We start from the raw sequence: 57671 nt of genomic DNA, 5'->3' as shown, positions 1-57671 counted from the left end.
AGTACAACCTAGCGGTAATAACTTGTGGTATACGGAAACCGGTATGCTATTGAGCAACGGAGACTACACTGATTTTCAAATTACCGGCAATACATTCCAGAGTCTACGCGTAGGGGCTGAGGTTGAAGGGAAAAAAATTGCAATAAGTAGCAACACCTTCGAGCGCAATTACGCCGCGGCCATTCGGACGGGGCTAAAACTAGGTACCACTAGCATTGACATAGCAAGCAACACCATCCAGGTACCATCCCTGGGCATTACCACTGCACAACTTGACGCGAACAATCCTGTAACCGGTATTGAATTGCTCGGCAGCGACTGTCAGGCTATTAATGTACTTGGTAATACGATTGACGGCGTCAACACCAATCCCGCATTAGTTGCTAAACGCCAGATAGGCATTGATGTGCGCACTAGGTGCCAGGTCAGTATCAAGCAACTCAACACCGTTCGACGCTTGGACGCGGGGATTCACCTGATGGACGATTCCAACCAAGGCGTAGCTCCCCTGCTCATAGCGGACAACAAGCTGCGTGACAATCAGGTGAGCTTGTACTTTGCTCACGACAACAGCTATTTCACCCTAGAGCCCGTTATCGAGTGCAATCAGCTTGACCACACTAACCTGCCTGCAGCGCAGGACAGTAAGGGGTTGTTTTTAGAACAGATGATAACTCCCACGAACGAGACAGTGTTGGGAAGTGATACCAGACCCTGCGGCAATATATTCAGTAACGTTCCCACGCAGGCACTCAATGAAAGCTTCGTCAACGCACTGAAATACTTCAGATTTGCTTCTACACAGGAGCAAATAACCATTAGTGGTCCTAGCAGTCAAAACACCGTTACCACGGCTCCCTTTGCTCCAGGCACAAACTCAGACCCGGCTAATGCCTGTACAACACGACGAGGCTATTCAGTAGGAGTTGTTGCTCCCAGAAATGTTTTACCAACAGCAACAACTGTAGTAGGCTGGATGAACCGCTTACGGCAGCGGCAAGGTACACCGACCCAACTTTGGGAGTTAGAGCAGTTACTTATGCGGCATCACGAATCCACAGGACAATTAGTGGCGTTTCAGAATTTTGTTGGAACGCTGCCGCTGCTTAATCACGCAGCATTTGAACGACTCAGCTTCTACCTGATGGACCAGTTTCGTCGTCGTCAGCAGGAAACGGCGGCCCAGGCCGTTCGCCAACAGTTATTAGTCTACAGCGCCAACGACCGTAACGTGGCAAATCGTGTCCGTTATTTCGATGTGCTGGGTCGCCTTGCCTACCTGCCACTCGGCGGCAAACCTACGCCCGCCGACAGTGCCTTGTTAGCTGCGGCAGCCCAGACCAATGCGGCCTATTCCAACAATGCCTGTACAGTGATGCGCCGGTTTTATCCGCATTTGCGTTGTACGGCCGATTCGGTACCCACTCGGCCAGCCGTGCCGCCGACAGTAAGCAAGGCAGTGATTGATTATTTGCAAGTCCCGCACCCTAATCCTGCCAATGATGTAGTTGAGTTCCGCTACACCACCCCGGATTACGTGCCAGCCCTGTTAAGTATTAGAGACGTCAAAACAGGCAAGGAAGTGCTAAGTAAACAGCTGATTGGAGCCAAAGAGGGCGTCATCACCATACCTGTGACCACGTTGCCAGCAGGCTTTTACGCCTGCACGTTAGTGATAAGCGGCCGGCCCGTCGGCACCCAAAAACTTGTGCTTGTTCACTGATGACTCGTGCATTTTTTCGCCTCCTCGCGCTGGTAGTGACCATAATATGGGTTGCTGCCAGCGCAGCGCAGGCCCAAAGCATCCGCTGGGAGCGGCTGCTACACGCCACCCTTGGTGTAGTGCGTCCTGAGGTAGTCAAGCGGGCCGTGGCTACATCGCAGGGTACTGTGTTTTGCTCAATGGCTGCCACGGGCAACGTTACGACTCTGCGCAGCCACTTTTGGCTGCTCAATGCGGCCACCGGCGACTCCATCTGGCAGCGTCCCGGCCTGCCGCAGTTCTCGGGTGAGCAAGCGGCCTGCTTGCTGCCCAACGGCAACTTTGGTTTTGTAACCGAAGAGCGGGTGCCCACCACGGCTTCCGTCGCCATCGGCACATACATGCAACAGTTCACCCCGGCCGGGGCTGTGCCGTTTCGCGTGCGTATCCCCTATACCCAGGGCTCTACTAGCGGGGGAGAATTGGGTGTTGCCCTGCAGCCGGTTCCTCCCCCGTCGAATGGTTATCTGCTTGGCTCATTACGTGCCGAGTACAGTGGTAGCGCACGTAACAATGCGCGCTTGGTGAGCCTGACCGAGCAAGGGGCGGTACGGTGGGCTCGAGGCTATTCATGGAGTCGTAATGACGGACTGCTTGATGCGCAGACCGATGCGCAGGGCCGGGTTGTGCTGTATTCTCTTTACCTGCCTGATACAGGCGGCGGGCGTTGGCGCTTGAAACTCATGCAAGTAGACCCGGTAACAGGTGATTCGCTGCGCGCTGCCACACTCACGCCTGCGGGCACACTCAGCGAACCGTTTGCCAACACCCCGAACCATTTATTGCCCCTCACAGATGGGGGCGTCATTTTAATTGGCTCGGTGGACACGCTAACGGCCCGCGGCCGGCGTACGGTACCCTTCGCCCTAAAGGCAGACGCACAGCTGAATCCAGTATGGACTCACTTGCTGCGCGGCCCGGCTGGCACTTCCTCGCCCCGTTACCTTAACAGCGTAGAACTTAGAGACGGCTCAGTGCTGGTGTTGGCTGATAGCGGGCAGACTACTTCCAGCTACCATTTGCGTCACCTCAACGGAAGTACAGGCCGGTTACTGGGTACTTATGTATACGCCAGCACTGCGTGTAGCCGTCTGGCTATATCTCATCTGTCACCCGGAGCTGACGGGAGGACAATCTTCGTCACTGGTGCCTGCCTAACGCCTGGGGGCGGCTACGTGGCCCGCCTCACCCTGCCGGCCGGTCTGGCTTCGGTCGTCACCGCTGCCCGCCCACCTGCGCCACCCGCCCCGGCCTGGAGCCTGTTCCCCAACCCCGCCCGCGACCAGGCCACCCTGCAGCTGGCCGCCCCACTGCCGGCCGGGGCCGCGCTGTGCCTGTACTCGCCGCTGGGGCAGCGGGTGCGCCGCGTGGTGCTGCCGCGCACCGGCGCCCCCGTGCTGCCGCTGGCGGGCCTGCCGGCCGGGGCTTACCTGGCCCGCCTGCTCGGGCCCGATGGCCGCCCGCTGGGCCCCGCCCGGCGCCTGCTGCTGCTGCCTTAGCCCCTGCGCGCCCCGGCCCCTTGCCCGGGCCGCGCCGAATCCCTAAGTTGCTCCCCTGCTCCCTATCTGCCCGCACACCTATTGCTCGTTGTCCATTTCCCACTTTTTCTCTTTCCCACCATGTACGAAGCGCCGTACAAAAACCATTTCCTCCACATCCGGGCTTCCCGGGCCACTTTCCTGAGCTTTGCCCGCTACACGCACGGGGCCCTGCTCAAAACCGACAACGCCGCCCTCAAGGCCCAGGCTGCTGCCTTCGGCAAGCTGCTGGCCGCCCTCGGCGAAGACGTAACCGAGCGCGGCAGCCAGGGCGGCACCGCCCTGGCCCGCACCCGGGGCACCAAGGAAGTCACGGCCAGCATCCGCGAGTGGGCGCGCGAAACCCACGACGTGACCCTCAAGCCCAAGTTTCGCAAGCGCCCGGCCGAGCTGAAGGCCCTGCTGCCCCTGGGCCTGAGCGGCATCACCAAGGCCGACGCCGCCGAGCTGCCCATCCGGCTGGAAGTGCTGCTGCGCGAGCTGGAAAGCCGGCAGGCCGAAATCGGCGCGGCCGACGCTACCGCCGGCCGCGCCCTGCTCACCGAGCTGCAGGCCGCCCGCCAGCAGCAGGACAGCGGCCAGAAGGAAGCCGCCGACACCATCGGCGACCTGGGCGAGAGTTGGGTCGACCTCTGCGGGGGCCTGTGGCTGGTGCATTGCACGGCCCTGGCCCAGTTCCACGACGCCCCGCACCACGCCCGCGCCTTCTTCAACTACGACGAGCTGCCCGACTCCAACGCGAAGCGCGCCGCCAACCGCGCCGGTAAGGAGCAGGACGCCTAAGTAGTGGCGCCGTGCGGTTACAACCGGTTGTAACTGCCATTTTCCAGCGGCAACATAGCTTACAACCGGTTGTAACCGCCTTTTTCCACGGTTTGCGGGGCTTACAACCGGTTGCACCTACTATTCACCTCGGTCAAAGGACGTCTCAACCGGTTGTAACAGGCTTTTCCCTCGGGCGGCAGCCGCTACAACCGGTTGTAAGCGGCTCCGACCGCCGCTACCGCCGGCTCCGGCTGCCTGTAACTAGCTGCCCCTTACCTGATTTGTACTCACCAATGGCCGGGCCCGCCCTCTGCAACCAGGGGCGGGCCTGTTGCTGCGCGGATAGGCAGGGTTCGATTGGTTATTTGCGTGGCTTACTGCCGTACCGGAATTCATGCTGGCGCGCCCTACCCGTGCCTCCGGCCGCGAAGCGGGGTCAGCAGGCGCCAGCGGCGGGTATCCGAAGCCGCGTAGCCGTGCCGACCGCACTTCCGTAAACCCTGCGTAATTTCCGGTATTAGTAGAGTCGTTGCCGCGCTCCTTCATGCTTTCTACTGCCCTCCCCGACCGTCCGGCTGGCCTGCTGGACACGTTGGTATCTATTTCCCTGACCGCCGTAGCGCTGCTACGGCCGGTATACGCGTCCGACGGCGTGCTCACCGACTTCGCCTGGGCCTACCTCAATCCGGCCGGCCAGCGCCTGTTCCGGCAGCCCGAGGTGCCCGCCGCGTCGCTGCGGGTCTTGTTCCCGGCGGCGGTGGCCGATGGCGTATTCGAGCAATGCCGCCAGGCGTTTCTGAGCGGGCAGGCGCAGCCCCACCCGGCCAGCTACCCGGCCGACGGCCTCGACGGGCATTTCCAGCTCACGGCCCAGCGCTGCGACGAGCTGCTGGTGGTCAGCTTCGCCGCCACCAACGAGCAGCCCCGCCCAGCCGCCGAGCAGGCCCTGCGCGAAAGCCAGGCCCGCGAGCAGGCCGCCCGGGCCGAGGCCGAAGCCCAGCGCCAGCGCCTGACCCAGGTGCTGATGCAGATGCCGGCCAACATTGCCCTGCTGCGCGGCCCCGAGCACGTGTACGACCTGGTCAACCCCGAGTACGAGCGGCTGTTTCCGGCCCGCACCACGCTGGGGCGCAGCATCCGCGAGGTGATTCCCGAGCTGGAAGGCCAGGGCTTTTACGAGCTGTTCGACCAGGTGTACCAGACCGGTGAGCCGTACGACGCGCCGGAAGCCGAGGCCTGGGCCGATTTTGCCGGCACCGGCCAGCTGCAGCGCCGCTACTACCGCACCTCCTTCCAGCCCATCCGCGACGCCAGCGGCGCGGTAACGGAAGTGCTCAACTTCGCCGTGGACGTGACCGAGCTGGTGGAGGCCCGCCAGCAGGTGCAGCGGCTCAACGAGGAGCTGCAGGCCGCCCGCGCCCACACCGAGCGCGAGCGGAACCTGCTGCAGGCCCTGCTCACGCAGGCGCCGGTGGCCATCGGCCTGTTTCAGGGCGAGGAGCTGCGCATCACCACGGTCACCGAGCACATGGCCGCCGTATGGGGCCGCACGCCGGCGCAGGTGCTGGGCCGCCCGCTGCTGGAGGCCCTGCCCGAGCTGCAGGGCCAGGGCTTCGACGAGCTGCTGCGCCAGGTGCTGCGCACCCAGGTACCGGTGACGGGTACCGAAACGCCCGCCACCATGCTGCGCGACGGCCGACTCCAGACTACCTACTACAACTTCGTCTACCAGCCCATCTACGACGCTCAGGGTGCCGTGCTGGGCGTGGTGGACGTGGCCGTGGAGGTGAGTGAGCAGGTGCAGGCGCGCCGGCAGATTCAGGAGCTGAACGAGCAGCTGCAGACCCGTACCCGGGAGGCCGAAGCCGCCCGCGCCGCGGCCGAGCGCCAGCGCGGCGAGCTGCAGCGCATCTTCGAGCAGGCCCCCGTGGCCATTGCCGTGTACCGGGGGCCGCGCTACACCATCGAGCTGGCCAACGCCACGGTGGCCCGGCTCTGGGGCCGCACCCAGGAGCAGCTGATCGGCAAGGGGCTGTTCGAGGCCCTGCCCGAGGTGGCCGGCATGGGCTACGAGCAGCTGCTCGACCACGTCATGGCCAGCGGCGAAACCCACGTGGCCCACGCCATGGAAGCCCAGCACGACCGCAACGGCCAGCGCGAAACCGTGTACTGGGACTTCGTGTACGTGCCCGTGTACGCCGCCGACGGCCGCATCGACGGGGCCATGGTGGTGGCCAACGAGGTGACGGCCCAGGTGCTGGCTCGTCGGCAATTGGAACAACTGAATCAGGAGCTGGAGGCCCGGGTGCAGGAGCGCACCCGGCAGCTGCGCCAGCAAAGCCGGCGCGTGGAGCGGCTGGTGCAGGAAGCCCCCGCCGCCATTGCCCTGCTCGACGGCCCGGAGCTGGTGTTCGAGCTGCTCAACGACGACTACCAGGCCATGTTCCCCGAGCGGGAGCTGCTGGGCCGGCCCGTGCTGGCAGCCGTGCCCGAGTTGGCCGACACTCCCCTTGCCGACGCATTGCGGAAGGTGTACCGCACGGGCGAAACGTTCGAGGGCCAGGAGTTTCCCATCCCCTTTGCGGGCCCCGACGGGCAGGTGCAGCACCGCTACTTCGATTTCATCTACCAGGCCCGCTACGACGCGGCCGGCACCGTCGACGGCGTAGTAATCTTCGGCTTCGAGGTGAGCGAGCGGGTGCAGCGCCGCCTGCAGACCGAAGCCCTGCAGGCCGAGCTGCTGGCCGCGGCCGAACGCCGGGCCCAGGAGCGCCAGGACCTGATCCGCATCTTCGAGCAGGCCCCGGCCGCCATCTGCCTGCTGCGCGAGCCGGACCACCAGATCGACTACTTCAACGCCTCCTTTGCCCGCCTGTTTCCGGGCGAGAACCTGCGCGGCCGCCTCGTGGGCGAGGCCTACCCCGACGCCTTCAGTGCCAATCTTATCGGCCTGCTGGACCGCGTGTACCAAACGGGCGACACCTACACCGGCGTGGAGTACGTCCTGCCCGTGGCCCCGCACCCCGACCGCCCCGGCCAGCCGCGCTACTTCAACTTCACCTACCAGGCCTACCGCGAGCAGGGCCGCATCGTGGGCGTGGCCGTGTTCCTCTACGAAGTCACCGAGCAGGTGCTGGCCCGGCAGCAGGTGCAGGAGCTGCACGAGGAGCTGGCCGCCCTCAACGAGGAGCTGGCGGCTACCAACGAGGAATTGCTGGCGGCCAACGAGGAGCTGCTGACCAGCAACACCCGCCTCAGCCACACCAATTCCGACCTGGACACCTTCGTCTACACCGCCTCGCACGATTTGAAAGCGCCCATCACCAACCTCGACGGGCTGCTGGGCGTGCTGCGGGATGAAGCCACGACGGGTATCTGGACCGACACGGCGGGCCACGTGCTGACGCTGATGCAGGACTCCATCGAGCGGTTCCGCGCCACGCTGGGCCACCTGACGGAAATTACCCGCCTGCAGCCCGAGCTGGAGTCGGCCGCCCCGGTCGATCTGGCCTTCATCATCGACGGCGTCGAGCTGGACCTGGCCCCGCTGCTGAGCGTGGCCCGGGCCGAAGTGCACGTCGACGTGGCCGCCTGCCCAACGCTGCGCGTGCCGGCCAAAACGGTGCGCTCGGTTATCTACAATCTGCTCAGCAACGCGCTCAAGTACCGCTCCCCGGAGCGGCCGCCGGTGGTGCACGTGCGCTGCCGCCTGGAGGCTCAGCAACCCGTGCTGGAAGTGCAGGACAACGGCCTGGGTATTGACCTGGCCCGGCAAACGGAGCTGTTCGGGATGTTTCGCCGCTACCACACCCACGTGGAGGGGGCGGGCGTGGGGCTGTACATGGTCAAGCGCATGGTCGAGCACGTGGGCGGGCGCATCGAGGTGCACAGCCAGATCGGCCAGGGCAGCACGTTTATCGTCCGGTTTCCGCGCCACCGCTAGGCAGCCCCCGGGTACCGCTGCTAACTGCTACCCCAGGGCGCGTGCCCGCCCCACCGTCCAACCCGCGCCGAATCCCCGGGTTGCTCTTCTACCGCCCCCTATTTCCCAGCGCCAAGCCCGGCCGGCCCGTGGGGCTCCGCCAAACCAGGGTCCAATGCCCAAACGCCCGGCCCGCCTTCTCGCAGTGGAGGGCGGGCCGGGCGTTTGGGCAGCGGGCTATGGCGGCGGTGCAGTGGGCTTTGTGCTAGCGCCAGAGGCTGGCCAGCTGGCGCAGGGCCTGGCGCTGGTGGGTTTTCACGGTGCCCAGGGGGAGGTCCAGCACCTCGGCCACTTCCTCCAGCTTCAGCCCGTCGAAGTAGCGCAGCTCCAGCACGCGGCGGTAGGCGGGGCGCAGGTAGGCCAGGCAAGCGCGCACGTCGAGGTGCTCGGGTACGAAGCCGCCGGTTATGGCGGGCTGGGTGGTGCTCGGCAGCTCGTCCCAGGTGTCGGTGCGGCCGGCGCCGCGGGCCTGGGCGGCGCGCAGGTGGTCGAGGGCCTGGTGGCGGCAGATGTTGACGGCCCAGGTGTAGAGCCGGCCCCGGGTGGCGTCGTAGCTGTAGAAGGCGTTCCAGATTTTCACCAGGCTGTCCTGCAGCACGTCCTCGGCCGCCTCGTCGCTGCCGACGAAAGCGCGGATGATGCGGTAAAGCGTGCGGCCGTAGAAGTCGTAGAAGGTCGTCATTGCGGCCTCTTCGCGAGCAGTAAGGCGACGAATAAGCTCCAGCTCGGCCGGAGGAATAGCAGACGGCAACAACGCAGTAGTTGGTAAAGCGGCAGCGCCGCTGGTGTGTCTGCGTTGTACTGCTAAAGGTCCAGTTTAGTTATTGGATAAATACTATGTCTCTCACGCCTTGACTTGTCTGTCATCCTGAGCTTGCGAAGGACCTTCCTCCTACCCCGCACCGCTGCTGCCGACGAAGTACCAACGCTCTTTTACCCATAACAAAAGCGCCGCCCCCAGCACTGGGAGTGGCGCTTCTTCGTCTTGATATAATTAAGTCTGCACTTCGTCGGCAGCAGCGCTGCGGGGTAGGAGGAAGGTCCTTCGCAAGCTCAGGATGACATTCTATCCCCAAATCGGAACCGCTACGGCTGCAGCGTGAAGGTGCGCGTAACCGTGTTGAACGGGCCGGGCACCGGCTTTCCGTCGCCGTCAATCAGCTCCAGCTTGATGTTGTTTTCGCCCGCAGGCAGGCCTTCCATCATGTAGGGGGCCCACTGGTCGAGCAGGAACTCGGTGCCGTTGATGGTGGCGCGCACCTTGTTGCCGTCGGGCGAGAGGGTGGTGTTGACGAGGTAGAAGTCCAGCATCACGCTCTTGGTGTCGTTGCCGGAGTACACGTCCTTGGGCCGGCTGTAGAACATGTGCGGCGCCTTCAAATCCACGTTGAGCGGCTGAGCGGCGGGCTTGCCCACCGTCACCACGCGCAAATCGTAGGCGGTGCGGTGCTTCAGGCTCTCGTGGTAGGAGCGCGAGAGGAACGACAGCACCACGTGCTGGCCGTCGGGAATATTCTTGGTGAATTCGGTGGTGTAGTGGGCGGTGTAGGGCTGGTTGTCCACGATGTTGTGGATGTGCTGGCCCTGGGCCGAGTTGGCCATGTGCTCGGCGTGCAGGCCGCCGGTCATCTTGGTCAGCTGGAAGTTGGTCAGGTCGTAGTCGAAGCTGACGGCCCCGCTGGGCACGGTGGCACCGGCGGCGGGCGTGTTCAGGCGCAGGGCGGCCGAGGCAAACTTGGGCGAGTCGGTGAACGGGGTGAGGCGGATGCCGTTCTTTTCCTGGGTGGCGGCCGTGTTGCTGGCCGTGGTCGTCACGGTTTCGGCGGTGGCGGCGGAGGTGTCGGCTTGCTGCTTGGAGGTGTCGCAGGCGGCCAGGCTCAGGGCGGCGAGGCCGAGCAGGCAGAGGGATTTGTGCATGAGCAAAAGGCTGTGTTTGGAACGCGGTGGAAGTGAGTACGCTGGCCGTATACGGGCCCGGAGTTCCAAAAATGGCAATCAGATTTTAAGTATCTTGCCGAACTACGAAAAAGACGTTCCCCAAACGAAATTCCCACTCGCTATGAGCGAAAAACTGTTGGAGGAAATCCCCTCGCTGGACCTGGCGGATTTCCGCTCCGGTGACCCGGAGCGCAAGGCAAAATTTGTGCAGCAGCTCGGCGAAGCCTACCAGAACATCGGCTTCATCGCCCTGAAAAACCACGGCCTCAACGACGAGCAGACCCAGAAGCTGTACGCCGACGTGAAAGCCTTTTTCAGCCTCCCCGACGAGGTAAAGCAGCAGTACGAAAAGCCGGAGCTGGCCGGCCAGCGCGGCTACGTGAGCAAGGGCAAGGAGCACGCCAAGGGCCGCAACACCGGCGACCTGAAGGAGTTCTACCACGTGGGCCAGGAGGTCGACGACCCCTCGGACCCCATCGGCAAAGAGTACCCCGATAACATCTGGCCCAAGGAGGTCGACAGCTTCGCCACTACCTCGCTGACCACCTACAAAACCCTGGAAGCCGCCGGCAAGGACGTGCTGCGCGCCATTGCCCTGTACCTGAACCTGCCGGAAAACTACTTCGACGACAAGGTGCGCAACGGCAACAGCATTCTGCGCCCCATTCACTACTACCCCATCGAAAACCCCGATGAGGTGCCGGCCGACGCCGTGCGCGCCGCCGAACACGGCGACATCAACCTCATCACGCTGCTGATGGGCGCCTCGGCCGACGGCCTGCAGGTGAAGCGCCGCGACGGGAAGTGGATTCCCATCACCGCCCTGCCCGACCAGATTGTGGTGAACGTGGGCGACATGCTGCAGCGCCTCACCAACGGCGTGCTCAAGAGCACCATTCACCGCGTGGTGAACCCGCCCCGCGAGAAAATGAACTCCTCGCGCTACAGCATCCCGTTCTTCATGCACCCGCGCTCCGAAATGAGCCTGGCCGCCCTCGACAGCTGCGTGACCCCCGACAACCCCAAGCAGCAGGAAGACATTACCGCCGGTGAGTTCCTGAATGAGCGCCTCATCGAGCTGGGCCTGAAGAAGAAGTCGACCATGTAATCACGGATTCGTACGGATTAATCCGGATTTCACGGATTTTGTGGACGATTGGACGAAGTGGTGCCACGACTTTTGGAGTCGTGGCACTACTGGTTTTAGGCGGTTGGTACCCGCGTCGTAGTGCGTCGTCTGCGTCGTAGCGCGAACTTGTAGTTCGCGTATCCAGCACGTTTGTCGTTGACCGATAAACAACGAGTCGTTCAGAATACGCGAACTACAAGTTCGCGCTACGACGCGGACGGCGCACACGTTCACCACCCGGGGCGCAGTTGGCCGTTCGGGCCGGATTGTGCTTCTTTACTACTAGCTCCTCTCCCACCCCGCCCGTGCAGCCCTCCGAACCGGCCGATGTAAAGCTGGCGCCGCCGCCGAAGCGGCTGCGCGCCAAGCGCGTGCGCGGCATTATCTTCCTAAAGGACGTGGCCGTGCTCGGCTGCACGGCATTCGGCGGGCCGCAGGCGCACACGGCCATGATGCTGCGGCTGCTGGTGGACAAGCGGCGCTACCTCACCTCGGCCGAGCTGCTGGAGCTGATGGCCCTGTGCCAGGTGCTGCCCGGCCCCGGCTCCACCCAGACGATTACCGCCATCGGCTTCCGGCTGGGCGGGCCCAACCTGGCCTACCTCACCCTGCTCATCTGGATGCTGCCCTCGGTGCTGCTGATGACGGCGGCGGCCCTGAGCCTGAACTACCTCGACAAGGACCTGGTGGCCCGACTGGTGCGCTTCGTGCAGCCGGTGGCCGTGGGCTTCGTGGCGTATTCGGCCTACAAGATTGCCGAGAAGGTCATTCACACCAAGACCTCGGTGGCCCTGCTGGTCATAGCCGCCCTGGTGGCCTATTTCTTCCAGCTGCCTTGGGTGCTGCCGCTGCTGCTCGTCGGCGGCGGCTTGGTCACCACCTTCCGCTACCGCAAGCTGCCGCAGATTACCGACAAGGAGCCGCTGCGGGTAGAGTGGGCCAACTTTGCGCTGTGGCTGGGCGTGTTTCTGCTGGCGGCTTTGCTCGGCCACTACACCCGCGAGCTGCCGGTACGCCTGTTCGAAAACTTCTACCGCAACGGCTCCCTGGTGTTCGGGGGCGGGCAGGTGCTGGCCCCGCTGCTCTACGCCGAGTTCGTGGAGTTCAAGCAGTACCTCTCGGGCCCGGAGTTTCTTTCTGGCTACGGCCTGACGCAGGCGCTGCCCGGGCCCAACTTCTCCATCGCCGCCTACATCGGGGCCCTGGCCATGCGCGACTACGGCACCACCGGGCAGCTGGTGGGCGCGCTGGTGGGCGCGGTGGGCATCTTCATGCCCGGCACCCTGCTCATCTTCTTCCTGATCCGCTTCTGGGACCAGCTCAAGCAGTACCGCGTGGTCAAAGCCTCGCTGGAAGGCATCAACGCCGTGTCGGCCGGCCTGGTGGTGGCGGCTACGTTTCTGCTCTACCACCCCCTGCCCGACGGCCCCGTGTGGCACATGCCCGGCCGCTACGGCGTGGATCTGCCGCTGAACCCGCTGCTGGTGGGCGCCACCTTCCTGGTGCTGCTCTGGGACCGGCTGCCCTCCTACGTGCTGGTGCTGGGCGCCATCCTGCTGGGGGCCCTGCTGCCGTGAATTGTTTGGGAAGAGGAAGGAAGGATACGCTAAAAAGCCCGTCATCCTGAGCAGAGCGAACCGAAGGAAGGCGCAGCCAAGGACCTTCGCTCTGCCCTCGCACCGCCGACAATGCCAGCGTACTGACGCTTTGCAGCTAGAACGATAAAAGCGCAGCCACCAACGCTAAGAAGTTGGTAGCTGCGCTTTTCAGTTGGCATTTGTTGGCTCCCGCACGTTGTCATTGGCGGCGGTGCGGGGCCAGAGGAAGGTCCTTCGGCTGCGCCTCAGGATGACGGGCTTCCTTTCCCTTACAATTAACTGCCGAGCACCAGTTGCTCGGGCAGGCGCAGCAGATAGTCGCCGTAGCCGCTTTTGCGCAGGGGCTCGGCAATACGGCGCAGCTGCTCGGCGTCGATGAAGCCCTGGCGGTAGGCCACTTCCTCAATGGAGCCGACTTTCAGGCCCTGCCGCTGCTCAATCACGCGCACAAACTCGCCGGCCTGCATCAGGCTCTCGAAAGTGCCCGTGTCGAGCCAGGCCGTGCCGCGGCCCAGGATGCCCACCTGCAGCTTGCCGCGGCGCAGGTACTCCTGGTTCACGTCCGTTATTTCGTACTCGCCGCGGGCCGAGGGCTGCAGGTTGCGGGCAATGCTGACCACCTCGTTGTCGTAGAAGTACAGGCCCGGCACGGCGTAGTTGCTTTTGGGCTGCTTGGGCTTCTCCTCGATGCTGAGGGCCTGCCGGTTGGCATCGAACTCCACCACGCCGTAGCGCTCCGGGTCGTGCACGTGGTAGGCGAAGACCACCCCGCCGTCGGGGTCGTTGTTGCGCTTGAGCAGCTGCTCCATGCCTGCCCCGTAGAAGATATTGTCGCCCAGCACCAGGGCCACTTTGTCCTGGCCGATGAAGTCGGCACCGAGCACGAAGGCCTGGGCCAGGCCGTTGGGCACCTCCTGCACCACGTACTCGAAGCGGCAGCCCAGGCTGCGCCCGTCGCCGAGCAGCTTACGGAACTGCGGCTGGTCGTGCGGGGTGGTGATGATGAGGATTTCGCGGATACCCGCCATCATCAGAATCGACAGCGGATAGTAAATCATCGGCTTGTCGTACACCGGCATGAGCTGCTTGCTGACGGCCAGCGTGAGCGGGTGCAGCCGGGTGCCGGAGCCGCCGGCCAGAATGATGCCTTTCATCGGAGGTAGAATTGTTAAATGGCCAAATTGTCAAATTGCTGCTCATTCCGGCCATCGGAACGATTAACAATTTAACAATTCGGCCATTTAGCCATTTGAGCGGCTAATTCCGCTCCTGAATAAACGCCTCGTTGCTGCGGAACCAGTCCAGGGTTTTTTTCAGCCCCTCGCGGATGCGCACCTGCGGGTCGTAGCCGAGCAGGCGCTGGGCCTTGCTGATGTCGGCCAGGGAGTCGCGGATGTCGCCGGCGCGGTTGGGGCCGTACTCGGGCGTGATGTCGACGCCGGCTTCCTCCTTGAGGATGTTGAACAAATCGTTCAGCGAGGTGCGGTCGGCCACGGCAATGTTGTACACCTGGTTTACCGCCTCCGGGTTCTGCACCAGCGCGGCGCGGATGTTGGCCTGCACGCAGTTTTCCACGAAGGTGAAGTCGCGCGTCTGCCCCCCGTCACCGTTGATGCGCGGGGCCTTGCCCTGCAGCACCGCGTCGATGAACAGCGGAATAACGGCGGCGTAGGCCCCGTTCGGGTCCTGGCGCGGGCCGAAGATGTTGAAGTAGCGCAGCCCGATGATTTCCATGCCGTAGGTTTTGCCAAACACGTCGGCGTACAGCTCGTTGGCGTACTTGGTCACGGCGTAGGGCGACAGGGGCTTGCCGATGCGGTCCTCAATCTTGGGCAGGTGGGGCGAGTCGCCGTAGGTCGACGACGAAGCGGCGTACACGAAGCGCTTCACGCCGGCGTCCTTGGCGGCCACCAGCATGTTCACGAACCCCCCCACGTTCACGTCGTTGGAGGTGATGGGGTCGTTGATGGAGCGTGGCACCGAGCCCAGCGCCGCCTGGTGCAGCACCACGTCGACGCCCTCGCAGGCCTTGCGGCAGGCCTCCGGGTCGCGGATGTCGCCGTCGAGGATTTCCAGCGCGGGGTGGCCCTCAAACAGGCGCAGGTTCTTGCGGAAGCCGTTGGAGTAGTTGTCGAAGGTGCGCACCTTTTTCACCCCGTACTTCAGCAGGTACTCCACGATGTTGGAGCCGATAAAGCCGGCGCCACCGGTCACGAGGAAGGTCAGGTTATCGAGCGGCTGCTCGTGGAAGGGGGAATCGTACATGTTTGTCAATTAATAATTAAGAATTAATAATTAAGAATTGTGCCAGCCGCTACCAGCCGAGCTAATCCCGCCTTTGGCGCAATTATTAATTCTTAATTATCAATTATTAATTCAGCGTGAAGCGTACTGCTGGCGGTAGTAGTCCTGGTACTGGCCGCTGGTCACGCGCTGCAGCCACTCCTGGTTGTCGAGGTACCAGTCGACGGTCTGGCGCAGGCCCTGCTCGAAGGTGACGGAGGGCTGCCAGCCCAGCTCCTGCATGATTTTCGAGGAGTCGATGGCGTAGCGCAAGTCGTGGCCGGCGCGGTCGGTGACGAACTTGATGAGCTGCCGCGAGGTGCCCTGAGGCTTGTTCAGCTTCTCGTCCATCACGTCGCAGAGCAGGTGAATCAAATCGAGGTTCTTCCACTCGTTCACGCCGCCGATGTTGTAGGTTTCGCCCACCCGGCCGCGGTGAAACACCGCGTCGATGGCCGTGGCGTGGTCCTTCACGAACAGCCAGTCGCGCACGTTTTCGCCCTTGCCGTACACCGGAATGGCCTCGCCCTGCTGGATGCGGTGCAAAGCCAGCGGGATGAGCTTCTCGGGGAAGTGGTTGGGCCCGTAGTTGTTCGAGCAGTTCGACAGCTTTACCGGCAGGTGGTAAGTGTGGTGCCAGGCCCGCACGAAGTGGTCCGACGACGCCTTGGAGGCCGAATAGGGCGAACGAGGGTCATAGGCCGTCTGCTCCGTAAATAGGCCGCCGTCCATTTCCAGGGAGCCGTACACCTCGTCGGTGCTCACGTGGTAGAACACGTGACCCTCGTAGCCCTTGGGCTGCCAGAGGTTGCGGGCCGCGTGCAGCAGGTGCACCGTACCCAGCACGTTGGTCTTCACGAAGGCCAGCGGGTCGGTGATGCTGCGGTCCACGTGCGACTCGGCCGCGAGGTGAATCACCGCGTCGGGCTCCTCGGTGGCAAAAAGCTGGTCGACAAAGGCCTGGTCGGTCAGGTCGCCCTTGATGAAGCGGTAATTGGGCCGGTCCTCAATGTCGCGCAGGTTCTCCAGGTTGCCCGCGTAGGTCAGCGCGTCCAGGTTCAGCACCTGATACTCGGGGTACTTCGTTACGAACAGCCGCACCACGTGCGACCCGATAAACCCAGCCCCGCCGGTAATGAGGAGTTTCATCTTCGTTGAATGGTTAAATGGCTGAATGGCTAAATGACTGGCTGTTCAACGAAGCGTCTGAACGGCCAGCCATTTAGCCATTTAGCCATTTGACAATGAAACCAGATGCTGCTGCCAGCGCCAGGCCGTAGCCAGGCCTTCCCGCAGTTCTACTTCGGTGCGGAAGCCCAGCACCTCGGCGGCCTGGGTGGCGTCGGCGTAAATGGCGGGCACGTCGCCGGTGCGGCGCGGGCCCACGCGGTACTTCAGCGGCTGGCCGGTTACCTCCTCGAAGGTGCGCACCACTTCCAGCACGGTGTTGCCGCGGCCGGTGCCCACATTGAAGGTTTCCACCTCGGCGGCTTTGCCGTCGAGCTGGCGCTGCACGGCCACCACGTGGGCCCGGGCCAGGTCACCCACGTAGATGTAGTCGCGCACGCAGGAGCCGTCGGGCGTGTCGTAGTCGGTGCCGTACACGGTCAGTTCCTCGCGCCAGCCGGCGGCGGTCTGCGTCACGAAGGGCACCAGGTTGTTGGGCACGCCCAGCGGCAGCTCCCCGATGCGCCCCGAGGGGTGCGCCCCGATGGGGTTGAAGTAGCGCAGCAGGATGGTCTTGATGTCGTTGCCCGGGGCCTGGGCCAGGTCGCGCAGAATGTCCTCGCACATCTGCTTGGTGCGGGCATACGGCGAAGAAGGCGGCTTGATGGGCGTTTCTTCCGTCACGGGCAGCACATCGGGCACGCCGTACACGGTGCAGGACGAGGAAAACACCAGGTTGTGCACGCCTTGCTCCTGCATCAGCTCCAGCAGCACCAGCAGGGAGCCAACGTTGTTCTGGAAATAAGCCAGCGGCTTCTGCAGGGATTCGCCCACGGCCTTGTGGGCCGCGAAGTGAATCACGCCCGCTACCGGCGCCTCCGTCTCGAACACCCCGCGGAAAGCCGCCTTGTCGTTGCAGTCGACGTTGTAGCTTTTCACCTCGGTGCCCAGGATGGCCCGCAGCCCTTCCAGCACCGATTCGTGGGAGTTAGAGAAATTATCGACGATAATCGGCTCAAACCCCGCTTCCTGCAGGGCTACCACCGTGTGCGAGCCGATATAGCCCGCCCCGCCCGTGACGAGAATCTTCTTCATGGTCAAATGGCTAAATGGCTGCATGGTTAAATGGTTGATTGTTCTCGCGTCGCCAGAACGACCAGCCATTTAACCATCCAGCCATTTGACAATACTAATGATTACAGGCTCCAGTAGTGCAGGGCGTCGCCGGTGATTTTCTCGCGGAACAGGCCTTTGATGTCGACCAGCACGGCCTGCTCGGCGGTGATGGACTTGAAGTAGGCCTCGTCCTTCTCGGTGTAGGGCTTGTGGCTCACGGCCACGATGACCGCGTCGTAGTCCGAGCCGATGTTTTCCTGCGGGGTCAGGCGGAAGCCGTACTCGTGGTGCAGCTCGTCGGAGTCGGCGTGCGGGTCCACGATGTCGATGTTCACGCTGAAGTTCTTCAGCTCGTTGATGACGTCGGCCACCTTGGAGTTGCGGATGTCCTCCACGTTTTCCTTAAAGGTCGCGCCCATCACCAGCACCTTCGACTTGGCCACGTCCTTGCCCTGCTTGATCATCATCTGCACGGTTTTGCGCGCGATGTAAGCGCCCATGCCGTCGTTGGTGGTGCGGCCCGAGAGGATAACCTTCGCGTCGTAGCCCAGCTCCTTGGCCTTGTAGGTGAGGTAGTACGGGTCCACGCCGATGCAGTGGCCGCCCACCAGGCCGGGGCTGAACTTGAGGAAGTTCCACTTGGTGCCGGCGGCTTCCAGCACCTCGTAGGTGTTGATGCGCATGCGGTCGAAAATCATCGACAGCTCGTTCATCAGGGCGATGTTCACGTCGCGCTGGGTGTTTTCGATGATCTTGGCGGCCTCGGCTACCTTAATCGACGACGCCCGGTGCACGCCGGCCTTCACCACCAGCTCGTAGGTCTTGGCAATTTCCTCCAATGACTCGGCGTCGCAGCCGGCTACCACTTTCACGATGGTGGCCAGGGTGTGCTCCTTGTCGCCGGGGTTGATGCGCTCGGGCGAGTAGCCCACCTTGAAGTCGGTGGGGAACTTCAGGCCCGACTCGCGCTCCAGGATCGGAATGCAGTCCTCCTCGGTGCAGCCCGGGTACACGGTCGATTCGTACACTACGTAGTCGCCGGCTTTCAGCACCTTGCCCACCGTGGTGGAGGCGCCAATGAGCGGCTTCAGGTCGGGCATGGCGTGCTCGTCGATGGGCGTGGGCACGGCCACCACGAAGAAGCGGGCCTCGCGCAGCACGTCGAGCGAGTCGGTGAAGGTGATGTCGCAGCCTTCAAACGCGGAGGCGTCCAGCTCGCCGCTGGGGTCCACGTTGTTGCGCATCATCTCCACGCGCTGGGCGTTGATATCGAAGCCGATGACGCTGATTTTGCGGGCAAATTCCAGGGCGATGGGCAGGCCCACGTAGCCCAGGCCGATGACGGCCAGCTTGGCCTCTTTGTTCAGTAACTGCTCGTACACAGGTCGTTGCGTTGGTTTACGCGTTGGGGTCGGGAGTAATACAGGTAAGCGTACCGCTGCGGCCGAGGCTGTACACTTCGCCGCTTTCGGGGCAGCTGGCGTAGCCTTGCGCGTCGAATTTGAGGGTGTGGCCTAGGCGGCTCATCCAGCCGCGGCGCTTGGCGGGGTTGCCGTACACCAGGGCGTAGGCGGGCACATCCTTGGTCACCACCGCGCCGGCGCCCACGAAGGCGTAGTCGCCCAGCGTCACGCCGCAGATGATGGTGGCATTGGCCCCGATGGTCACGCCGCGGCCCAGCTTGGTGGGCTGGTACTCATGGCGGCGCGGCACGGCGGCGCGGGGGTTGATGACGTTGGTAAACACTGCCGAGGGCCCGATGAACACGTTGTCGGCGCACTCTACGCCGGTATACAGGCTCACGTTGTTCTGCACCTTCACATTGCGCCCCAGCCGTACGTCGTCGGCCACGAATACGTTCTGGCCCAGCGTGCAGTCTTCCCCGATTTCGGCCCCGGCGCTGACGTGGCAGAAGTGCCAGATGCGCGTACCGGTACCGATGCGGCAGCCTTCGTCGAGCACGGCGGTAGGATGCGCAAAGTAATCAGGGCTTTTCGTGGGCATGGGGGCAGGCGTCAGGTCGGGCGGATGGGTCGGGTTTTCGGCGGGCAAAGGTAGGCCTTTTCACTTAGACGCCATCGGCTTGTACGGCAGCCGTACGGCCCGGCCAGCTGGCGCGCACCATGCGCGGCCGGCCGCTCATATCGGGCAGGCAGCGGGCCCCGGTGTAGCCGCGCCCGGTGAGCAGCTGCAGGGTTTCGGCGGGCAGGGCCTCGTTGATTTCAAAGTAGATGCTGCCGCCCGCCCGCAGCAGCGTGGTGCCCAGCGCGGCCAACCGGCGGTAAAACACCAGCGGGTCGGCGTCGGGCACGAACAGGGCCGTGCCGGGCTCGTAGTCCAGCACGTTGGCCCGCATCAGCTCCCGCTCCGACTCGCGCACGTAGGGCGGATTGCTCACCAGCACGTCGAGGCTGCCGGGTGCGAGGCCGGGCGGGTCCTGAGCCAGGATGTCGGCCTGCAGCCACTGCACCCGCGGGGCGTAGCGCTGCCCGTTCTGCCGCGCCACCGCCAGCGCCCCGGCCGATACGTCGAGGCCCCACACTTCACTTTCGGGCAGCTGCCGGGCCAGGGCCAGCGGAATGCAGCCCGAGCCGGTGCCCACGTCGAGCACGCGCAGCCCGCGGCGGCCGGTCTGTTCCTGGGCGATGAGCTGCACCAGCTCCTCGGTTTCGGGGCGCGGTATGAGCGTGGCGGGCGTCACCAGCAGGTCCATGTCGAAGAAAGGGGCGGTGCCCAGCACGTACTGCAGGGGCTCGTGGCGCAGCAGGCGCGGCAGCCAGGCCGCAGCCTGCCGCTGCGCCTCGGCGGGCACCGGCTCCTGGGCGCGCAGGCGGCGCTGCAGCGGGTCCAGCTCCAGCAGGTGCTCCACGAGGCGCACGGCCACGCTGGCGGCTTCGGGCGTGGGGTACAGGGCCTGCAGGGCCTCGGTAAGCTGGTCGGTGAGCTGGCGGATGGTAATCATGCTGGCGCGGGTTTTTGAACGGGTGGAACGGATGGCCGACGTTACTCGTCGTGCCGGCTCAACACCTGTAGCTTCGGCTGGAAGTCCGGGCAGGCATTTTGTTCATCCAGTTGCCGCAGCAGGCGCCACATCGTTTTATCGGGGCCGCGCAGTTCGTACTGCTCCGCGTGGTAGCGCAGCGTCAAGCCCGCCACCGCGGCATCGAAATACACCAAGCCGCCGAAGTCGTACTCGTGCGCGAGCAGCTGGCCAATGGTGTCGACGCCAGTCACGATGGCGGCATCGACGTAGCCGCTGCTGGGGTGCCAGGTGTCGCCCAGCTCCCGGATATGAATCGGCTCCGCTGGCGGAAACAGCCGGAGCAGGTGCTTGAGCGGGCAGTCGGCCAGTAATATCCGCATGCAGATGGTGTTGTGCAGCCCCGGGCTTTGGTTTCGTCGGCAAAAGTAACGCGGCAACCTGCACCGCCCCGCTAACTACTTCTGCTTACTTTGCCCACCCGCGCCGTCCGTCATCCGTTCTATCCGCCCATGAATCCGTCAACCTCCGTGGCTCCCGCCGACTTCACACCCCACGACCAGCTGCTGATGCGCCGCGCCCTCGACCTGGCGGTGCTGGGCGCCCACACGGCCCGGCCCAACCCCATGGTGGGCTGCGTGGTGGCCGATGCCGCGGGCCGGGTGGTGGCCGAGGGCTGGCACGAGCAGTACGGCGGCCCCCACGCCGAAGTCAATGCCCTGAACCGGGTGCCGGCGGCGGTGGACCTGGGCCAGTGCCGGGTGTACGTAACGCTGGAGCCCTGCTCGCACTTCGGCAAAACCCCGCCCTGCGCCGATTTGCTCATTGCCCGCGGCGTGCGCGACGTGGTGGTGTGCAACCACGACCCCAACCCGCTGGTGGCCGGCCGCGGCCTGCAGAAGCTGCGCGAGGCGGGCATCCGGGTGCGCACCGGGCTGCTGGAGGCCGAGGGTCGCTGGCTGAACCGCCGCTTTTTCACCGTGCAGGAGCAGAACCGTCCCTACCTCATCCTGAAGTGGGCCGAGTCGCGGGACGGTTTCGTGGCCGGACCGAACGCGCAGCCGGTACCCATCAGCGGACCGGCGGCCAAGATGCTGGTGCACCGCTGGCGCACCGAGGAGCAGGCCATCATGGTGGGCACCCGCACGGCGCTGAACGACAACCCCCAGCTGAACGTGCGCGAGTGGCCCGGGCCCAACCCCGTGCGTCTGGTCATCGACCGCAGCCTGACCTTGCCGGCCACCCACCACCTGTTCGACGGCGCCCAGCCCACGGTGGTGTACACCAACAAGGAGCAGCCCGACCGCGACAACCTGAGCTTCGTGACGGTGCCCGCCCAGCAGCCGCTGCTGCCCGCCATCCTCGACGACCTCAACGAGCGGCGGATTCAGTCGGTGCTGGTGGAGGGCGGCCCGGCCCTGCACACCATGCTGCTCGAAGCCGGCCTCTGGGACGAAATCCGGGTGCTGCGCAGCCAGCACGTGCGCATCGGCGCGGGCGGCGTGGTGGCCCCGCCCCTGAGCCTCACCGGCCTGCGGGAGCACCGCGTCATCGGCCCCGACGAGCTGTTCGTGTTTGGCTAGGCGGTGAGATGGTGAGTAGTGAAATGGTGAATGATGTTTAGACGGGCAGTCTTCGATTCGACGTCATGCACCGCCTTCCGCACTATCCCGTCGTAATTTTGTTATCCGAACGTCAACTCACCATTTCACCACTCACCATTTCGCCAAATGGCCGAAGACCTGCTTCTTGACCGTACGCTTTCCAAAGCCCAGCAATACCAGGCCCTGCTGCCGCAGATTGAGGCCCTGACCACCGGGGAGCCGGACCAGGTGGCCAACCTGGCCAACGCCATGGCCGCGCTCAAGGAGGCCTTCGGCTTTTTCTGGGTGGGCGTGTACGTGGTGCGCGGCGAGGAGCTGGTGCTCGGGCCGTTCCAGGGGCCGGTGGCCTGCACCCGCATCCGCTACGGCAAGGGCGTGTGCGGCGCGGCCTGGGCCCAGGCCCGCACCCTGCTGGTGCCCGACGTGGAGCAGTTTCCCGGTCACATTGCCTGCAGCTCCCTGTCGAAGTCGGAAATCGTAGTGCCCATCCTGAAAGACGGCGCCGTGGTAGCCGTGCTCGACGTAGACAGTGACCAGCTCGACGACTTCGACGCCGACGACCAGCAGTACCTGGAGCAGCTCTGCGCCCGCATGAGCGCCTGGTTCTAAAATCACGGATTACTACGGATTAGCTTCGCTGAACTTCGTTTCGACGGATTTCGCGGATTTTGTGGACGATTTGCCGTCGGCTAGACCATTTGCCCGTTTAATTCGCCAGTAACCCTGCTCCTTCTTTCCTTTCTGCTATGAACCGTCCCTTCTACCCCCTCGGCGACTGGCGCCGCAACCTGCTGCTCGTCACGGCCGCGGCCAGCCTGGGCCTGGCCGTGCTGCCCGCCTGCTCTTCCAATGACAACCGCCGCGAAGAAACCGCCGGCGACTGGAGCGGGCAGACCAGCGGGGAGTCGTTCAGCAAGGGCGTCATCACCGAAATGACCGAGGTGCAGCCCGGCCAGTGGAAAATCACCGCCGAGCGCCCCGCCGGCAAGGAGGAGGTGGCCGCCATCCTGCGCCATTTTGATGGCAAGGTGGACACCCTGCAGGGCCAGGCGCTGCAGCAGCAGATGCAGGACTACAGCCGCCGCTACCCCGAAAACCGCGTGGGCGGCACCAGCATGATGGACGTGCTGATGTGGGGCGGCATCGGTTACATGGCCGGGCGCTGGCTCACGCCCAACCCCGGCTACTACGCCTCGCCCGGTATCTTCCAGCGCAACAACGGCTGGCGCAGCGACATTGCCCGCGAGCGGCAGAACGAGGGCCGGGGCTTTTTCGGCCGCGGCTTTACCGGCTCGCGCACCACGCCCAACGGCGGCATCACGCCTAGCGCCAGCTACGTCCGCAGCACTTCCCGCGGCAGCACTTTCCGCAGCTCCGCGCCCAGCGGCAGCCGCAGCAGCGGCTTCGGCAGCCGGGCCCGCTCGGGCGGGTTTGGGGGGTAGCGCAGCCAAAGCAGGTATGCCGGCACCCCGCCTTATTAGCTATGACTACCGTTACTCGCACGGCGGAAGGCTGGTGTTTAGCGCCGTGATGCTGCTGGTTATCCTGCCTTTCTATTGGCTTGGTTTCCGCGGCGGCTTTGTGACGCTCTGGCTACTGGTTGCCCTCCTGATTAACCTGCCAGGCCTGGTCTGGCCTACCCGAACGCTCTATGCCAGCGCCGGCAATCTGGTATTCAAGAGCTTGTTCCGCCCCACCGTCAGCTACCCCGCATCAGCGTTTGTGCGGGTGGAGGCTGGCCATTCGCAGCACTGGCAAAAAGCGCATCTGGTATTTGCAGACGATAAGCGCTATCCAGTAGTTTTCACGCACGCTATCAAGAAATCTTACTTTTTCCTGGTCTTCGAAGAAGAGAAAAAGACCGCAGCCGAACTAAACCGGTATATCCGCACTGCCTTGGCTGAATCGGCTTTCGTTCCCGCGCCCAACGCCCCCACCGCATGACTGCTCCCGCTATTCGCCTGCTGCCGCTTACCGGCGACATTGAACCCGCCATCCGCCGCCTGGGCTGGGACTGGGCCGTGGAAGACGCCTGCGCCGCTTACCTGGCCCCCGAGGCCCTGGCCCTCACCGAGCCCGAGGCCGAAGAGCTGCTGCAGGCCGCCGACTCGCTCTACGAAATGATGGTGGAGGCCGTGCCGGACGACCTGCCCGACGACTTTCTGCGGCAGCTCGGCATCCCCGCCAACCTCTGGGACGCCGTGCGCCACTCGTGGAACGACGAGCGGCACTGGCACCTCTACGGCCGCTTCGATCTGGCTGCCACGCCCGAGGGCCCCAAGCTGGTGGAGTTCAACGCCGACACGGCCACCAGCATCCCCGAAACCGCAGTGGTGCAGTGGGCCAGCCTGATGGCCGCCGGTCTGCCCGAAAATCAGGAGCAGGCCAACGGCTTGTTCGAGGGCTTGGAGCTGCAGCTGCGCGAGTGGCGCGAGCTAAACAACGACCTCACGCCCAGCCTGCTGCTGGTGTACCTGCCCGACAGCGCCGAAGACGAAACCAACTGCGCCGTGCTGGCCGAAGCTGCCCGCAGCGCGGGCTTCAGCACCGCCCACGTCTGCCCCGTCGATGCCATGCAGGTGGCGGCCCAGGGCGAGGACCGCGGCGTGTGGGCCGAGGTGGAACCGGGCAAGTGGCAGCGCTTCGGCTTCGTGTTCAAGCTGGTGCCCTGGGAGCTGCTGGCCGGGGAGGAGCCCGAGCTGACCCAGGACCTGACCGACCTCATGCGCAGCCGCGACCTGGTCATTGCCAACCCCGCCTACAGCCTGATTTTCCAGAGCAAAGCCATGCTGGCCCGCCTCTGGGAAGTGTTTCCGCACCACCCGCTGCTGGTCGAGGCCAGCCTCACGGACCTGAGCGGCCACCACGTGCGCAAGCCCCTGTTCGGCCGCGAGGGCCAGAATCTCACCGAGATGCAGGGCGCCCAGGTGCAGCAGGAGCAGCCCGGCGACTACGCCGACCAGCCTCAGGTGCGCCAGCAGTGGCTGCCCTTCCCCGCCGACGAGCAGGGCCGCCGCTACCAGGCCGGCGTGTTCTGGGCCGGCGAAGCCTGTGCCCTCTCCTTCCGCCGCGACCCGGGCATCATCACCAACCTCTCAGAATTCGTCCCGCACATCATCAACGAATAATCACGGATTGGTGCGGATTTGACGGATTACACGGATTTTGTGGACGATTGAACGGAGGGTGCCACGACTTTTGGAGTCGTGGCACCACTTCGTTTAAGCTGTGCCGTTTGGACAGCCCATTCGGTTTTCAGTCATGAGAGCTTAAAAAAAGAGGTGCCACGGCTTTGAGCCGTGGCACCACCTGGGACAATCGTCCACAAAATCCGTGTAATCCGTCAAATCCGCACCAATCCGTGATTAGAACAAAGTCGGGCTGGGGGTTTTCAGCTGGGCAATGACGGTCTGCCCGCCTTTTACTTTCTCGCCGATCTGCACTTTCACGTCGGTATCGACGGGCACGAACACGTCGACGCGGGAGCCGAACTTAATAAAGCCGAACTCCTCGCCCTGGCTTACTTCGTCGCCCTCGTTCACGTACCACACGATGCGGCGGGCCATGGCGCCGGCAATCTGCCGGAAGAGCACCTGCGGGCCGGCTTCGGTTTCCACCACCACGGTGGTGCGCTCGTTCTTGGTGCTGCTCTTCGGGTGCCAGGCCACCAGGTACTTGCCGGGGTGGTACTTGAAGTACTTCACCGTGCCCGACACCGGGTTGCGGGTGATGTGCACGTTGATGGGCGACATGAAGATGCTGATCTGCTTGCGCACCCCGTCGAAAAACTCCGGCTCGTGTACGTCCTCAATCACCACCACCTTGCCGTCGGCCGGGGCAATGACGATGTCCTCGTGGGTGAGCAGGTTGCGGTAGGGGCTGCGGAAAAACTGCAGCAGCAGCAGAAACGCCACCACCGACACGCCCGAAAACACGCGGTTGAAGCCCACGCCCTGCTCGTTGAACATGTACAGGAGCAAGTTGACGGCCAGCAGTGCCAGCAGGGTAAAGAACAGGATGCGGCGACCTTCTTTGTGAATCTTCATAAATCGCAGATTAACGCTGATCTACTTGATTTCGCTGATTTAGGATACAATCAGCCAAGGCAAGTAGTAGCAAGCGCGCGGACGAAGCGGGGCTAAAGGGTGAGCGGGAAGCGGAGTGTGGTTACAAAGATAGCCCGGACCTCGCGGCCCGGGCTACCTCACAATAGTAAAACTGAACGGGCTAACGGGCGCAACGTCTGCCGAAAAAAATCAGCGAACCGAAGGTCGGCGTAGCCAAATCAGGCCAATCAGCGCAAATCAGTGATTTAGAAGCTGCCGCGGAACTTGTAGGTCTGGGCGACTTTGTCGATGGCTACCACGTAGGCGGCGATGCGCATCGGCACGTTGTACTTCTGGCTGGTGGCGTACACCTTCTCGAAGGCGTCGGACATGATGCGGTCGGCGCGCTCGGTCACCATTTCCTCGGTCCATTTGAAGCCCTGGCGGTTCTGCACCCACTCGAAGTAGGACACGGTCACGCCGCCGGAGTTGGCCAGGATGTCGGGCACCACCATGATGCCCTTCTCGTTGATGATGGGGTCGGCCGAGGCGGAGGTGGGGCCGTTGGCACCTTCCACAATCAGGCGGGCCTTGATATCGTGGGCGTTGTGCTCGGTGATGACGTCCTCCACGGCGGCGGGCACCAGCACGTCGACGGGCAGGGTGAGCAAATCGTCGGCGTTGTCCATCAGCGTGGCACCGGTGTAGCCGTCGAGGCGGCCCTTGTGGGCGTTCTTGTAGGCAATGGCCTCGTCGATGTTGATGCCGTTGTCGTTCCAGTAGGCGCCCGACACGTCGGATACGGCCTTGATTTTCACGCCCTGCTCGCAGAGCAGCTTGGCGGCCCAGGAGCCCACGTTGCCGAAGCCCTGCACGGCGGCGGAGGACTCCTCGGGCTTCATGCCCAGCTTGCGCATAGCGGCCAGGGCCGATACCATCACGCCGCGGCCGGTGGCCTCGGTGCGGCCCAGGGAGCCGCCCATTACCAGGGGCTTGCCCGTCACCACGGCCGGGGTGGTGGCACCCACGGTCTTCGAGAACTCGTCCATCAGCCAGGCCATTTCGCGGGGGCCGGTACCCATGTCGGGGGCCGGAATGTCGCGGTCGGGGCCGAATACGTCCTTCATGGCCAGCGTGTAAGCGCGGGTGAGGCGCTCAATCTCGCCGGCCGACATGGCGGTGGGGTCGCAGATGATGCCGCCTTTGGCGCCGCCGTAGGGCAGGTCGACCACGGCGCACTTCCAGGTCATCCAGGCCGCCAGGGCTTTCACCTCGTCGAGGTGCACGTTCTTATCGTAGCGGATGCCGCCTTTGGAGGGGCCGAGCACGGTGTTGTGCACCACGCGGTAGCCTTCGAATACGCGGACTTCGCCGTTGTCCATCGTCACGGGGATGTGCACGATAACCTGCTTGTCGGCGGCTTTGAGCACGTTGTAGGTCGCGTCGTCGAGGCCGAGGATATCGGCCGCTACGTTGAAGCGCGACATCATCGATTCGAGCGGGTTCTCGCGGTCCACCTTCGGGGCCGGCTCCTTGTAGACGGTTGCTGAGGCCATGCTGTTGATCGGGTAAGTGAGGGGTTGGGAATGTGGGGGAATGCAGAAACAGCGCCGCCCGCAAGCGGCCACCGGGCCGGCGTACGGGCGAAAAAGCGCGCCAAAGGTAGTAGGATTCCCCGACTAGCTTCGTGTACGAGGCTTACAGTCGTTAGGTAGCCAAAAAAGTTGCGTTTTCCGCTGGTTTAGCAGATTAAAATGTCAGCGGCGAGGTGGTAGAAACGCCCGGCGAGGCAGTAGCTCACGTCGGCGAGACGGTAGGTCGTACCGGCGAGGCGGTAGGAAGCATCGTTGAAGTAGTAGGTCGCGTCGGAGAGGCGGCAGGTTGTGTCGGAGAGATGGTAGGAAGCATCTGCGAGGCGGTAGGAACGATCTGCGAGGCCGTAGGTGGCATCTCGGAGGCGGTAGGAACTACCTACGAGGTAGTTGGAACGTGCTCCGAGGCAGTTGGAGCGTGCTCGGAGCCGGTTGGGAGCAGCTGCGAGGTGGTTGGAGCGCCTACGGTTTCCTATCGTGCAACGACGCCCGCGCTGTGGCGCGGGCCTACGCGGGCTATGGCAGCGTCTGCTGACGGCTGTGGCGCCACCTTGACTTGGGGGCTGCAGCCGCGTAGCGGCGCCACGTCAATAGCATGGTTTGGTTGAAATGAATCCGAGCTCCGTAGGAGCGGCACCTTGACCGCGCGGGTCGGGTGCCGCTCCTACGGAGCTCGAAACGTTCTTGCCTGCCAATTTCTATTGACGTGGCGCCGCTACGCGGCTGGGGGCCCGTGCTGGCTGGGCGGCCGGTTGTTGGTGGCTCCGGGTGGCGCGCTGAGGGAGAAGGGCTTGAAGGCCGTTGCAGCCTACGCGCCGAAGAGCAGCTGCAGCACCACCAGCACGGGCACCACGAAGAGGAAAGCGTCGAACCGGTCGAGCAGGCCGCCGTGGCCGGGCAGGATGCGGCCGGAGTCTTTCACGCCCACGCTGCGCTTGAGCATGGACTCGGCCAAATCGCCCAGCACGCCGAAGACGGACACGACTAGGGCGGCGACGAGGCGGGTGACGAGGGGCATTTCGGGGATGAGGTAGCCCAGGGCCCAGCCCACACCGAGGGTGAGCAGGGTGCCGCCGACCCAGCCTTCCCAGGTTTTGCCGGGCGAGATGCTGGGGGCCAGCTTGTGCTTGCCGAAGTTTTTGCCCGCAATGTAGGCGCCCGTGTCGGCAGCCCAGACCAGGAACAGCAGGCCGAAGATGCGGCGGTAGTCATAGCCGCCGGCGGTGAAGGCCAGCACGTTGAGCCCGCTCATGGGCAGCGTGACGTAGAACAAGCCGAGCAGGGCCACGCCGACGTTGGGGAAGGGCGAGAAGGGCTGCTTCTCGCGCGGCCACCAGAACATTTCCCGCATGATGAGGATGATGGGCAGCAAGAACAACAAAGCGGCCGTCCCTACGGTCAAGAAATGTCCTATCGTTACACGCCAAGCAGCATCAGCTGGCACAGGTGGAGCGCCATCAACTATGCTAATGAATTCATAATGTGAAGCTGCAGAGTTGAGGCTACCATTAAGAACGAGAGGGGAATAGAAGAACCAGCCATTCACAATACAGTACACCGCCGCGAAAATTAGCAGGCTCACCCCAATCCCGATAATGGCTGCCGGCTTGTAGTTCAGCTCTTTCATCATGCGGTAGAACTCCCAGAGCATGCGGGCCTGCACCAGGCCGAAGAACAGGCCGAACGTCCAGCCGCTGTACCAGATGGAGCCCAGCAGCAGCACGGCGCCCAATACGCCGGAAATGATGCGCTGCCACATGTTGGACATGCCGGGTTTCTGCGGGGCGGCGGAATCAGGAGTGGTAGGGGTGGTCAAGGCGGTCGGTGGGATTCTTAAGGATAAAGTGGTTGTCGGGCAGCCGATTCGCCTTCCCCCCCGGCCCCCTCGCCGAAAAAGGAGAGGGGGAGCCAGACGAGTACCAGGCATATAAGTAACGGACTAGGCCCGGGGCGGCTCGGCACTATCGATGCCGTGGCTGGTGAGGGTGTGGCCGGCTACGGGCGGGGCCGGGCGACGCACTTCCACGCCGTGGCTGGTGAGGGTATGGGCCTCGGCCACGGGCGGGGCGGCCAGTTCGGCGCGGCGCTGATAGAGCCAGTAGAGCAGGCCGGCGGTGAGCAGCAACGACACCAGAGCAAGGGGCCAGGGCAGCGCCTCGTTGGCGTCGGCATCGAACTGAATGGTGCCGCGCTGCTGCAGGTAGAGTAGCAGCAGCTGGGCGAAGTTCTGGGCGAAGTGGGCGGCCATCGACACGGCAATGTTGCCGCTCCACACGAACAGGTAGCCGAGCATGACGCCCAGAATCATGCGCGGAAAGAAGCCGAAGAACTGCACGTGAATGGCGCTGAACACCGCGGCCGACAGCCACACGCCCCAGTGCACGGAGTTCGTCCAGCGGCTGAGCTGGCGCAGCACCACGCCGCGGAACGTCAGCTCCTCGGCAATGGCCGGAATGATGGCCACCACCACCACGGCCACCAGAAACCGCTCGAAAGAGCTGAAGCGGGTGAGGAAGGTAGTGAGCGTCTGGGCCTGGTCTTCGTAGAGGCGGGCGGCTTTTTCCCAGCTGTAGAGAAAGGGCGGCAGGTGCAGGCCGGCGTTCCAGGCAATGAGGATGGACATGGCCGGCACACTGATGATAATCAGCCCGATGGCGGCCAGCAGCCAGGTGGCCGAGAAGGGCCGCCAGGCCAGGCGAGAGGCGGCATCCCGGCGCAGGCTGGTGAAGGTGAGCAGGGCCCAGGCGCCGCCGCCGAAGCCCAGCAGCAGCGGAATGCCCTGCATGAGCATGAGTACGCCCCAGCCCTCGGGATGATTCTGGGGCCGGGCCATAACGTCGGTGACCTGCATGAGCACCCCGGTGCCGTAGAGCACGCCCACGCCGGCCATGGCAATGAATAAGCCCAGGCACATGCCGCCGACCACCAGCAAAACCAGGAGCATCAGCGCCAGGGCGGGGTGCAGGGGGGGGGTGGGAGCTTGGGGTCTTGGGGTCTTGGGGGCGGCGGGGCTGGGGGGCATGGGCATTTGTCTGGAACCAGAGGCGGGCGGGGCGGGTTGGGGCTGAGCTGGCGGGGCGGCGGGGCGGCGGCGGCTGACGACGGCCCGACCACAAGCCAGGTATACGGGTCATCGGAAATCGGCGGCCTACCGGCCCCAATCTCCCAAGCGCCTTAGCCCCCAAGACCATAATACTCTCGTAAATTTGCGCAAAATACGCTAACGAGGCGCGTCCGGTGGCCGGGGCATTTGCCCGCCTTTGCCGCCGGGGGCCCGCCAGGCGCCCTTCCTATGGTTCACATCCGCAACATTGCCCTGCCCGATTTCCCCTTGCTGCTCGCCCCGATGGAGGACGTGTCGGACCCGCCCTTCCGCGCCGTGTGCAAGCAGGGCGGGGCAGATTTGATGTACACCGAGTTCGTGTCGTCGGAGGGGCTGATCCGGGCGGCGGCCAAGAGCCGGCAGAAGCTGGACGTGTTCGACTACGAGCGGCCCATCGGCATTCAGCTGTTCGGCTCCGACGTGGACACGATGGGCGAGTGCGCCCGCATCAGCACCGTGGCCGGCCCCGACCTCATCGACATCAACTACGGCTGCCCGGTGAAGCAGGTGGCCTGCAAGGGTGCCGGCGCGGCCCTGCTGCGCGACATTCCGAAGATGGTGGCCATGACCGAGGCCGTGGTGAAGGCCACCCACCTGCCCGTGACGGTGAAAACCCGCCTGGGCTGGGACGAGTCGACTAAGAACGTGGAGGAAGTGGCCGAGCGCCTGCAGGACATCGGCATCGAGGCCCTGACGGTGCACGGCCGCACCCGGGTGCAGATGTACAAGGGCGACGCCGACTGGCGGCTGATTGCGGCCATCAAGAACAACCCGCGCATCCGCATCCCGATTTTCGGCAACGGCGACATTGATTCGCCCGAAAAGGCCGTGGAGTACAAGAACCGCTACGGCGTCGACGGCATCATGATTGGCCGGGCCGCCATCGGCTACCCCTGGATTTTCCGCGAAATCAAGCACTTCGTGGCTACGGGCGAGAAGCTGGCCCCGCCCACCCTGGAGGAGCGGGTGCAGGCCTGCGTGATGCACTTCGAGAAGAGCATCGAGTGGAAGGGGCCGAAGCTGGGCATTTTCGAGATGCGCCGGCACTACGCGCACTACTTCAAGGGGCTGGTGGGCGCCAAGCAGTGGCGCACCCAGCTGGTGGAAGCCGGCACGCCCGACGAGGTGCGGGCCATCCTGGCCACCATTGCGCAGAGCGAGGCGGTGTACGCGTAAGCTAGGACTGGTTCGGCTATGAGGCGCCGCATTCTTTTCACGGGGCTGCTGCTGGGCATGGGGCTCGGGGCAGCCCCGTTGGCTTGGTCGCAGGTGGAGTATTGGCAGAGCCGGCTGCACCAGGACTCCACGTTTATGCAACGGCACCGCATCCGGACGGTCACGGAATTTTGGAGTGCCGACGAGGAACACCCGCAGCAGTTGGCCGAGCAAACGACTACCCGCTACTCCCGCACCGGCCGGTGGCTGAGCGCCGACGACCCGCACGCCGATGACCCCGATTACGAAACCAGGGGGCCGCGCCGCGAAGAGGTGTACGTGAAGGATGCGCAGGGCCGCACTGAGGCCACCGAGCACCACATCGATGGGGAGCTGGAATCGGTGGAGCACTGGCTGTACGGCTGGCACGACAAGGTCATCCAGCGCTACGTGCACGAAACCGGGCTGTACGGGCAGCCCGAACGCTGGGATTTCAAGGAAACCACGCACTACGACTTGCGCGGCAATGCCGTGGAGGGCGTTTACAACGGGGCGAATATGCTGTACGGGCGGCTGTCGTTTCCAACGCGCTGGCGGGCCAGCTACGACTACGCCGGACGCCGCATTGCCACCGTGGAGTACCAAGAACTGATTTACCCCAAACGAACCGACTCGACTTATTACAACGACCGGGGCCAAGTAATCCGGCAGGTGAGCTACTACTACCGCCAGGGCCAGCCCCAGCTCGGCGACCTGTGGGTACAGCAGTACGACGCCGCCGGCCGGCTCGTGCAGCGCATTGAAACCGAGAACGGCGGACAGTGGCAGAAAATCCTCCTTATGCGCTACCGCCCCGACGGGTTGCCTGCTGGGTCAGTGCAGTATTCGGCCCACTTGCCGGCTGTCAGCAACTGGCTGCAGGCCCTGCGGCGCACCGTGGACACCCTGCGCTTGGCCCGCGACTTTGCCCAGGAGCACCACATATACCGCTACAACCAGCGCGGGTTGCAGGAGGAAATTAGCCGGTATAAACACCCCGGCACCGGGCCGCTCAACGAAGCTCAGGACCTAGTGTGGCGCGACGTGTGGCGCTACACCTACTACCGCTAAGGCCCCGCGCCCCCAAACCGGCCCGGTCTAAATCAGCGGACCGGTCCGCAACCGGCCGGGCGGTTCTTCCGACCTTTGCGCCGCATGTCCTCCTCTACTCCCGCCCCCGCCCTTACTGCTGCCCCCGCCTCCCCCACCGTGGCCGGCCCGCCCCCGCACCAGCCCACCACGCTGATGGCCTGGGTGCTGCTGGTGGTGCTGGCCGCCATCTGGGGCACCTCGTTTATCCTGATGAAGAAGGGGTTGCTGGTGTTTTCGGCCGTGGAGCTGGGCGCCACCCGCGTGACGGTGGCCGCCCTGCTGCTGCTGCCCTTCGCGCTGCAGCACGTGCGACGGGTGGAGCGCAGCCGCTTTAAGTGGCTGCTGCTGAGCGGGGTCGTCGGCACGCTGATTCCGGCCTTCCTTTTCGCCTACGCCGAAACCAAGCTGGCCTCGGGCCTGGCCGGGGTGCTCAACGCGCTGACCGTGGCTTTTACCCTGCTGGTGGGCGCGCTGCTGTTCGGGCAGCGCATTACCTGGCTGCGGGCCGTCGGCATTGCGGCCGGGCTCCTGGGCACCGTGGTGCTGATGGGGCTGGGCGGCAGCGGCGGCGAGGCCACCCCCACCGGGCAGGGCAACGCCTGGTACGGGCTGTACATCGTGCTGGCCACGCTGGGCTACGGGGTGAGCATCAACATCATCAAGCACCACTTCCACGGCATTCCATCGGTGGCCGTAACGGGCCTGCTGCTCATGCTCATCGGCGGGCCGGCGGCGCTGTACCTGCTGCTCGGCACCGATTTCCTCTACAAGCTGCAGCACGTGCCCGGGGCCTGGACGGCCTTCGGCTACATTGCCCTGCTGGCCACGCTGAGCACGGCCGTGGCCATGGTGCTGTTCAATAAGCTCATCCAGCAGTCGACGGCCCTGTTTGCCTCCTCCAACACCTACCTGGTGCCCATCATGGCCCTGATCTGGGGCCGGCTCGACGGCGAGGTTATCAACGGCTGGCACCTGCTGGGCATGGGCATCATCCTGCTGAGCGTGTTCATCATCAACCGGGCGAAGTAACCCCCCGGATTGGCGCGGATGTTAGCTCCGCTAACCTTCGGTGGTAGCTGATTGTCCCACGAACAACGAGCCCGAATTCAACGGTCCTCCGGTGGTTGACCTCAGCAATTGGAAAGCGGTCCGGCTGCCTTTCAGGCTTCGGGCCAGTAAGCCAAGCTGCTCTTAGCAATTCGGGCCCAGATAGCAGTGCCGAACCAAACGGGACCGGGCAGGCTCAGGGCTTGGCGACCGGAGTGGGCCGCTTGAAGCTGAAGAACCAGTTGCGCAGCTGCTGGCTGTCGTCGCCCCGGCCGTCCCGGGGCACGAAGTAGAGCTGGTACACGATGCGGCCCAGGGTGAAGGTACGCAGGTACTTGACGCTGGGCTGACCAGCGGCATTGAGGGCCTGGAACTTGAGGGTAATGACGTCGGCGCCGGCTAGTTGCTCCACGGATTGCGTCAGCACCTCGCCTTTGGCCTGGGTCATCAGCAGCGGGATAGTCCGATCAGTGTAGTAGGCTTTGCGCTCGGCAAACGAAGCCGGCAACGGGGGCGGCTCGGCTAGCGGAATGCGGATGATGATGTAGGTAGCCACCCCATCCTCCAGCCGAAACGCCCGCGTGACCTGGGCCATCGGCTCGTTCTTACTGGCCGAGTTCCGGTCTTTCAGTGTTTGGGCCACGTTCAGTTCCTGGGGCTGCTCGGGCAGCCAGAGGTTCAGCTGCTCATCGACGCGGAAAGTCACGCCGCCGTCCTGCGCCGGGGCCGCCAGGCTGGTCAGAAGCAGACCAATAACAAATAGCAGGGCTTTCATTCCGGCCAAGGTAGGTAAGTCCTTGCGGGCTAGAACGCCACCAGCACGGCCAGCTGCGCCCAGCGGTGCCGCCGGGCACCCCGAAACTCGGGCGAAGTCTGCACGGTCGATAAGCTCAGACGCAGGCCCGCGTAGCCCAGCGCCAGCGTGGCCGTGCTGCGCAGCACGCCGCGGCGAATAGCGCCGGCCGGCAGCTCGTAGGGGTTGTCGCGGCGCAGCAGGCCGCCCTGCAGGGTGGCGTCGTAGCCGATGAGGCGGCCTTCAATCTGCCCTTCGGCGAAGAGCTGCAACCGACGGTAGCCAGCTGAATTCGAAGCGCGGCGCACGCCGAGGTCGGAGAGGTAAGGATTGAACAGGCCCAGGCGCAGGCGGGCATCGGCCGCGGCGTAGGTGCGCAGGGTGCCAAGGGCGGCCGTGCCGCCGCCCAGCAGCTCGGCCCAGCGGCCCAGGCCCCCGAGCCGCTGCTCCAGGCGCCCGGCGTAGCCCAGCACCAGGTCGTTGCGGATCTGGTAGTCCCAGCCCCGGGGCGTGGGCGCGCCGAGCAGCTCGTGCAGCTTGGTCTGGAAGCCTTTGGCCCCGGCCGCCGGCCCGATGACGCCCAGGCTCAGGCTGGTGGTCAGCCGGCGGTGGGCGCTGAGGCTGGCGTGGCGCAGGTACTCGGCGTAGAGGTAGGCGGCGTAGGGCCGGTCGCCGCGGCGGATAAAGGCGTCCTGAATGCGCAGCGGGGTGAAGCCGTCGTAGACCACGCGCAGGCCGTACCAGCTGCCCGCGGCGGCCGGGCGCAGGCGCAGCAGCCGGGCGCCGGGCAGGCGGTGCAGGGCCGGGTGCACCACCAAGCCCGTCATGCCCTGGGTGAAGTAGTAGTCGGTGCGGAAGTAGGCGTCGTTGGCGAAGGTGTAGGCGGCCAGCCGGTCGGGGCCGACGGAATCGGCCGCGGCCTGCTGGGCCCGGGCGGGGCGGCTCAGCAGCAGGCTCAGGCCAACCAACAAATAGACGCAGGCGCACTTCATTGCCGGCACATACGGCCGGCGGGCGGGGCGCAGTTTGGCGGCGCCGCCGAATCAGACCTGGCCCGACCCGGCGGCTGCCGCTTTTGCATAGCCCTGAGCCAGCGCCGCCCGGCCGGCTCACTACTGGGCTACCGAGTTTCGAGCGGCCGAAGCACCGGACGGCGCGCGGCCCCCCGGGGTCAGCCCGGCAGCAGGGCGCGGTAGCAGTAGGGCCACTCGTGGTAGCGCGGGGGCAGCTTCAGGCGCTGCGGGTGGGCCAGCAGGTACTGTTGCAGGCGCAGCAGCTCGGCCGCGTCGAGCACGGGCAGCTCGTGGAAGCCGGGCTGCCAGAAGTCGGCCTCCCGGGGCAGCTGCCCGCGCAGGATGCGGCGGGCCTGGCCGGCGGTGCGCTGGTGCAGCAGCTCCACGGCCTTGTAGAGCGAGAGGCCCCGGCCCGCCGGCTGGTGCAGCACGCAGTGCAGGTGGTTAAACGTCAGCACGAAGCCGGGCACGCGCAGGCCCTGTTCCTCCAGCAGCAACAGCTCCCCGGCCACGGCTTCGGCAATCTTCTCCTTTTCCAGGTAGCGGCCGCCCGTCAGGCCCGCGTCGAGCAGGGCGTCGAAGTCGGCAAAGAAGCGCTTCTCGGCCCGACGGTGGGCGTCCGGGGCGTCGTCGGCCGCAGGCGCCGCGCGGGCCGCTTCCTGGGCCGCTATGCGCTGCTGCTGCAGCTCACGGCCCGCCCGCGCGGGAATGGAGCCGGCCAGGCGCAGAGTGACGAGCAGGGTTTCGCCGGGCGGCAAGGGCGCGGGGGTAACGGGATTGGTCATGCAGGGGATAAGTCGAGAAAGTATGCCTCAATAAAGCAATAATGACCGACCTGCGCGCGGCAGCAGACGCCATGTCTCGCAGAGGTCCGCGGAGAGGTCCGCAGAGGTCGTGCAGAACAGCTCAGCGCACCTCCGCGCAATCCTCTGCGAACCTCTGCGAGAAATCAAATCCGCGTCCCGCACTGGCTCTAACCGCCGAGAACCGGCCGCAGCAAGCCGGCGGCTTCTGCCAGCTCTTCGCCCGCCAGCAGGCCGGCCAATATTTCGTCGAGCTGCTGGCGCATGTCGTCGGAGAGGCGGCTGAAGCCGAGCAGGCGCACGGTGGCCAGGTAGGCCGCTTCGCGGGGCAGGGCGAAACTGTCGGCCACCACGGTGCGCAGGGCGCGGGCCAGCTCCTCGGGGGCCACCAGGGCCAGCTTGCGCGAAATGGCGGGCAGCTGGCTCCGGTCGCGCAGGGGTGGCTGCTGCATGGTGTTTTCCCAGAGAAAGTCGCCCTGCTGGCGCAGATGGCGCAGGTTGGCGGCCAGTTGGGCGGCGGCGCGGCCAGTTTTGCGCATGCGGGCGCCCACCTGCGTGGCCCCGCTGGCCTGGGCCAGACGGCGAGTGGCCTCGTCCACGTGGATGGGGCTTTCGATGCGCACCACCTGCGCCAGCCAGTTGGCCAGCTGGCCCAGGGAATGTTGGTGCAATTCGCGGTGGGCCACGGCGGCGGGCAGCTGGGCCAGCTGGTAGGGCTCGGCCCGGGAGGCCGCCGGGGCCGCGGCTGCTTCCCGCTCGACGTCGACCACCACAGCCGATGCCGCCACTGCCGGCCCGGGCTCTTCGGCGGGCGGCTCAGGCGTGGGTCGCCGGGCCTGCTCAATGGCCTGCACGGCCCGCTCGGTGGCGGCAGCCGGGTCGCGCAGCCAGTCGACGCTCCAGATGCGGTGCAGGCGCCAGCCCACGGCTTCGAGCTGCTGCTGGCGCAGCCGGTCCCGGTCGCGGGCCGAGCGGGCCGCCTGGTACATGGCCCCGTCGCAGACGATGCCCAGCAGGTAGCGGCCCGACTGCGCGGGGTCGACGACGGCCAGATCGAGGTGGAAGCCCTGGGAGCCCAGCCGCGGGTGCAGCTCATAGCCGCGCGCCGAGAGGGCGCGGTACACGGCGTCTTCGAAGGGGCCGTCGGGCAGGTTGGGGCCGGCGGGCTCATCGGGGCGCAGGCGGCCGTGCTGGGCGAAGTAAAGGAAGATCTTGAGGTCGGCCACGCCCTGGGCGCGGCTGCGGCTGAGGTCGAGGTCGTCGGCCGTGAGGTTGGTAAATACCTCGCAGCGCTGCCGGGCGCGGGAAATCAGCACGTTGAGGCGCCGCTCCCCGCCGGCTCCGTTGAGCGGGCCGAAGCTCATGCTCAGGCGGCCTTCGCGGGTGCGGCCGTAGCCGATGCTGATCAGAATCACGTCGCGCTCATCGCCCTGCACGTTTTCCAGGTTCTTGACGAAAAACGGCTCGTGGGCGTGGCGGGCGAAGAAAGCCTCGGTGTCGGGGTGCTGGCGGCGCAGCGGCTCCAGCGCATCCTCGATGGCCTGGCGCTGGGCCATGCTGAACGCCACCACTCCCAAGGTGAGCCGGGGCGTGGCGCGGGCGTGCTGCAGCACGGCTTCGGCCACGGCCCGGGCTTCGAGCGGGTTGGTGCGGGTGCTGCCCCGCTCGTAGTAAGCGTCGGGCAGGTGGTGATAGGCCAGCCCGAGCGGCCCGGCGCCGACCGGGCGGCCGGGGCTGGGGAAGACGACGAGCTGGTCGTGGTAGTACAGGTGGTTCGACGGGGCAATGAGGGCGTGGTGGCGGGAGCGGTAGTGCCAGCGCAGCATACGCTCGGGCATCTGCCGGGCCTTGCACAGCTCCAGGATGCTCGGAATGTCGGCCGTCACGTTTTCCTCGTCGGGCTCGTCCTGCTCCCCGCCGCCGGTCAGCGCGTCGAAGAAGGAGCTGGGCGGCAGCTGCTTGGAGTCGCCGACTACCACCAGCTGCCGGCCGCGGGCAATGGCACCGAGGGCATCGACGGGCTTGACCTGCGAGGCTTCGTCGAACACCACCAGGTCGAACTCCACCGCGCCGGGCGGCAGGAAGCTGGCCACCGACAGGGGCGACATCATCAGCACCGGCTTGATGGCCTGCACCGCCCGGCCGGCCTGCTCCATGAGGCGGCGCGGGGCGAGGTGGCGGGTTTTCTTGGCCAGCTCGTGGCGTAGCACCAGCATCTGCCCGGCGGCCTGCAGGTGGGGCAGCTGTTCGTGGTGCTGGCGCAGGGCCCGGATGCGGTGATGTAGCAGCGCGGCCTGGTCGGCAGCGCGGAAGCGGGCCAGGGTTTCCTCGTGGGCGGCGCGCTCAAACTGCCGCAGGGCCGGGTGCTGCTCGAAAGCCAGGCGCTGCAGGTATTCCAGCCAGGTCTGCCGGGTGGCGGCGGTCAGGTGGCGGGCCGCCTCGGGCCAGCTTTCGGCCAGCAGCAGCAGCTCGGGCAGCCCTTCGGCCTGGGCCGCGGCGGCCGCGTTGCCCCACTCCACGGCCGGGTGCAGGGCGGGCAGGTTGGCCGCCCAGGCTTCCAGGGCGCTGAGCTGCCGGGCAAAAGGCTGCAGCTGTAGGCGCCCCTCGGGCCCGAAGCGGCGGGTTTCGTTCAGCTGCAGCGCTTCGACCACAGACTCCAGGGCCGCGCGGTGGCGGGCCAGGGCGGCTTCGAGGGTGAGGAGCTTGGCAGGCAGCGACTGGGCGGCCGGCTCAACGTCCGCAACGATAGTGGTGCTGCGACTGGGAGCGGTAGTACCACTGGCGGCTTCGGCCAGCACGGTCAGCAGGGAGGCTGGCAGCTGGTGGTGGGCAATGCGCTGGTGGGTGAGCGTGAGGTAGTCGGCCACGCGGCGCAGGGCGGGCCAGTCGGAGCGCAGGCCCTGCCAGGCGGGGCCGAACAATGCGGCCGCCCAGGCTCCGGCTTGCTGCACGGTCTGGGCGTGACGGGCGGCCTCCTGCACGGCATCGAGGGCGGCTACGAGCGGGGCGTTGTCGTCGGGCAGGGGGGCGCGCCAGAGACTTTGCAGGCGGCGGCGGGCCCGGCGGTAGTCGCCGCTCAAAAAGCGCCACCACTTCGTGCCGTAGCTCAGCAGGGCGGCGCGCTCGGGGCCCAGCGGCTCGGCCCAGGCTTCGGGCAGCAACACAGCGTCGTACTCGGCGTGCAGGCGGTTGTATTCCGGGCCGGCCGCCAGCACCTCTTGTAGCTGAGCAGCTTGGACGCTCCACGCTCCACCCGCCACATCGACGCCTACCAGGCTGGGAGCCAGCTGCAAATGGCGGGCGGCGGGCAGCAGGGCTTCGGCGGCCTGGCGGTCAGGGGGTGGGGGCTGGCGCAGCGGGGCGGCCAGGGCGGCAGCGGCAGCCTGCAGGGCGGCTACGGCCGCGGCGGCTTCGCGCAGATGCAGGGCCAGCGCGTTTTGCTCGGCGGGCAAGAGTACCGTCAGCTCACTGCCCCAGAACAGCAGCTCCCGGGGCAGACCGATTTTGCGCAGCGTGGCCTGCAGGCGGGCGGCCACGTCCTCGGCGCGGGCCGCCTCGGCGTCGGTCCACTCGGCCAGCTGGGCGAAGGGAATACGCGGCAGCTCCACCGGGCCGAGTTGCTCCCGCAGTTGCAGCAGCTCGCCGGCTACCTGCTGGGCGGTGCGGCGGCTGCGGCCCAGCGGGGCATTCACGGCCAGGGCGTAGTCGTTGAGCTGCTGGCGGTAGCGCGGCAGCTGGGCTACCTGCTCGTCAGTGGGCGCGGGGGCCGGGCGGCCCAGGCTCAGGGTGGTTCGGAGCTCTTCGAGCAGGGCTTTCTTGTTGGCCTTGTGCGAGTGCAGCTCCAGACAGGCGGCGCCCAGGCCCAGCGCGTCGAGGCGGCGCTTCACCACGTCCAGGGCGGCCATCTTCTCGGCCACGAACAGCACCCGCTTGCCCGCCCCGATGGCCTCGGCCAGCAGGTTGGTAATGGTTTGCGACTTGCCCGTGCCGGGCGGGCCCTGGATAACCAGGTTGCGCCCCTCGCGCACGGCCAGCAAAGCCAGCAGCTGCGAGGAATCGGCGTCGAGGACCTGGTGCAGCTGGTGGGCGGCGGGCTCCGCGTCCAGGAACGTGGAGTCGTCGAGGCTGGGCGCGGGGTCCTGGAAGCCGGCTTCGGGGCCAAGCAGGGCCTGAATGGCGGGGTGCGTTAGCAGGGCGTCGGCGGGCCAGGCCGCCGGGTTCAGGTCGTGGTAGAGGCGCAGCTTGGTGAAGGAGAAAAAGCCCAGCTCGATGTGGTCGGGCTCGATGAGCCAGCGCGGCTGCCCGGCCACGGCCTGCTGCACGGCGGCGTAGTAGGCCGTGGGGTCGTCGTCGGGCTCGGCGGGCAGGGGCAGGTTGAGGCCGAAATCGGCCAGCAGCCGGGCTTGCAGGCTGAGGTTGGCTTCCACCTCGCCGCCCGTCCAGCGCAGCCGAAACCGCTCGGCCGCGCCGTTGCGCTCCAGCCCCACCGGCAGCAGCAGTAGCGGGGCGTAGCGCGGCTCGGGGCTGCTGCTCGTCTCGTACCAGCGCAGCCGGCCCAGGGCCAGGTACAGAATGCCCACGCCTTGCTCTTCCAGGCTGGTGCGGGCCGTGTAGTAGGTGTTGAGCAGGCGGCGTTCCAGCGCGGCGGCCGGCTCGGCCGTCTGCAGCCGCCCGTCGAGCGGGTCTACCGGCACGCTCACGCCGTTGATGTCCACCGGCACGGTGTCGGGGCCGGGCTCCGCCGACTCGGGCAGCGGGCGGCCGTGGCGCCGGGCGGCCGCTTGCTCGGCCAGGCTCACGGGCTCCGTCGGGGCGGCTTTCCAGCCTACCGGGGCGGCGCCGGGCGCCGGGGGCAGCGGGGCGAAGCTCAGGGCGCGCAGCCGCTGGGTGAGCAGCTGCAGCACCGCGGCCGACTTCTCCCCCACCACCGTCACGCCCCGCACCCGCGAGGGACGGAAGTTCAGCAGCGGATTGCGCAGGCTCAGGTCCAGCAGCTCCTGCCGCGCCGCCGCCAGCCGGGCCCGCAGGGCGGCGGGGTCAGCAAAGGAAGCAGGCGGTGTAGGGCGGAGCGGGGCAGACATGAATACCAAAGATAACCTGCGGCTGAGCTGCCGAAACAATAAGCCCCGCTGCTGGTAGGCAGCGGGGCTTTTCAAATCCGTGGCGTCAGCACCGCTGACCTTCAATCCGGCAAGGCCCGCGCGACAATGCGGGCCTACGTTTCGGTACCCGAAGCGGGCAAGCGCCGTGGCATATGTTTTAGCGCGCCGCGGCCACCTTGTTCAGCTTGGAGTGCTTGAAGCCGTAGTTGAAGTAAATGGCCAGGCCGATAATCAGCCAGCCCGTAAACCAGATCCAGTTGGTCACGTGCAGCTGGGCCATCAGGTAGAGGTTGATGAGCAAGCCCAGCACCGGCAGCAGGGACAGGCGCTTGGTAAACGACACCACCGCCAGCAGCACGCAGGCCAGCAGGAACACCAGCATGGGAATCTGCGACTGGAAGCCTTCCGAGCCGTTGGCAAAGGCCAGGTTCTGCCCGAACTCGCGCACGGCCTCGGGCGCCTGCGTCAGCACCAGCACCGCGCCCAGCACCAGAATCAGCGGCACCAGGAAGCGGCCGTTGACGTAGGGCACCTTGAAGCGGGCGTTGCTTTTGCCGTAGGGGTCGATAATGAGGATGCCGCCGCACACCAGGGCAAAGGCGAACAGGGTGCCGATGCTGGTCAGGTCGACCACGAAGTCCATGTTCATGAACAAGGCCGGCACGCCCACGAACAGGCCCGTGACGATGGTCGAGAACGAGGGCGTGTGGAATTTGGGGTGGATGCGGGCAAACACCGGCGGCAGCAGCCCGTCCCGGCTCATGGTCATCCAGATGCGCGGCTGGCCCAGCTGGAATACCAGCAGCACCGAGGCCATGGCAAACACCGCCGACACGGCCACGATACCGCCCAGCCAGGTCACGCCCACTTTGTTGAACACGTAGGCCAGCGGGTCGCCCACGGCCAGCTCCTTGTAGTTCACCATACCCGTCAGCACCAGGGTGATGATGACGTAGAGGATGGTGCAGATAATCAGCGCGTAAATCATGGCCCGCGGCAAATCCCGCTGCGGGTTTTTGCACTCCTCGGCCGTGGTGCTGATGGCGTCGAAGCCGATGTAAGCGAAGAACACGGCCGACACGCCCTTGAGCACGCCGCTCAGCCCGTTCGGGGCGAAGGGGCTCCAGTTGGCCGGCTGCACGTAGAAGGCGCCCACCAGGATGACCACCGCCACCACCAGCAGCTTCAGCAGCACCAGCAGGTTGGAGGCCGTCTTCGATTCCTTGATGCCGATGTACACCAGACTGGTAATCACGGCCGTAATCAAAAATGCGGGCAGGTCGACCACCAGTTTCCAGTCGCCAAACAGCGTCGGGGCCTGGGCCCAGGTGGTGTAGGCTTTCATCTGGTCGGGCGAGGCGTCGGCCAGGGGCTTGCCGGCCTGCATCAGCGCCAGTACGGCCTCGTAGCCGCTGTGGGCCTTCTGCCAGCCCATGGTGAGCCAGCCGGGCAAATGGATACCGACGCCGTGCAGCAGCCCGGTGAAGTACGACGACCAGCTGATGGCTACCACGATGTTGCCCACGGCGTACTCCATAATCAAGGCCCAGCCGATAATCCAGGCGGCCAGCTCCCCGAAGGAGGCGTAGGCGTAGGTGTAGGCCGAGCCCGACACCGGAATGGTGGCCGCAAACTGCGCGTAGCACAAGGCCGAGAAGGCGCAGGCAATGGCGGTGAAGACGAACAGCAGCGACACGGCCGGGCCGCCGTCGTGGGAGGCCGTGCCGATGGTGCTGAAAATGCCCGCCCCGATAACGGCGGCAATGCCCAGCGCGGTCAGGTCGCGCACGGTCAGGTGCCGGGCCAGGCCATGCTCGCCGGGGTGGGAGCCGTGCAGGTCTTCGTCGGCGGGCGGGTTGGCCAGCAAATCAGACAGCGCCTTGCGCCGGAACAAGCCGGCGGAGCGCGAGGGAGGAAGCGTAGAGGGAGGCAAAGCGGGGGAGAATAAATTTTGGAGGCCCAAAAGATAGAAAATAATGCGCCGGGGCGGTCAAACCGCGGCCCCGCCGCGTGTGGAAAGGCGGGTGTGGCGGCATCATCAAGGCAGCGGCCCCACTCCGGCCGCTGGCTCATTCTCCCCTCGTCGCGTGCCTTACTTCATCCTCCCTCCCGCCCTGTGGCTGGTGCTGCTGCTGGCCGGCCCACCCGCATCGGCGCGCCGCCTGCCGCCGAGCATCAGCGCCCCCGATACGCTCTACCGCTGGGGCCGCGTCCGGGACGAGCGGGGCCGCCCCCTGCCCGGGCTGACGGTGCGCTTCCGCCGCCTCCGCCTGGCCGTCACCACCGATTCGACGGGCAACTTCCTGCTGGCCGTGCCGATGCGCCGGGCCCGGCGCCTCACCCACGACGAGCTGCTGATCGACGGGCCGGCCGGGCTGCACCGGGAAGCCGTGGCCCTGTTCGCGCCCGGCCCCATTCAGGTGCACCTGGCGGCGGCCGGCTTCCAGTTGCGTTCCGCCGAATGCACGGCCGAGGATATCCTGGGCCCGGAGCGGGCGGCCGCCCTGCGTCGGCAGGCCCGCCGGCAGCGCCGGACAGCGGCGGATACCGCGGTGGATGCGCGGCGCTAGACGGCGGGCAGAATAAGCGGACCTGCTAGGGCGTTATCTTTCTCAACCAACTACTTCTACCGACCATGTCCGCCCGTCTTTCCATTCCGCAGCCCTGCCCCGCCAACTGGGAGCAGATGACGCCCGCAGCAGGGGGCCGTTACTGCGCCACCTGCGAGAAAGTGGTGGTCGACTTTACCCGGATGAGCGAGGCGGAAGTGCTGGCTTGGCTCAGCCGCCACGGGCGCACTTGCGGGCGGTTCGGGCCCGGGCAGCTGGCCGCGCCCCCTGTCCCGCGCAGCTGGGCTACCTGGCTGGCCGCCGCGGCCGTGGCCCTGAGCGGCTGCGAATCGGCCCCGCCCCCCCCGTCCGAGCACCTCATGGGCGAATTGGAGCTGCCCGCCGCTACGGCCACCACAGCCATTCGCGGCCGGGTGCTCAGTGAGGATGGCGCGCCGCTGGCCGGGGCCTTCGTCAGCAGCCGGGCCGATACCGCCGTGCACACCCGCACCCAGCCCGATGGCTCCTTCGAGCTGGTGCTGCCCGCCGCCCTGGCCGATTCGCTGCTGCTGGTAGCTCAGCCGCCCACCGCGGAGCAGCAGTACGTTCCCCGGCTGGTTCATCCCGGCCGCAATCTGGTCGTGCGCCTGCGCTTGCACCCCGATATCCTAGGTGAGTTTGAGTTGCAGCCGGGCGAAACCATTCTAGCCCCCACGGCTCCACCGCCCCCGCCGCCCAAGCTCAGCACGGTCAAATTCACGCCGCCCAAGCCACTCGCTGACTAGCCGCGGTGTGGAACCGGGCGCGCCGGCGCATCTATCAGGGGCAACCTTCATCCGCCGCCATGCCCCGTGCCCACCTTGCCATTACCGTCAGCCAGCCCTGCGCCGAAAACTGGGCGCAGATGACGCCCACGGTCCAGGGCCACCACTGCGCCGCCTGCGCCAAAACCGTCGTCGACTTCACCCAGAAAACCGACGCGGAGCTGCTGGCCTGGTTTGCGCAGCCGGCCAGCCGCGGCACCTGCGGCCGTTTCCGCCCCGAGCAGCTCGACCGGCCGCTGCTGCCCCCGCCTGCACTAGCCCCGCGCTGGCGCAGCTGGCTGGCGGCAATAGCTGCGCTTTGGGCCTGGCGCACGCCCCTGGTCCTGGCCCAGTCGCCCCCACCGACAGTGCAGTCGCCGCCCACCGTTCGGATGGGCATACCGAGCGGGGTAGCCGGGCCGCCGGTGCAGTTGCCGCCGCTGCTCGTGGGCCAGGTTGTCGGCGGGCCTGGCCAGAAGCCGGTAGCCGGCGCCACGGTTAGGCTGACTGCGGCCAACGTTGCGGTGCTGACTGATAAGCACGGCTGGTTTGAGTTGCGGCCGCCTGCCCCGCTCGACGCCCAGGGCCGGGCCTGGGAGCTAGCGGCCAGTCACCCGCAAGTGCGTCAGGTCGTTGTCTTACTTGCCGCCCCGCAACGCCCGGGCCCGTCCGGCAGTGGCCGCCCGCCGCGGATGGGGGCGCCAACCTTGTCTGGCACCCACTACCAACTCACTGCCCGGCACTGGTCGGGAGTAGCGCGTCGGCTGTGGCTGAGGGCCGGCAGTTGGTTTCGCCATTAACTATCAACCAACACTATGCACCCCAGTATCAGCATCCCCCACCCTTGCCACGTCGGCGCCGAGCAGCTGACGCCCACGGCCGCCGGCTGGCACTGTGCCGCCTGCCAGACGCCGGTTATCGACTTCAGCCGCCTGAGCGAAGCCGACATCCTGGCTTACCTCGCTACGCCCGGCCGGGGCAGCGTGTGCGCCCTCGTATCAACCGGCCCGCCGCCCGTTCCAGCCCGCTCCCGCCGGCCCCGTTGGCTGGCCGTGCTGCTCGCCGTGCTGGGCCTGCGCGCCGCCGCCGCCCCGGCACCGCCCCACGACGCAACTACCCCACCCGCTGGCCCCGCCCCCACGCAGGCGCGGCCGGCCGAAGCAGGCCAGCCCAGCGTGCTGGTCCGCGGGCAGGTACTGGATGATTCGCTCAACGTGCCGGTGGCCGGGGCCTGGGTGTTCGTGGCGGGCACGGTCTACGGTGCCGTGGCCGATGAGCAGGGACGCTTCGAGCTGCCCATTCCGCTCAGCCGGCCGGAAGTGCGCAGCGGCCGGGTGCAGCTGGAAGTGCGGGCTGGCTATTTCTCTTTCGTGCCGCAGCGGCTCACCGTGCCGCTGCCCCCGGGCGCCGCCCCAGCGGCCCTGACGGTGCGGCTGCAATCGGTGCCCGGCCGGGGCCACCTCAAGGGCAAGGTCAAGGTGCAGGAGCCGCCCCGGCGGTTCTGAGCGGTGTTTGAGGCTTGGTTTTCCCGTAGCCAGCCGGTAGTATTATTGTTTGTTCGTCCAAGTCCACTCCGTCTACAGCCATGCCGCGCCCTTCTCTCACCCTCAGCATCCCCCAGCCCTGCACCCAAAGCTGGGCCCAGATGCAGCCGGCAGCTGGTGGCCGGCACTGCCAGTCCTGCGGACACACGGTGGTTGATTTCAGCCAGCTGACCGACGCCGAGGTAGTAGCTTTTTTTGAGCGGGCCCCGGCCACCGCCTGCGGCCGCTTCGCCGCGCACCAGCTCGACCGGCCGCTGCTCGGCGCGGCTCCGCCCGCCCCGCGCTGGCGCACCTGGCTGACGGCCGCCGCCACTCTCGTGGTCAGCACGTTGGCCACTTTCACGGCGCGCGGCCAGGCAGCGCCGGATCTGCCCGGCGCGCAGCCTCACCCCGCGCGGGCGGCCGGCCGGGCGCCCAAGCCGCGGCCAACGGCGCCGGGCAGCCTCACGCTACGGGGCCGCATTATCGACGCGGCCAGTCAGGAGCCGGTGCCGTTTGCCTCGCTGGGCCTCGTGCAGCTGGGCATCGGTGCCCTGAGCAATGAGCACGGCTACTACGAGCTGACGGTATCGGCGCAGCAGCTGGCCCAGCAGCCCACCGATACCCTGCTCGTCCAGGGCCTGGGGTACTGGCGCCACGCGCAGCTGCTGGAACTGCCCGCCGCCGCTACCGCGCCCGTCGAGGTGCAGATTACCCGGCGGCCGCTCGGGCCCGGCTCGGGTATTACCGTCACGGCAGGTATCGTGGTGCGTGCCCCTGCCGACGCCCCGCCCGCCCCCGCCGCCCCGCCGCGCAAAGCCCGGCGGCGCCGCTAGAGTCCTACTTGCGCCGGGGCAAAGCCCCCTGCCGCGGCAAAAAGGCCAACCAACCAGCAGCCGGCGGCGTACCTTGCGCGCCCTTTCCCCTTTTATGCCCCATCGTTACCCGATTTTTCGCGCCTCGCGCTGGTTGACGGCCGGCCGGCTGAGTCTGGCCGGCGCCTTCCTGCTGGCCACTCCGGCGGCCCCCGTTGCCCAAGCCACCAGCCCTGGTCACCCCGTTTCGGCCCCAGCACCTGCCCCCACCGACACCGCCTTCTGGCGCCTGCGCGGCCGGGTACTCGATGCCTACACCGCCGAGCCCCTGCCCTACGCCGCCCTCTGGCTCAAGCACCTGACGCTGGGCACCCAGAGCGACGAGCAGGGCTACTTCAGCTTCACGCTCAGCGCCGAGCAGCTGGCCGATTTTCCCGCCGACACCCTGCAAATCACGGCGCCCGCGTTCCGCCTGCAGGCCCAGCCCATCGTGTTCGGGCAGCAGCCCGCCGATTCGCTGCTGCGCATCGTGCTGGCCCGCGACTCGGCCGTGGCCCAACACGCCCCGCTGCTGGCGGCCACCGATAGGCGTAGCCGCCGGGCGGCGGCCAGTGCCGCGGCGGCCGCTGCTACGCCACCGGCGGCGGTACCGCGGCGCAGCTTCTGGCAGCGACTTTTCGGCGGCCGGTAACAAGCAGGCGCCCGGTCCCGGCGCAGCTATACGGGGCAGGTTGCGCCGGGCTTGGCCGCCCGTACGCCCCGAAACTTTTCCGCCGGTCCGGGGCTTGTTCTTCCCGATGAATAAGCTGCTTTCGGCCGCTACGGCCTTATTTCTACTTACCGGCTGCCTGCTCCGTCCTACCGCCAAGCACGATAAAGTGGCGGAACGCGCCCAGCTCCCGCTGGAGGAAGCCGTGCACCCGCGCAACTCGGTGGAATGGTGGTACTTCACCGGCCACCTGCGCGACCAGCAATCCGGCGAGCAGTACGGCATTGAGTACGTGTTTTTCCACTTTAACCCCTCGGGCAAGCGCGACTACCTGATGGTAAACGTGGCCGTGACGGACCCCAAGCGCCAACGTTTCCACTACGACTACGCCCTGCAGCCCCAGCGCCGCATCCTGCCCGACTCCTTGCCCATCCGGCTGCGCCTGCCCAAAGACGACCAAGTGTGGATGCTCGACGGGCAGGAGGGCCGCTACCAGATTTCGGCCCAGCTGCCCGCCCACCCCGGTACCGGCTTCCGGCTGACGACCACGCCCGCCAAGCCCGCCCTGCTGCACGGCGGCACCGGCTACGAGCAGTATGGCGACCTGGCCCGGGCCGGCTACTACAGCTACCCGCGCCTCAGCACCACCGGCACGCTCACCCTCGACGGGCAGCCTCGCCAAGTAGCGGGCGAGCTGTGGTACGACCGGCAGTGGAACTGCGGCAGCGTCAACAAGCGGCACATTGCCTGGGACTGGCTTAGCATCCAGCTCGACGGCACGCGCGACGATTTGATGCTCTACGCCGTGCACAACAAGAAAACCCAGCAGCTCATCAGCGGCGGCTCCCTGTTTGGCCCCCAGGGCGAAAACCTGCACCTGGCCCAGCAGGACTTCCAGCTCGAACCGCTCGACTACTGGCAAAGCCCCACGACCGGCCGCCGCTACCCCGCCCGCTGGCGCGTGCAGGTGCCCACCAAAGGCTACGACCTTACCGTGGAGCCGCTGGTGCCCCACCAGGAGCTGAGTCTCAACCTGTTCAAGGCCCTGCCCAACCTCAACTACTGGGAAGGCATGTGCCGCGTGACCGGCACCCAGCACGGCCGGCCCGTCACCGGCAACGCCTACGTGGAAATAACCAACCGGTGAGGTAGCGCGGGCTTAAGCCCGCGTCCACCAGATAGTAATCTACCTCTCAGCCCGGTAGTCGTTCAACGACCGTCGTTCGGGCGGACGCGGGCTTAACAGAAGGAAGGCGTAGCCAAGCCCGCGCTACCTCACCCATTCAGCAAAATCCGGAACGTGGTGCCTTTGCCGACTTCCGACCAGCGCACGTACAGGCGGCCTTTGTGGTAGTTCTCGATGATGCGCTTGGCCAGGGCCAGGCCCAGGCCCCAGCCGCGCTTTTTGGTGGTGTAGCCGGGCTGAAACACCGTGTCGAATTTGCTCTTGGGAATGCCTTTGCCGGTGTCGGTGATATCGAGGGCAATCTGCTTGTTGTTGCGCCCGCCGTGGCGCAGAATCAGCGTGATGGAGCCCCGGCCCTCCATGGCGTCGACGGCGTTCTTGCAGATGTTCTCGATAACCCACTCCAGCAGCGGCACGTTGACGCTGGCCGTGGTGGCCGGGTCCAGCAGGCTTTCCACTTTGAAGACCACCTTGCGCGAAACGCGCACTTTCAGGTAGTCGATGGCCCGCTCGGCCACGTCGCGGATGTTCTCGTCCTTGAGCACCGGCACCGAACCGATATTCGAGAACCGCTCCGTAATAATCTGCAGGCGCTTCACGTCCTTGGCCAGCTCCTCCACCACCGGCTCGCCCTGAAAGCGTTCCGACTCCTGCATGTAGTTCTGCCAGGCCATCAGGCTGCTGAGCGGGGTGCCCAGCTGGTGCGCGGTTTCCTTGGCCAGGCCCACCCACACCCGGTTCTGCTCGGCCCGGCGCGAGGTACTGAACACCATGTAGGCAATGACGCCCAGCGAGGCAATGACGCCCAGCTGCACCAGCGGGTAGGTTTTGAGCTGGGTCAGAATCTGGGAGTCCTTGTAATAGATGTAGTTGCGCAGGCCCATACCCAGATTCACCACTACCGGCGGGTGCAGCTCCTTCATCTCGGCTATTTCCCTTCGCAACAGCGCATCCTTCTGAGCTTCCGACAGTGCCTCGGGCACCGTCAGGTTTTTGTATTGGATGATATTTTCTTCTCCGTCCGTCAGGATAACCGGAATGGTGGTGTTGGCTTCGATGATTTCGGTGTTCAGGAAAGCCATGTTGGCGTCTTCCACCTCGGTACTGATCAAGAAGCGTAACGTACGGGCGTACAGGTTAATCTGCTGCTGCTCCCGCTCCGAGAGGCGGCGCACCAGCAGGTTGGTATAAATCACCGTGACGGCGCCGATAACCAGCGCCAGTACCACGATGACGAGCTTGATCCGGGATTTTTGGTCGTAGATGGGGAGCACAGCCAGAGAAAAACGCCGCTACAGGCAACCAATCAGTTACGCTGAACGCGTGCAAGGACTGCGAAAGTACGTAGCCCCGCCCGCCACCGATGCCCCACCGTCCGCCCAAATCCAATTTCTCCCCTGCGCCCCGCCGAATTATGCAATGATTCTGCTCCCTGGCCTGGCCGGCGCCCACATCATTGGGGGATTGACGCCACCCGCTGCCGCTATATACCTTTAACCCGTTGTTCGTAAAGCCCTTAAAACGATGGCTGGCCAGCTGATTTTCGTCAGCTGAACGAGTCGTTAACCCTTTTTAACCCGCCAAAAACGCACTTCACCCCGGCGCCGAACCGTCTTACTTGTTTTCGGGTTTTTACCCTAGCGAATTGCGCCGTAATTTTGTCGTCCACTTCTACGTCGCCCGTAGCACCTGCTATGACCCACCCGTTCAAGGCCGTAGGGCTATCCTATAAAACCGCACCCCTCGCGATTCGCGAGCTGATTGCGTTGGATGAACCGGCCTGCCGTCGTTTCCTCGACACGCTGCACCAGCAGCTCGGCCTGTCGGATTTGCTCGTGCTGAGCACCTGCAACCGCACCGAAATCTACTACGCCGCCGAGCGCGACCAGAGCCCCGCCATCATCGAGGCCCTCGGCCAGCTCAAAGGCGTTCAGGATATTACCGATTACTACGAGTACTTCCACGTCCGCAACAGCTGCGACGAGGCCGCCCGGCACCTCTTCGAGGTAGCCATGGGCCTCGACGCCCAGGTGGTGGGCGACCTGCAGATCAGCAACCAGGTAAAGCAGGCCTACCAGTGGTCGGCCGATGCCGACGCCGCCGGGCCCTTCCTGCACCGCCTGCTGCACTCGGTGTTCTTCACCAACAAGCGCGTGCAGCAGGAAACCAACTTCCGCGACGGGGCCGCCTCCACCTCCTACGCCGCCATGGAGCTGGTGGAGGAGCTGACCGCCGACGTGGCCAACCCGCGCGTGCTGGTCGTGGGTCTGGGCGAAATCGGCGCCGACGTGTGCCGCCACCTCGCCGCCAACAAGGACTTCTCGGACGTGACCATCTGCAACCGCACCCGCTCCAAGGCCGAACTGCTGGCCGCCGAGTGCGAGGGGCTGAAAGTCATTGACTTCGAAAACCTGAGCGAAGCCCTGCGCGACGCCGACGTCATTATCTCCTCCATTGCCCGCGACACGCCTTACTTCACCGTGGAACTGGTGGAGCGCCTGGAAGTGCTGAGCTACAAGTTCTTCATCGACCTGTCGGTGCCGCGCAGCATTGAGGCCGACGTGGAGCAAGTGCCCGGCGTGCTGCTTTACAACATCGACGCCATTCAGAGCCGCGCCACTGCCGCCGTGGAGCGCCGCCTGGCCGCCGTGCCGCAGGTGCGCAGCATCATCGAGGAAACCCTCGCCGGCCTCGACGAGTGGAGCCGCGAAATGATGGTGGGCCCGGTGATTCAGAAAATCAAGGGCGCCCTGGAACACCTGCGCCAGGAAGAGCTGGACCGCTACCAGAAAAAAGTGACGCCCGAGGAAGCCAAGCGCCTCGACGACATCACCAAGAGCCTGATGCAGAAGGTACTAAAGCAGCACGTGCTGCAGCTCAAAGCCGCCTGCAAGCGCGACGAAGCCGACCAGCTCATCGACGTGCTCAACGACTTGTTTGACCTGGAGCGGCAGCAGGCCACGGCCTAACGGCCGCTTTTGCCCGGACAGATGTAGCGCCACCGTCCAGCCGCGGTGGCGCTGTCGTTTATATCACCTGCGCCGCGTGCGTCGTAGCGCGAAGCTCCGCTTCGCGTATTCTAAACGACTCGTTGAACGACCATCATGGTATATCTGTCAACGACAAACGTGCTGGGTACGCGAAGCAGAGCTTCGCGCTACGACACAGACGACACCACCCCGTCCAAAAACCCGAAGGCCCTGCGTCTCGCGTGGAGACGCAGGGCCTTCGGACTTCGGCCGGGTTAGCGGCGCATCCCTTACAGCGTATCACAGCAGCCTTCGAGCGTGTCGATAACGTCGAGCAGCTTGGGAATGGAGAGGGAGTAGTAGATTTTAGTACCGACCTTAAACGACGAGAGGATGCCGCGGTCTTTCAGGGTGATAAGGTGCTGAGAGGCAATAGCCTGCGGAAGGCCGAGCGTGCGGTAGATTTCCGTCACGGTCATTTTATCTTCTTTGCCCAGCAAATCGACGATGGCCAAGCGCTTGGGGTGAGCCAGCACTTTCAGCATCGCCGCAGCCTTATCCACTTTCTTCGATTCTACGCGCGAAAGCAGTGGTTTCATGGAGACGTACGAGGGTGGAATTATGCTCCGTGGTGATACGGTACGGGTAATACGTGCGACCTATACTCTAAAGTTCCTATACAGCCGGGGATTTTGTCTCATTTCGGGATGAATGACTTTCTGCCAGCTACCTGCGCGCAGAAATTTCCGGCCATTGGCCCGGTCGCAGTACCTTTGGCGGCGAGCGGCCCAGCTGCCCGGTTTGCACCTTTTCCCCTTCTCCTCCCCCACCTTTTACCCGCTGAGTATGCGCGACTTACTGGCCACCTTCGAAAACAAGCGTCCTGAAATCGTCTTTGAGTGGAAAGACTCCGAAACCGAGGCCGAGGGCTGGGTGGTCATCAACTCGCTGCGGGGCGGGGCAGCCGGCGGCGGCACCCGCATGCGCAAGGGCCTCGACAAGCGTGAGGTGGAAAGCCTGGCCAAAACCATGGAGGTGAAGTTCACCGTGTCGGGGCCGGCCATCGGCGGGGCCAAGTCGGGCATCAACTTCGACCCGCAGGACCCGCGCAAGCGCGGCGTGCTGGAACGCTGGTACCGCGCCGTCATTCCGCTGCTGAAGAACTACTACGGCACCGGCGGCGACCTGAACGTGGACGAGATTCACGAGGTCATCCCGATTACGGAGGACTATGGCCTGTGGCACCCGCAGGAGGGCATCGTGACGGGGCACTACCGCGCCAGCGAGCCGCAGAAGATTCAGAAAGTGGGCCAGCTGCGCCAGGGCGTGATTAAGGTGGTGGAGGACGAGCTGTACACGCCCGACCGCGCCCGCCGCTACACCGTGGCCGACCTCATCACCGGTTACGGCGTGGCCGAGGCCGTGCGCCACTACTACCAGCTCTGGCCCGGCCAGGACGTGCGGGGCAAGCGCGCCATCATTCAGGGATGGGGCAACGTGGGCGCCGCCGCCGCTTACTACCTGGCCCAGCAGGGTGCCCTCATTACCGGCATCATCGACCGCGCCGGCGGCCTGCTCAAGCCTGAAGGCTTCTCGTTCGAGGAAATCAAGACCCTGCTGCTGCAGCGCCAAGGCAACGCCCTGACGGCCGACAACCTGCTTTCCTTCAACGAGGTGAACGAGCAGATCTGGACCTCGGGCGCCGAAATCTTCGTGCCGGCGGCCGCCTCGCGCCTCGTCACGCGCCAGCAGGTGGAGCAGCTGCTGGCCGGCGGGCTGGAGGTCATCAGCTGCGGGGCCAATGTGCCCTTCGCCGACCCGGAAATCTTCTTCGGCCCCACCGGCGAGTTTGCCGACGCCCACGTGGCCGTGGTACCCGACTTCATTGCCAACTGCGGCATGGCGCGCGTCTTCGCCTACCTGATGGAAACCAACGCGGAAATCACCGACCAGGCCATCTTCGGCGACATCTCGCGCACCATCCTGCGCGCCCTGGAGCGCGCCCGCGCCCAGGGCCGCGACCTGCACCTGGCCCGCACATCCTTCGAGCTGGCCCTGCGGCAGCTGGTGTAAGCGGCTCCCAAAGTCAGAATTGATAGAACGTCATGTCGAGCGAAGCCGAGCCATCTCGCGTGCTGATGCCGGATAGTAACCTCATCGTAGAATTTACTATCTGACCAAACTCGCAAGATGTCTAGGCTTTGCTCGACATGACGTGCCGCCAGTACCCTCTACTCAAGCTTGCATGAACACCAAGGCGCTTCTCAACCAGCAGTTTTTCGGCAATACCGTGGGCGACTATATGGTCTGCGGCATTATCCTGCTGCTGGGCTTCGGGCTGCGGCGGCTCATGTCGCGCATCGTCTCGAAGGTGTTTTACCGGGTGATTAAGCGCTACACCGTGGGCGTGTCGGAGCAGGAGCTGAACGAGCTGCTGATTCAGCCTTTGTCGGTGCTGCTGTTCCTGTTCACGCTGTTTCTGGCCTTCACCGTGCTGGATTACCAGGCCGACGTCACCGACGAGCTGGCCCGCTCTACGCCCTGGCCCAAGAAGCTGGCCTTTGCCCTCTACCAGATTGGCGTCATTTCGGCCCTGGCCTGGGTGGTGCTGCGCCTCATCGACTTCGCCGTGCTGGTGTACCGCCGCCGCGCCGAGCTGCTGACGGCCACCCACAGCCGCCTCGACGCCCAGTTCATTCCCTTTGCCAAGGACTTCATCAAGGTTCTCATCCTGATTTTCGCCTTCCTGGTGATGCTCGGGCAGGTGTTCGGGGTCAACGTGACGGCGCTGATTGGCGGTCTGGGCATTGGCGGCCTGGCTGTGGCCTTCGCCGCCAAGGAAAGCCTGGAAAACCTCATTGCCTCCTTCACCATCTTCCTCGACCGGCCCTTTCAGGTGGGCGACCTGGTGACGGTGGGCGGCATCACGGGCACGGTGGAGAAGATTGGCTTCCGCAGCACCCGCCTGCGCACGGCCGAGAAAAGCTACGTGACCGTGCCCAACAAGTCCATGATTGACAAGCCCCTGGACAACCTCTCCTTGCGCACGGCCCGGCGCGTGGGCTTCACCCTGAACTTCAGCCACGAAACCACCCGGGAGCAGTTGCTGGCCATTGCCAACGAGCTGAGCGCCTACCTGCGCGGCCACGACCGCGTCATCCCCGAAGAGGTCCAGACCAAGCTTACCGCCCTCACCCAGTCGGGCCGCGACCTGACGGTGCAGTACTTCGTGCAGGTGGCTACGTACGACGAATACCTCGACGTCAAGGAGGACGTGAACTACCGCATCCTCGAAATCGTGGAGGCCCACGGCGGCTCCTTCGCCACCAACACCACCGTGGTGCGCATGCTAGCCGACCCGGGCATCAGCTCGGGGCAGTCCAGCAGCGGTTCGGTGCTGTAACCCGGGCTAGCGGAACTTGGGGGAGCTGATGCGGGCCCGGCGGCGGAAAATGCTCACGTTGCGGCGGCTTGGGTATTCGATTTCGAAGCCAAAGCGCAGCTTCTGGCTGGTGTTGGGGGCCATCAGCAGGTTCCAGGTCAGGCGGCCGGTGCGCTCATCCAGCTCGGCCCCGCTGGTTTCCAGGATTTTCACCTCGATTTCCTTTTCGCTCGACACGGGCACTTGGTCCTGCACTTTCAGCCGGATGGCTTCGGCGTGCAGGTTGCGCACGTTCAGCTCGTACACCAGCCGCACGTGCCGGTTGCCGCTCAGCCCCGATTTGCGGTTGAAGTCCTCCAGCTTGGCCCGCCCCACCACAATCCGCTCGTCGTAGCCCAAGGACACTTCCAGGGAATCGTTGTAGGCGCGGCCGTCGAGGGTGGTGCGGCCCACGTAGGAGCCACGGTAGAATACCTGGGCCGAATCAGGCAGCTGCAGGCCTTCCCAGCCCGAAATCTTGGTCTGGCGAATCACCTTTTCGGTCATTTTGGGCAGGGCCAGGTACTCGGGCTGCCCAGCCAGGCGCAGGGAAGGCAGCAGCATGTCGCGGTAGCCGCCCGAGGCCAGCGTGACGGGCTCCGGCGCGTCGTAGCGGCTGCTCTGCGTCATATCGACGGGCCGGCCGGCGGCCGAGCCTTTCACCACGAACTGGTCGACGCGGCCCTCGCCGGCGGTGGCTTCGCCGCCGAAGCTCAGCGTCCAGGGTGCCATCTGCGGCTTCGATACGTCGCTTTCCATTACCTGATTGATCAGCGTGAGCTTTACGCGCGTCCACGGAATGCCCGACTGGTTGCGGAAGTGGGCGTTGGTCACGAACTCTACTTCCCGGCCCGACTCGTTGGCCCGGATATCGAGCTGCGGCTGCCAGCACCAGCTGTTGTTGAAAGCGTAGCGCACCGTCAGCGGCACCGTGACGGGCCGGGCGGCGCGCACCGTCAGCAGCAGCGGCAAATCGGAACGGCTGGGCCGGACGCGGGGCTGCAGGGCGGCGTTCTGCGCCTTCAGCTCCGATTCGCGCGTCTGCAGCTTGTAGGTTTCGAGCTGAATGGCCACCAGGCGCGTGCGCAGCAGCGTGGCGCCGCGCTGCACTTCGGCGCTCCAGTTGGCCTGCGTCCCGGCCGAGAGCGTGCGGTTGGCCAGCAGGAAAGCTTTTTCCTCTTCCAGCCCCTTCAACTCCGCCCCAATACGCAGTAGCTCGTCGGCGTTGCGGCCCAGGCTGTCGGCGGCAGCCCGGTTGGCCGCCGAAAGGGTACGTGCCACCCCGCTTTCGTCGTCGTCGCCCACGGCCATCAGCTCAGCCCCTTCGCCCAGCCGCACTTCCAGGGAGCCGTCGTCGTAGTCGGATATGTCGTTGATCTGTACGCGCGTGATGCCCGCCGGCAGATTCAGGCTGCCCTGGTGCTCCAGCTCGGAGCGGTTCAGATACAGCGTCACGGCCTTCAGCGGCGGACTGACTTCCACGAGCTGGCGGGTTTGGGCGTAGCCCGGCAGCGAGCCGGCCAGAAACAATAGTAGTACGCGTATTCTCATGCGGATACAGAATGGATGAATACGCCAAGATGCACACTCCGCCCAGCATAAAAAAACCGGCTGGCCCCGATGGGGCCAGCCGGTGCTGCTTTCATCATGTTGTGACCTTAGCGTCCGCCCAGCAAGCCGCCGAGCAAGCCACCCAGGCCGCCGCCCATCAGCCCGCCGAGGCCGCCGCCGCCGGTGCTGCGCGGGCCCATCTGCGCGTTGCCGCCGAGGCCGCCGAGCACGTTCATGAGGCCGCCGAGGCCGCCGCCGGGCACGCCGTAGCCGGCTGGCTGCCGGCCGTAATTACCGAGGCCGCCCCCGCCGCCCATCATGCCGCCGAGCACACCGCTGCTGAGCACGCCGCCGAGCAGGCCACCCAGGCCGCCCATGCCCGAAGACATACCGCCGCCGCCCAGGATGCCACCGAGGCCACCCATGCCGGACGACATGCCCCCGCCGTAACCGGCCGGGCTATTGCCGCGCCCCATAATCTTCGATAGCACGATAGGT

Annotated in this window: 47 protein-coding genes (2 of these 47 running past the window's edge); 24 read left to right on the top strand and 23 right to left on the bottom strand. The window is 65.5% G+C overall.

The window, feature by feature from the left end:
* The 4 genes from EJV47_RS19375 to EJV47_RS19360 all read left to right on the top strand — a co-directional run.
* Window positions 1-1723, top strand: the 3' portion of a protein-coding gene (locus EJV47_RS19375) for a T9SS type A sorting domain-containing protein (protein ID WP_126694828.1). The gene continues 740 nt to the left of window position 1, outside the view; the window shows 1723 of its 2463 coding nt (coding positions 741-2463); the start codon falls outside the window, past its left edge; the stop codon is at window positions 1721-1723.
* Between the two features lie 1214 nt (window positions 1724-2937).
* A complete protein-coding gene (locus tag EJV47_RS19370) occupies window positions 2938-3261 on the top strand; it encodes a hypothetical protein (protein ID WP_126694827.1) in 324 nt (107 codons plus the stop codon).
* A gap of 120 nt (window positions 3262-3381) precedes the next feature.
* Window positions 3382-4083, top strand: coding sequence for a hypothetical protein (locus tag EJV47_RS19365; RefSeq protein ID WP_126694826.1), 702 nt, complete (start codon window positions 3382-3384; stop codon window positions 4081-4083).
* A gap of 526 nt (window positions 4084-4609) precedes the next feature.
* Window positions 4610-8008, top strand: a complete 3399-nt coding sequence (locus tag EJV47_RS19360; RefSeq protein ID WP_126694825.1) for a PAS domain-containing protein — start codon at window positions 4610-4612, stop codon at window positions 8006-8008.
* Between the two features lie 244 nt (window positions 8009-8252).
* Here EJV47_RS19360 and EJV47_RS19355 read toward each other — a convergent pair whose 3' ends face one another.
* Entirely contained in the window at window positions 8253-8798 is a 546-nt protein-coding gene (locus tag EJV47_RS19355) for an RNA polymerase sigma factor (protein ID WP_279389066.1), read from the bottom strand.
* 335 nt (window positions 8799-9133) lie between these two features.
* Entirely contained in the window at window positions 9134-9964 is an 831-nt protein-coding gene (locus EJV47_RS19350) for a hypothetical protein (RefSeq protein WP_126694823.1), read from the bottom strand.
* Between the two features lie 142 nt (window positions 9965-10106).
* On the opposite strand from EJV47_RS19350, the gene EJV47_RS19345 reads away from it, so the two are divergent.
* Together EJV47_RS19345 and chrA are read left to right on the top strand one after the other, a co-directional pair.
* Window positions 10107-11093, top strand: a complete 987-nt coding sequence (locus EJV47_RS19345; RefSeq protein WP_126694822.1) for an isopenicillin N synthase family dioxygenase — start codon at window positions 10107-10109, stop codon at window positions 11091-11093.
* Between the two features lie 326 nt (window positions 11094-11419).
* A complete protein-coding gene (chrA, locus tag EJV47_RS19340) occupies window positions 11420-12691 on the top strand; it encodes a chromate efflux transporter (RefSeq protein WP_126694821.1) in 1272 nt (423 codons plus the stop codon).
* A 296-nt stretch (window positions 12692-12987) separates the two neighbouring features.
* Here chrA and rfbA read toward each other — a convergent pair whose 3' ends face one another.
* From rfbA to EJV47_RS19300, 8 genes are all read right to left on the bottom strand, one after another.
* A complete protein-coding gene (gene rfbA, locus EJV47_RS19335; RefSeq protein WP_126694820.1) occupies window positions 12988-13866 on the bottom strand; it encodes a glucose-1-phosphate thymidylyltransferase RfbA in 879 nt (292 codons plus the stop codon).
* 103 nt (window positions 13867-13969) lie between these two features.
* Window positions 13970-14977, bottom strand: a complete 1008-nt coding sequence (locus EJV47_RS19330; protein WP_126694819.1) for an SDR family oxidoreductase — start codon at window positions 14975-14977, stop codon at window positions 13970-13972.
* 111 nt (window positions 14978-15088) lie between these two features.
* Window positions 15089-16144, bottom strand: a complete 1056-nt coding sequence (gene rfbB, locus EJV47_RS19325; RefSeq protein WP_126694818.1) for a dTDP-glucose 4,6-dehydratase — start codon at window positions 16142-16144, stop codon at window positions 15089-15091.
* Window positions 16145-16225: 81 nt separating this feature from the next.
* The gene (galE, locus tag EJV47_RS19320) at window positions 16226-17257 is read right to left on the bottom strand and encodes a UDP-glucose 4-epimerase GalE (protein WP_126694817.1); all 1032 of its coding nucleotides are present in this window, start codon (window positions 17255-17257) and stop codon (window positions 16226-16228) included.
* Window positions 17258-17358: 101 nt separating this feature from the next.
* A complete protein-coding gene (locus EJV47_RS19315; RefSeq protein WP_126694816.1) occupies window positions 17359-18660 on the bottom strand; it encodes a nucleotide sugar dehydrogenase in 1302 nt (433 codons plus the stop codon).
* 16 nt (window positions 18661-18676) lie between these two features.
* A complete protein-coding gene (locus EJV47_RS19310) occupies window positions 18677-19282 on the bottom strand; it encodes an acyltransferase (protein WP_126694815.1) in 606 nt (201 codons plus the stop codon).
* Between the two features lie 64 nt (window positions 19283-19346).
* Entirely contained in the window at window positions 19347-20240 is an 894-nt protein-coding gene (gene prmC, locus EJV47_RS19305; RefSeq protein ID WP_126694814.1) for a peptide chain release factor N(5)-glutamine methyltransferase, read from the bottom strand.
* A 41-nt stretch (window positions 20241-20281) separates the two neighbouring features.
* On the bottom strand, window positions 20282-20641 hold the full coding sequence (locus tag EJV47_RS19300; RefSeq protein ID WP_126694813.1) for a hypothetical protein: 360 nt from the start codon (window positions 20639-20641) through the stop codon (window positions 20282-20284).
* Between the two features lie 129 nt (window positions 20642-20770).
* Between EJV47_RS19300 and ribD the strand changes: the two genes are divergently transcribed.
* From ribD to EJV47_RS19275, 5 genes are all read left to right on the top strand, one after another.
* On the top strand, window positions 20771-21841 hold the full coding sequence (ribD, locus tag EJV47_RS19295) for a bifunctional diaminohydroxyphosphoribosylaminopyrimidine deaminase/5-amino-6-(5-phosphoribosylamino)uracil reductase RibD (protein ID WP_126694812.1): 1071 nt from the start codon (window positions 20771-20773) through the stop codon (window positions 21839-21841).
* 147 nt (window positions 21842-21988) lie between these two features.
* Complete coding sequence (locus EJV47_RS19290) at window positions 21989-22471, top strand: GAF domain-containing protein (RefSeq protein ID WP_126694811.1); 483 nt, start codon at window positions 21989-21991, stop codon at window positions 22469-22471.
* A gap of 137 nt (window positions 22472-22608) precedes the next feature.
* On the top strand, window positions 22609-23304 hold the full coding sequence (locus EJV47_RS19285) for a Cj0371 family chemotaxis-regulating polar lipoprotein (protein ID WP_126694810.1): 696 nt from the start codon (window positions 22609-22611) through the stop codon (window positions 23302-23304).
* A gap of 16 nt (window positions 23305-23320) precedes the next feature.
* On the top strand, window positions 23321-23806 hold the full coding sequence (locus tag EJV47_RS19280; RefSeq protein WP_126694809.1) for a hypothetical protein: 486 nt from the start codon (window positions 23321-23323) through the stop codon (window positions 23804-23806).
* The gene (locus EJV47_RS19275) at window positions 23803-24990 is read left to right on the top strand and encodes a glutathionylspermidine synthase family protein (protein ID WP_126694808.1); all 1188 of its coding nucleotides are present in this window, start codon (window positions 23803-23805) and stop codon (window positions 24988-24990) included. The genes EJV47_RS19280 and EJV47_RS19275 overlap by 4 nt, the downstream gene beginning before the upstream one ends.
* A gap of 237 nt (window positions 24991-25227) precedes the next feature.
* Here EJV47_RS19275 and EJV47_RS19270 read toward each other — a convergent pair whose 3' ends face one another.
* The 4 genes from EJV47_RS19270 to EJV47_RS19255 form a co-directional block, all read right to left on the bottom strand.
* Window positions 25228-25908, bottom strand: coding sequence for a phosphatidylserine decarboxylase family protein (locus EJV47_RS19270; RefSeq protein ID WP_126694807.1), 681 nt, complete (start codon window positions 25906-25908; stop codon window positions 25228-25230).
* Between the two features lie 266 nt (window positions 25909-26174).
* On the bottom strand, window positions 26175-27464 hold the full coding sequence (locus tag EJV47_RS19265) for a Glu/Leu/Phe/Val family dehydrogenase (RefSeq protein ID WP_126694806.1): 1290 nt from the start codon (window positions 27462-27464) through the stop codon (window positions 26175-26177).
* 844 nt (window positions 27465-28308) lie between these two features.
* Complete coding sequence (locus tag EJV47_RS19260; RefSeq protein WP_165903832.1) at window positions 28309-29316, bottom strand: phosphatidate cytidylyltransferase; 1008 nt, start codon at window positions 29314-29316, stop codon at window positions 28309-28311.
* A 123-nt stretch (window positions 29317-29439) separates the two neighbouring features.
* Window positions 29440-30444, bottom strand: a complete 1005-nt coding sequence (locus EJV47_RS19255) for a CPBP family intramembrane glutamic endopeptidase (protein WP_165903831.1) — start codon at window positions 30442-30444, stop codon at window positions 29440-29442.
* A 348-nt stretch (window positions 30445-30792) separates the two neighbouring features.
* On the opposite strand from EJV47_RS19255, the gene dusB reads away from it, so the two are divergent.
* The 3 genes from dusB to EJV47_RS19240 all read left to right on the top strand — a co-directional run bounded on the left by dusB (window position 30793) and on the right by EJV47_RS19240 (window position 33918).
* Entirely contained in the window at window positions 30793-31779 is a 987-nt protein-coding gene (gene dusB / locus EJV47_RS19250; RefSeq protein WP_126694803.1) for a tRNA dihydrouridine synthase DusB, read from the top strand.
* Between the two features lie 18 nt (window positions 31780-31797).
* The gene (locus EJV47_RS19245) at window positions 31798-32868 is read left to right on the top strand and encodes a hypothetical protein (protein WP_126694802.1); all 1071 of its coding nucleotides are present in this window, start codon (window positions 31798-31800) and stop codon (window positions 32866-32868) included.
* Window positions 32869-32952: 84 nt separating this feature from the next.
* On the top strand, window positions 32953-33918 hold the full coding sequence (locus tag EJV47_RS19240) for a DMT family transporter (protein ID WP_243651226.1): 966 nt from the start codon (window positions 32953-32955) through the stop codon (window positions 33916-33918).
* Window positions 33919-34132: 214 nt separating this feature from the next.
* On the opposite strand, the gene EJV47_RS19235 is transcribed toward EJV47_RS19240, so the two are convergent.
* The 5 genes from EJV47_RS19235 to EJV47_RS19215 all read right to left on the bottom strand — a co-directional run bounded on the left by EJV47_RS19235 (window position 34133) and on the right by EJV47_RS19215 (window position 43580).
* On the bottom strand, window positions 34133-34711 hold the full coding sequence (locus EJV47_RS19235; protein ID WP_126694801.1) for a hypothetical protein: 579 nt from the start codon (window positions 34709-34711) through the stop codon (window positions 34133-34135).
* Window positions 34712-34740: 29 nt separating this feature from the next.
* Window positions 34741-35721, bottom strand: a complete 981-nt coding sequence (locus EJV47_RS19230) for a lipid A deacylase LpxR family protein (protein ID WP_126694800.1) — start codon at window positions 35719-35721, stop codon at window positions 34741-34743.
* 179 nt (window positions 35722-35900) lie between these two features.
* Entirely contained in the window at window positions 35901-36527 is a 627-nt protein-coding gene (locus EJV47_RS19225) for a hypothetical protein (protein ID WP_126694799.1), read from the bottom strand.
* Between the two features lie 188 nt (window positions 36528-36715).
* Entirely contained in the window at window positions 36716-41626 is a 4911-nt protein-coding gene (locus EJV47_RS19220) for a DUF3320 domain-containing protein (protein ID WP_126694798.1), read from the bottom strand.
* 178 nt (window positions 41627-41804) lie between these two features.
* Window positions 41805-43580: an amino acid permease gene (locus EJV47_RS19215; protein WP_424321761.1), complete on the bottom strand. Its 1776-nt coding sequence runs from the start codon at window positions 43578-43580 to the stop codon at window positions 41805-41807.
* Window positions 43581-43734: 154 nt separating this feature from the next.
* Between EJV47_RS19215 and EJV47_RS19210 the strand changes: the two genes are divergently transcribed.
* The 7 genes from EJV47_RS19210 (at window position 43735) to EJV47_RS19180 (ending at window position 49193) form a co-directional block, all read left to right on the top strand.
* Window positions 43735-44217, top strand: coding sequence for a carboxypeptidase-like regulatory domain-containing protein (locus EJV47_RS19210; protein WP_126694797.1), 483 nt, complete (start codon window positions 43735-43737; stop codon window positions 44215-44217).
* Between the two features lie 65 nt (window positions 44218-44282).
* A complete protein-coding gene (locus EJV47_RS19205; RefSeq protein WP_126694796.1) occupies window positions 44283-44981 on the top strand; it encodes a carboxypeptidase-like regulatory domain-containing protein in 699 nt (232 codons plus the stop codon).
* Between the two features lie 59 nt (window positions 44982-45040).
* Window positions 45041-45799: a peptidase associated/transthyretin-like domain-containing protein gene (locus EJV47_RS19200; protein WP_126694795.1), complete on the top strand. Its 759-nt coding sequence runs from the start codon at window positions 45041-45043 to the stop codon at window positions 45797-45799.
* A 15-nt stretch (window positions 45800-45814) separates the two neighbouring features.
* On the top strand, window positions 45815-46504 hold the full coding sequence (locus EJV47_RS19195; RefSeq protein ID WP_126694794.1) for a peptidase associated/transthyretin-like domain-containing protein: 690 nt from the start codon (window positions 45815-45817) through the stop codon (window positions 46502-46504).
* Window positions 46505-46584: 80 nt separating this feature from the next.
* Window positions 46585-47358: a peptidase associated/transthyretin-like domain-containing protein gene (locus EJV47_RS19190; RefSeq protein WP_126694793.1), complete on the top strand. Its 774-nt coding sequence runs from the start codon at window positions 46585-46587 to the stop codon at window positions 47356-47358.
* A 94-nt stretch (window positions 47359-47452) separates the two neighbouring features.
* Window positions 47453-48028: a carboxypeptidase-like regulatory domain-containing protein gene (locus EJV47_RS19185; RefSeq protein WP_126694792.1), complete on the top strand. Its 576-nt coding sequence runs from the start codon at window positions 47453-47455 to the stop codon at window positions 48026-48028.
* Between the two features lie 106 nt (window positions 48029-48134).
* Window positions 48135-49193: a lipocalin family protein gene (locus tag EJV47_RS19180; protein ID WP_126694791.1), complete on the top strand. Its 1059-nt coding sequence runs from the start codon at window positions 48135-48137 to the stop codon at window positions 49191-49193.
* A 128-nt stretch (window positions 49194-49321) separates the two neighbouring features.
* Here the strand turns inward: EJV47_RS19180 and EJV47_RS19175 are convergent, their stop codons facing one another.
* A complete protein-coding gene (locus tag EJV47_RS19175; protein ID WP_126694790.1) occupies window positions 49322-50506 on the bottom strand; it encodes a sensor histidine kinase in 1185 nt (394 codons plus the stop codon).
* Between the two features lie 420 nt (window positions 50507-50926).
* Here EJV47_RS19175 and hemA point away from each other — a divergent pair, with 420 nt between their 5' ends.
* On the top strand, window positions 50927-52201 hold the full coding sequence (gene hemA, locus EJV47_RS19170) for a glutamyl-tRNA reductase (RefSeq protein ID WP_126694789.1): 1275 nt from the start codon (window positions 50927-50929) through the stop codon (window positions 52199-52201).
* A 290-nt stretch (window positions 52202-52491) separates the two neighbouring features.
* On the opposite strand, the gene EJV47_RS19165 is transcribed toward hemA, so the two are convergent.
* A complete protein-coding gene (locus EJV47_RS19165) occupies window positions 52492-52800 on the bottom strand; it encodes an ArsR/SmtB family transcription factor (RefSeq protein WP_126694788.1) in 309 nt (102 codons plus the stop codon).
* Between the two features lie 247 nt (window positions 52801-53047).
* On the opposite strand from EJV47_RS19165, the gene EJV47_RS19160 reads away from it, so the two are divergent.
* Both EJV47_RS19160 and EJV47_RS19155 read left to right on the top strand, forming a co-directional pair.
* A complete protein-coding gene (locus EJV47_RS19160; protein WP_126694787.1) occupies window positions 53048-54274 on the top strand; it encodes a Glu/Leu/Phe/Val dehydrogenase dimerization domain-containing protein in 1227 nt (408 codons plus the stop codon).
* Between the two features lie 172 nt (window positions 54275-54446).
* Complete coding sequence (locus tag EJV47_RS19155; RefSeq protein ID WP_126694786.1) at window positions 54447-55604, top strand: mechanosensitive ion channel family protein; 1158 nt, start codon at window positions 54447-54449, stop codon at window positions 55602-55604.
* Between the two features lie 6 nt (window positions 55605-55610).
* On the opposite strand, the gene EJV47_RS19150 is transcribed toward EJV47_RS19155, so the two are convergent.
* Together EJV47_RS19150 and EJV47_RS19145 are read right to left on the bottom strand one after the other, a co-directional pair.
* Window positions 55611-57173 (bottom strand): DUF4139 domain-containing protein, encoded by a 1563-nt coding sequence (locus EJV47_RS19150; protein WP_126694785.1) that lies wholly within the window; start codon window positions 57171-57173, stop codon window positions 55611-55613.
* Window positions 57174-57280: 107 nt separating this feature from the next.
* Window positions 57281-57671 carry the 3' portion of a TerB family tellurite resistance protein gene (locus EJV47_RS19145; RefSeq protein WP_126694784.1) on the bottom strand. It continues 518 nt past the right edge of the window, so 391 of the gene's 909 nt are visible here — the last part of the coding sequence; the start codon falls outside the window, past its right edge; the stop codon is at window positions 57281-57283.

Source organism: Hymenobacter gummosus (assembly GCF_003970915.1).
GTDB classification, from domain to species: domain Bacteria; phylum Bacteroidota; class Bacteroidia; order Cytophagales; family Hymenobacteraceae; genus Solirubrum; species Solirubrum gummosum.
This window is presented reverse-complemented; position numbering and strand designations above follow the sequence as displayed.

Excerpts from the sequence above, each read along its gene's own strand:
- dusB (WP_126694803.1), top strand. The coding sequence starts at position 30,793 with ATGGTTCACATCCGCAACATTGCCCTGCCCGATTTCCCCTTGCTGCTC.
- EJV47_RS19270 (WP_126694807.1), bottom strand. The coding sequence starts at position 25,908 with ATGAAGATTCACAAAGAAGGTCGCCGCATCCTGTTCTTTACCCTGCTG.
- EJV47_RS19345 (WP_126694822.1), top strand. The coding sequence starts at position 10,107 with ATGAGCGAAAAACTGTTGGAGGAAATCCCCTCGCTGGACCTGGCGGAT.
- EJV47_RS19265 (WP_126694806.1), bottom strand. The coding sequence starts at position 27,464 with ATGGCCTCAGCAACCGTCTACAAGGAGCCGGCCCCGAAGGTGGACCGC.
- EJV47_RS19200 (WP_126694795.1), top strand. The coding sequence starts at position 45,041 with ATGCCCCGTGCCCACCTTGCCATTACCGTCAGCCAGCCCTGCGCCGAA.
- EJV47_RS19150 (WP_126694785.1), bottom strand. The coding sequence starts at position 57,173 with ATGAGAATACGCGTACTACTATTGTTTCTGGCCGGCTCGCTGCCGGGC.
- EJV47_RS19275 (WP_126694808.1), top strand. The coding sequence starts at position 23,803 with ATGACTGCTCCCGCTATTCGCCTGCTGCCGCTTACCGGCGACATTGAA.
- EJV47_RS19230 (WP_126694800.1), bottom strand. The coding sequence starts at position 35,721 with ATGAAGTGCGCCTGCGTCTATTTGTTGGTTGGCCTGAGCCTGCTGCTG.
- EJV47_RS19195 (WP_126694794.1), top strand. The coding sequence starts at position 45,815 with ATGCACCCCAGTATCAGCATCCCCCACCCTTGCCACGTCGGCGCCGAG.
- hemA (WP_126694789.1), top strand. The coding sequence starts at position 50,927 with ATGACCCACCCGTTCAAGGCCGTAGGGCTATCCTATAAAACCGCACCC.
- galE (WP_126694817.1), bottom strand. The coding sequence starts at position 17,257 with ATGAAGAAGATTCTCGTCACGGGCGGGGCGGGCTATATCGGCTCGCAC.
- EJV47_RS19180 (WP_126694791.1), top strand. The coding sequence starts at position 48,135 with ATGAATAAGCTGCTTTCGGCCGCTACGGCCTTATTTCTACTTACCGGC.
- EJV47_RS19280 (WP_126694809.1), top strand. The coding sequence starts at position 23,321 with ATGCCGGCACCCCGCCTTATTAGCTATGACTACCGTTACTCGCACGGC.
- EJV47_RS19300 (WP_126694813.1), bottom strand. The coding sequence starts at position 20,641 with ATGCGGATATTACTGGCCGACTGCCCGCTCAAGCACCTGCTCCGGCTG.
- prmC (WP_126694814.1), bottom strand. The coding sequence starts at position 20,240 with ATGATTACCATCCGCCAGCTCACCGACCAGCTTACCGAGGCCCTGCAG.
- EJV47_RS19155 (WP_126694786.1), top strand. The coding sequence starts at position 54,447 with ATGAACACCAAGGCGCTTCTCAACCAGCAGTTTTTCGGCAATACCGTG.
- rfbA (WP_126694820.1), bottom strand. The coding sequence starts at position 13,866 with ATGAAAGGCATCATTCTGGCCGGCGGCTCCGGCACCCGGCTGCACCCG.
- EJV47_RS19185 (WP_126694792.1), top strand. The coding sequence starts at position 47,453 with ATGCCCCATCGTTACCCGATTTTTCGCGCCTCGCGCTGGTTGACGGCC.
- EJV47_RS19220 (WP_126694798.1), bottom strand. The coding sequence starts at position 41,626 with ATGTCTGCCCCGCTCCGCCCTACACCGCCTGCTTCCTTTGCTGACCCC.
- rfbB (WP_126694818.1), bottom strand. The coding sequence starts at position 16,144 with ATGAAACTCCTCATTACCGGCGGGGCTGGGTTTATCGGGTCGCACGTG.
- EJV47_RS19190 (WP_126694793.1), top strand. The coding sequence starts at position 46,585 with ATGCCGCGCCCTTCTCTCACCCTCAGCATCCCCCAGCCCTGCACCCAA.
- EJV47_RS19235 (WP_126694801.1), bottom strand. The coding sequence starts at position 34,711 with ATGAAAGCCCTGCTATTTGTTATTGGTCTGCTTCTGACCAGCCTGGCG.
- EJV47_RS19365 (WP_126694826.1), top strand. The coding sequence starts at position 3,382 with ATGTACGAAGCGCCGTACAAAAACCATTTCCTCCACATCCGGGCTTCC.
- EJV47_RS19165 (WP_126694788.1), bottom strand. The coding sequence starts at position 52,800 with ATGAAACCACTGCTTTCGCGCGTAGAATCGAAGAAAGTGGATAAGGCT.
- EJV47_RS19330 (WP_126694819.1), bottom strand. The coding sequence starts at position 14,977 with ATGTACGATTCCCCCTTCCACGAGCAGCCGCTCGATAACCTGACCTTC.
- EJV47_RS19255 (WP_165903831.1), bottom strand. The coding sequence starts at position 30,444 with ATGCTCCTGGTTTTGCTGGTGGTCGGCGGCATGTGCCTGGGCTTATTC.
- EJV47_RS19360 (WP_126694825.1), top strand. The coding sequence starts at position 4,610 with ATGCTTTCTACTGCCCTCCCCGACCGTCCGGCTGGCCTGCTGGACACG.
- EJV47_RS19160 (WP_126694787.1), top strand. The coding sequence starts at position 53,048 with ATGCGCGACTTACTGGCCACCTTCGAAAACAAGCGTCCTGAAATCGTC.
- EJV47_RS19205 (WP_126694796.1), top strand. The coding sequence starts at position 44,283 with ATGTCCGCCCGTCTTTCCATTCCGCAGCCCTGCCCCGCCAACTGGGAG.
- EJV47_RS19350 (WP_126694823.1), bottom strand. The coding sequence starts at position 9,964 with ATGCACAAATCCCTCTGCCTGCTCGGCCTCGCCGCCCTGAGCCTGGCC.
- EJV47_RS19310 (WP_126694815.1), bottom strand. The coding sequence starts at position 19,282 with ATGCCCACGAAAAGCCCTGATTACTTTGCGCATCCTACCGCCGTGCTC.
- ribD (WP_126694812.1), top strand. The coding sequence starts at position 20,771 with ATGAATCCGTCAACCTCCGTGGCTCCCGCCGACTTCACACCCCACGAC.
- EJV47_RS19285 (WP_126694810.1), top strand. The coding sequence starts at position 22,609 with ATGAACCGTCCCTTCTACCCCCTCGGCGACTGGCGCCGCAACCTGCTG.
- EJV47_RS19240 (WP_243651226.1), top strand. The coding sequence starts at position 32,953 with ATGTCCTCCTCTACTCCCGCCCCCGCCCTTACTGCTGCCCCCGCCTCC.
- EJV47_RS19245 (WP_126694802.1), top strand. The coding sequence starts at position 31,798 with ATGAGGCGCCGCATTCTTTTCACGGGGCTGCTGCTGGGCATGGGGCTC.
- EJV47_RS19225 (WP_126694799.1), bottom strand. The coding sequence starts at position 36,527 with ATGACCAATCCCGTTACCCCCGCGCCCTTGCCGCCCGGCGAAACCCTG.
- EJV47_RS19290 (WP_126694811.1), top strand. The coding sequence starts at position 21,989 with ATGGCCGAAGACCTGCTTCTTGACCGTACGCTTTCCAAAGCCCAGCAA.